This is a genomic window from Parasphingorhabdus sp. (assembly GCF_048269865.1).
In the GTDB taxonomy this organism is placed as follows: Bacteria; Pseudomonadota; Alphaproteobacteria; order Sphingomonadales; family Sphingomonadaceae; genus Parasphingorhabdus.
Map to the genome: position 1 here is coordinate 1 of NZ_JBLWUA010000001.1, position 53878 is coordinate 53878.

61 protein-coding genes, 1 tRNA gene and 1 pseudogene (1 of these 63 cut by a window edge) are annotated in these 53878 nt (G+C 56.7%); 28 read left to right on the top strand and 35 right to left on the bottom strand.

Annotated elements, in window-relative coordinates; all coding sequences use genetic code 11:
* The 3 genes from ACN0WW_RS00005 to ACN0WW_RS00015 all read right to left on the bottom strand — a co-directional run.
* The coding region (locus tag ACN0WW_RS00005) for a transcription termination/antitermination NusG family protein (protein ID WP_417608097.1) at nt 1–322 on the bottom strand (322 nt) is incomplete at its 3' end.
* Between the two features lie 31 nt (nt 323–353).
* Nucleotides 354–548: a preprotein translocase subunit SecE gene (gene secE / locus ACN0WW_RS00010; RefSeq protein WP_417608099.1), complete on the bottom strand. Its 195-nt coding sequence runs from the start codon at nt 546–548 to the stop codon at nt 354–356.
* Nucleotides 549–751: 203 nt separating this feature from the next.
* Nucleotides 752–1639, bottom strand: coding sequence for a phytanoyl-CoA dioxygenase family protein (locus ACN0WW_RS00015; protein WP_417608101.1), 888 nt, complete (start codon nt 1637–1639; stop codon nt 752–754).
* Between the two features lie 87 nt (nt 1640–1726).
* On the opposite strand from ACN0WW_RS00015, the gene ACN0WW_RS00020 reads away from it, so the two are divergent.
* Nucleotides 1727–2362 carry a TetR/AcrR family transcriptional regulator gene (locus ACN0WW_RS00020; RefSeq protein ID WP_417608103.1) on the top strand — a complete coding sequence of 212 codons (636 nt, stop codon included), beginning with the start codon at nt 1727–1729 and terminating at the stop codon, nt 2360–2362.
* A gap of 3 nt (nt 2363–2365) precedes the next feature.
* On the opposite strand, the gene ACN0WW_RS00025 is transcribed toward ACN0WW_RS00020, so the two are convergent.
* Nucleotides 2366–2755, bottom strand: a complete 390-nt coding sequence (locus ACN0WW_RS00025; protein WP_417608105.1) for a VOC family protein — start codon at nt 2753–2755, stop codon at nt 2366–2368.
* 27 nt (nt 2756–2782) lie between these two features.
* Nucleotides 2783–2858, bottom strand: a tRNA-Trp gene (locus ACN0WW_RS00030).
* Nucleotides 2859–3114: 256 nt separating this feature from the next.
* On the opposite strand from ACN0WW_RS00030, the gene ACN0WW_RS00035 reads away from it, so the two are divergent.
* Nucleotides 3115–3651 (top strand): cupin domain-containing protein, encoded by a 537-nt coding sequence (locus ACN0WW_RS00035; RefSeq protein WP_417608107.1) that lies wholly within the window; start codon nt 3115–3117, stop codon nt 3649–3651.
* Nucleotides 3652–3669: 18 nt separating this feature from the next.
* Here ACN0WW_RS00035 and ACN0WW_RS00040 read toward each other — a convergent pair whose 3' ends face one another.
* The 3 genes from ACN0WW_RS00040 to nhaA all read right to left on the bottom strand — a co-directional run bounded on the left by ACN0WW_RS00040 (nt 3670) and on the right by nhaA (nt 6608).
* Nucleotides 3670–4890, bottom strand: coding sequence for an aromatic ring-hydroxylating oxygenase subunit alpha (locus tag ACN0WW_RS00040; protein ID WP_417608109.1), 1221 nt, complete (start codon nt 4888–4890; stop codon nt 3670–3672).
* Between the two features lie 52 nt (nt 4891–4942).
* Nucleotides 4943–5338: a YbaN family protein gene (locus ACN0WW_RS00045; RefSeq protein WP_417608111.1), complete on the bottom strand. Its 396-nt coding sequence runs from the start codon at nt 5336–5338 to the stop codon at nt 4943–4945.
* Nucleotides 5339–5414: 76 nt separating this feature from the next.
* Nucleotides 5415–6608, bottom strand: a complete 1194-nt coding sequence (gene nhaA, locus ACN0WW_RS00050; RefSeq protein WP_417608113.1) for a Na+/H+ antiporter NhaA — start codon at nt 6606–6608, stop codon at nt 5415–5417.
* 393 nt (nt 6609–7001) lie between these two features.
* On the opposite strand from nhaA, the gene ACN0WW_RS00055 reads away from it, so the two are divergent.
* Both ACN0WW_RS00055 and aat read left to right on the top strand, forming a co-directional pair.
* On the top strand, nt 7002–7907 hold the full coding sequence (locus tag ACN0WW_RS00055; RefSeq protein WP_417608115.1) for a hydrogen peroxide-inducible genes activator: 906 nt from the start codon (nt 7002–7004) through the stop codon (nt 7905–7907).
* A gap of 63 nt (nt 7908–7970) precedes the next feature.
* Nucleotides 7971–8840: a leucyl/phenylalanyl-tRNA--protein transferase gene (gene aat, locus ACN0WW_RS00060; RefSeq protein WP_417608117.1), complete on the top strand. Its 870-nt coding sequence runs from the start codon at nt 7971–7973 to the stop codon at nt 8838–8840.
* A 35-nt stretch (nt 8841–8875) separates the two neighbouring features.
* Here the strand turns inward: aat and ACN0WW_RS00065 are convergent.
* The 5 genes and pseudogenes from ACN0WW_RS00065 to ACN0WW_RS00085 all read right to left on the bottom strand — a co-directional run.
* A pseudogene (locus tag ACN0WW_RS00065) lies at nt 8876–9316 on the bottom strand (DUF2155 domain-containing protein); the annotation flags it as partial.
* Entirely contained in the window at nt 9313–9720 is a 408-nt protein-coding gene (locus ACN0WW_RS00070) for an NADH:ubiquinone oxidoreductase subunit NDUFA12 (protein ID WP_417608119.1), read from the bottom strand. The gene ACN0WW_RS00070 and the pseudogene ACN0WW_RS00065, both read right to left, overlap by 4 nt.
* Before the next feature lie 78 nt (nt 9721–9798).
* Nucleotides 9799–10305, bottom strand: coding sequence for a DUF192 domain-containing protein (locus tag ACN0WW_RS00075; protein ID WP_417608121.1), 507 nt, complete (start codon nt 10303–10305; stop codon nt 9799–9801).
* Nucleotides 10306–10321: 16 nt separating this feature from the next.
* Complete coding sequence (locus ACN0WW_RS00080) at nt 10322–11023, bottom strand: cold shock domain-containing protein (protein ID WP_417608123.1); 702 nt, start codon at nt 11021–11023, stop codon at nt 10322–10324.
* An 86-nt stretch (nt 11024–11109) separates the two neighbouring features.
* A complete protein-coding gene (locus ACN0WW_RS00085) occupies nt 11110–11757 on the bottom strand; it encodes a regulatory protein RecX (RefSeq protein WP_417608125.1) in 648 nt (215 codons plus the stop codon).
* A gap of 58 nt (nt 11758–11815) precedes the next feature.
* On the opposite strand from ACN0WW_RS00085, the gene ACN0WW_RS00090 reads away from it, so the two are divergent.
* Both ACN0WW_RS00090 and ACN0WW_RS00095 read left to right on the top strand, forming a co-directional pair.
* Nucleotides 11816–13546 (top strand): fatty acyl-AMP ligase, encoded by a 1731-nt coding sequence (locus ACN0WW_RS00090; RefSeq protein WP_417608126.1) that lies wholly within the window; start codon nt 11816–11818, stop codon nt 13544–13546.
* A gap of 89 nt (nt 13547–13635) precedes the next feature.
* Entirely contained in the window at nt 13636–16005 is a 2370-nt protein-coding gene (locus tag ACN0WW_RS00095; protein WP_417608128.1) for a putative bifunctional diguanylate cyclase/phosphodiesterase, read from the top strand.
* Nucleotides 16006–16020: 15 nt separating this feature from the next.
* Here ACN0WW_RS00095 and ACN0WW_RS00100 read toward each other — a convergent pair whose 3' ends face one another.
* The 4 genes from ACN0WW_RS00100 to ACN0WW_RS00115 form a co-directional block, all read right to left on the bottom strand.
* Nucleotides 16021–16752, bottom strand: coding sequence for a ParA family protein (locus tag ACN0WW_RS00100; RefSeq protein ID WP_417608130.1), 732 nt, complete (start codon nt 16750–16752; stop codon nt 16021–16023).
* 48 nt (nt 16753–16800) lie between these two features.
* Nucleotides 16801–17151 (bottom strand): arsenate reductase (glutaredoxin), encoded by a 351-nt coding sequence (gene arsC, locus ACN0WW_RS00105; protein WP_417608133.1) that lies wholly within the window; start codon nt 17149–17151, stop codon nt 16801–16803.
* Between the two features lie 172 nt (nt 17152–17323).
* Entirely contained in the window at nt 17324–17863 is a 540-nt protein-coding gene (locus tag ACN0WW_RS00110) for a (2Fe-2S)-binding protein (protein WP_417608135.1), read from the bottom strand.
* A 97-nt stretch (nt 17864–17960) separates the two neighbouring features.
* Nucleotides 17961–18725, bottom strand: a complete 765-nt coding sequence (locus tag ACN0WW_RS00115; protein WP_417608137.1) for a class II aldolase/adducin family protein — start codon at nt 18723–18725, stop codon at nt 17961–17963.
* Between the two features lie 259 nt (nt 18726–18984).
* Here ACN0WW_RS00115 and rpsU point away from each other — a divergent pair, with 259 nt between their 5' ends.
* Nucleotides 18985–19191: a 30S ribosomal protein S21 gene (gene rpsU / locus ACN0WW_RS00120; protein ID WP_067197663.1), complete on the top strand. Its 207-nt coding sequence runs from the start codon at nt 18985–18987 to the stop codon at nt 19189–19191.
* Nucleotides 19192–19241: 50 nt separating this feature from the next.
* Nucleotides 19242–19817: an FKBP-type peptidyl-prolyl cis-trans isomerase gene (locus ACN0WW_RS00125; protein WP_417608139.1), complete on the top strand. Its 576-nt coding sequence runs from the start codon at nt 19242–19244 to the stop codon at nt 19815–19817.
* Nucleotides 19818–19836: 19 nt separating this feature from the next.
* Here the strand turns inward: ACN0WW_RS00125 and ACN0WW_RS00130 are convergent, their stop codons facing one another.
* Both ACN0WW_RS00130 and ACN0WW_RS00135 read right to left on the bottom strand, forming a co-directional pair.
* The gene (locus tag ACN0WW_RS00130) at nt 19837–21927 is read right to left on the bottom strand and encodes a RelA/SpoT family protein (protein ID WP_417608939.1); all 2091 of its coding nucleotides are present in this window, start codon (nt 21925–21927) and stop codon (nt 19837–19839) included.
* A gap of 172 nt (nt 21928–22099) precedes the next feature.
* On the bottom strand, nt 22100–22429 hold the full coding sequence (locus ACN0WW_RS00135; RefSeq protein ID WP_417608141.1) for a CC_3452 family protein: 330 nt from the start codon (nt 22427–22429) through the stop codon (nt 22100–22102).
* A 172-nt stretch (nt 22430–22601) separates the two neighbouring features.
* Here ACN0WW_RS00135 and ACN0WW_RS00140 point away from each other — a divergent pair, with 172 nt between their 5' ends.
* Entirely contained in the window at nt 22602–23141 is a 540-nt protein-coding gene (locus ACN0WW_RS00140; RefSeq protein ID WP_417608143.1) for a winged helix-turn-helix transcriptional regulator, read from the top strand.
* Nucleotides 23142–23160: 19 nt separating this feature from the next.
* Here ACN0WW_RS00140 and ACN0WW_RS00145 read toward each other — a convergent pair whose 3' ends face one another.
* Entirely contained in the window at nt 23161–23742 is a 582-nt protein-coding gene (locus tag ACN0WW_RS00145; RefSeq protein ID WP_417608145.1) for an HD domain-containing protein, read from the bottom strand.
* 160 nt (nt 23743–23902) lie between these two features.
* Here ACN0WW_RS00145 and ACN0WW_RS00150 point away from each other — a divergent pair, with 160 nt between their 5' ends.
* Together ACN0WW_RS00150 and ACN0WW_RS00155 are read left to right on the top strand one after the other, a co-directional pair.
* Complete coding sequence (locus ACN0WW_RS00150; RefSeq protein ID WP_417608147.1) at nt 23903–25135, top strand: sensor histidine kinase; 1233 nt, start codon at nt 23903–23905, stop codon at nt 25133–25135.
* Nucleotides 25132–25932 (top strand): LytR/AlgR family response regulator transcription factor, encoded by an 801-nt coding sequence (locus tag ACN0WW_RS00155; RefSeq protein WP_417608149.1) that lies wholly within the window; start codon nt 25132–25134, stop codon nt 25930–25932. Before ACN0WW_RS00150 ends, ACN0WW_RS00155 begins: the two co-directional genes overlap by 4 nt.
* Before the next feature lie 3 nt (nt 25933–25935).
* Here ACN0WW_RS00155 and tadA read toward each other — a convergent pair whose 3' ends face one another.
* Nucleotides 25936–26394, bottom strand: a complete 459-nt coding sequence (gene tadA, locus ACN0WW_RS00160; protein WP_417608151.1) for a tRNA adenosine(34) deaminase TadA — start codon at nt 26392–26394, stop codon at nt 25936–25938.
* 152 nt (nt 26395–26546) lie between these two features.
* Here tadA and rpmB point away from each other — a divergent pair, with 152 nt between their 5' ends.
* A complete protein-coding gene (rpmB, locus tag ACN0WW_RS00165) occupies nt 26547–26837 on the top strand; it encodes a 50S ribosomal protein L28 (protein WP_417608153.1) in 291 nt (96 codons plus the stop codon).
* Nucleotides 26838–26841: 4 nt separating this feature from the next.
* On the opposite strand, the gene ACN0WW_RS00170 is transcribed toward rpmB, so the two are convergent.
* Complete coding sequence (locus ACN0WW_RS00170) at nt 26842–27927, bottom strand: esterase-like activity of phytase family protein (protein ID WP_417608155.1); 1086 nt, start codon at nt 27925–27927, stop codon at nt 26842–26844.
* A 90-nt stretch (nt 27928–28017) separates the two neighbouring features.
* Between ACN0WW_RS00170 and ACN0WW_RS00175 the strand changes: the two genes are divergently transcribed.
* From ACN0WW_RS00175 to ACN0WW_RS00190, 4 genes are read left to right on the top strand one after another with little or no spacing between them, the layout of a single operon-like run.
* Nucleotides 28018–28725 (top strand): CoA transferase subunit A, encoded by a 708-nt coding sequence (locus tag ACN0WW_RS00175; protein WP_417608157.1) that lies wholly within the window; start codon nt 28018–28020, stop codon nt 28723–28725.
* Complete coding sequence (locus ACN0WW_RS00180) at nt 28725–29669, top strand: hypothetical protein (protein ID WP_417608159.1); 945 nt, start codon at nt 28725–28727, stop codon at nt 29667–29669. Before ACN0WW_RS00175 ends, ACN0WW_RS00180 begins: the two co-directional genes overlap by 1 nt.
* 2 nt (nt 29670–29671) lie before the next feature.
* A complete protein-coding gene (locus ACN0WW_RS00185) occupies nt 29672–30313 on the top strand; it encodes a CoA transferase subunit B (RefSeq protein WP_417608161.1) in 642 nt (213 codons plus the stop codon).
* Between the two features lie 10 nt (nt 30314–30323).
* Nucleotides 30324–31595: a serine hydrolase domain-containing protein gene (locus ACN0WW_RS00190; RefSeq protein ID WP_417608163.1), complete on the top strand. Its 1272-nt coding sequence runs from the start codon at nt 30324–30326 to the stop codon at nt 31593–31595.
* A gap of 17 nt (nt 31596–31612) precedes the next feature.
* On the opposite strand, the gene ACN0WW_RS00195 is transcribed toward ACN0WW_RS00190, so the two are convergent.
* Together ACN0WW_RS00195 and ACN0WW_RS00200 are read right to left on the bottom strand one after the other, a co-directional pair.
* Nucleotides 31613–32086 (bottom strand): nuclear transport factor 2 family protein, encoded by a 474-nt coding sequence (locus ACN0WW_RS00195; protein WP_417608165.1) that lies wholly within the window; start codon nt 32084–32086, stop codon nt 31613–31615.
* Complete coding sequence (locus ACN0WW_RS00200) at nt 32073–32894, bottom strand: sugar phosphate isomerase/epimerase family protein (RefSeq protein ID WP_417608167.1); 822 nt, start codon at nt 32892–32894, stop codon at nt 32073–32075. The genes ACN0WW_RS00195 and ACN0WW_RS00200 overlap by 14 nt, the downstream gene beginning before the upstream one ends.
* A gap of 146 nt (nt 32895–33040) precedes the next feature.
* Between ACN0WW_RS00200 and ACN0WW_RS00205 the strand changes: the two genes are divergently transcribed.
* On the top strand, nt 33041–34627 hold the full coding sequence (locus tag ACN0WW_RS00205; RefSeq protein WP_417608169.1) for a fatty acid--CoA ligase: 1587 nt from the start codon (nt 33041–33043) through the stop codon (nt 34625–34627).
* Between the two features lie 112 nt (nt 34628–34739).
* Entirely contained in the window at nt 34740–35483 is a 744-nt protein-coding gene (locus ACN0WW_RS00210) for an enoyl-CoA hydratase/isomerase family protein (protein ID WP_417608171.1), read from the top strand.
* A 92-nt stretch (nt 35484–35575) separates the two neighbouring features.
* On the opposite strand, the gene ACN0WW_RS00215 is transcribed toward ACN0WW_RS00210, so the two are convergent.
* The 6 genes from ACN0WW_RS00215 to ACN0WW_RS00240 form a co-directional block, all read right to left on the bottom strand.
* The gene (locus ACN0WW_RS00215) at nt 35576–36319 is read right to left on the bottom strand and encodes a carbon-nitrogen hydrolase family protein (RefSeq protein ID WP_417608173.1); all 744 of its coding nucleotides are present in this window, start codon (nt 36317–36319) and stop codon (nt 35576–35578) included.
* A gap of 47 nt (nt 36320–36366) precedes the next feature.
* The gene (locus ACN0WW_RS00220; protein WP_417608175.1) at nt 36367–37434 is read right to left on the bottom strand and encodes an NAD(P)-dependent alcohol dehydrogenase; all 1068 of its coding nucleotides are present in this window, start codon (nt 37432–37434) and stop codon (nt 36367–36369) included.
* A gap of 104 nt (nt 37435–37538) precedes the next feature.
* On the bottom strand, nt 37539–38297 hold the full coding sequence (locus ACN0WW_RS00225; protein WP_417608177.1) for an SDR family NAD(P)-dependent oxidoreductase: 759 nt from the start codon (nt 38295–38297) through the stop codon (nt 37539–37541).
* Between the two features lie 34 nt (nt 38298–38331).
* A complete protein-coding gene (locus ACN0WW_RS00230; RefSeq protein ID WP_417608179.1) occupies nt 38332–39117 on the bottom strand; it encodes a ThuA domain-containing protein in 786 nt (261 codons plus the stop codon).
* Nucleotides 39118–39666: a VOC family protein gene (locus ACN0WW_RS00235; protein WP_417608182.1), complete on the bottom strand. Its 549-nt coding sequence runs from the start codon at nt 39664–39666 to the stop codon at nt 39118–39120.
* Nucleotides 39663–40292, bottom strand: coding sequence for a glutathione S-transferase family protein (locus ACN0WW_RS00240; protein ID WP_417608184.1), 630 nt, complete (start codon nt 40290–40292; stop codon nt 39663–39665). Before ACN0WW_RS00240 ends, ACN0WW_RS00235 begins: the two co-directional genes overlap by 4 nt.
* 189 nt (nt 40293–40481) lie before the next feature.
* On the opposite strand from ACN0WW_RS00240, the gene ACN0WW_RS00245 reads away from it, so the two are divergent.
* Both ACN0WW_RS00245 and ACN0WW_RS00250 read left to right on the top strand, forming a co-directional pair.
* Nucleotides 40482–42059, top strand: a complete 1578-nt coding sequence (locus ACN0WW_RS00245; RefSeq protein WP_417608186.1) for an aromatic ring-hydroxylating oxygenase subunit alpha — start codon at nt 40482–40484, stop codon at nt 42057–42059.
* A 2-nt stretch (nt 42060–42061) separates the two neighbouring features.
* Nucleotides 42062–42484, top strand: coding sequence for a PaaI family thioesterase (locus ACN0WW_RS00250; protein ID WP_417608188.1), 423 nt, complete (start codon nt 42062–42064; stop codon nt 42482–42484).
* Nucleotides 42485–42508: 24 nt separating this feature from the next.
* Here ACN0WW_RS00250 and ACN0WW_RS00255 read toward each other — a convergent pair whose 3' ends face one another.
* From ACN0WW_RS00255 to ACN0WW_RS00270, 4 genes are all read right to left on the bottom strand, one after another.
* A complete protein-coding gene (locus tag ACN0WW_RS00255) occupies nt 42509–43321 on the bottom strand; it encodes a helix-turn-helix transcriptional regulator (protein WP_417608190.1) in 813 nt (270 codons plus the stop codon).
* Between the two features lie 119 nt (nt 43322–43440).
* Nucleotides 43441–43674, bottom strand: a complete 234-nt coding sequence (locus ACN0WW_RS00260) for a biotin/lipoyl-containing protein (protein WP_417608192.1) — start codon at nt 43672–43674, stop codon at nt 43441–43443.
* A gap of 11 nt (nt 43675–43685) precedes the next feature.
* Nucleotides 43686–44687, bottom strand: coding sequence for an alpha-ketoacid dehydrogenase subunit beta (locus ACN0WW_RS00265; RefSeq protein WP_417608194.1), 1002 nt, complete (start codon nt 44685–44687; stop codon nt 43686–43688).
* Nucleotides 44684–45667 (bottom strand): thiamine pyrophosphate-dependent dehydrogenase E1 component subunit alpha, encoded by a 984-nt coding sequence (locus ACN0WW_RS00270; protein WP_417608196.1) that lies wholly within the window; start codon nt 45665–45667, stop codon nt 44684–44686. Before ACN0WW_RS00270 ends, ACN0WW_RS00265 begins: the two co-directional genes overlap by 4 nt.
* Before the next feature lie 363 nt (nt 45668–46030).
* Here ACN0WW_RS00270 and ACN0WW_RS00275 point away from each other — a divergent pair, with 363 nt between their 5' ends.
* The 3 genes from ACN0WW_RS00275 to ACN0WW_RS00285 all read left to right on the top strand — a co-directional run bounded on the left by ACN0WW_RS00275 (nt 46031) and on the right by ACN0WW_RS00285 (nt 49481).
* Complete coding sequence (locus tag ACN0WW_RS00275; protein WP_417608198.1) at nt 46031–47032, top strand: NADP-dependent oxidoreductase; 1002 nt, start codon at nt 46031–46033, stop codon at nt 47030–47032.
* An 86-nt stretch (nt 47033–47118) separates the two neighbouring features.
* Entirely contained in the window at nt 47119–48330 is a 1212-nt protein-coding gene (locus ACN0WW_RS00280; RefSeq protein WP_417608200.1) for an acyl-CoA dehydrogenase family protein, read from the top strand.
* A gap of 11 nt (nt 48331–48341) precedes the next feature.
* A complete protein-coding gene (locus ACN0WW_RS00285; protein ID WP_417608202.1) occupies nt 48342–49481 on the top strand; it encodes an acyl-CoA dehydrogenase family protein in 1140 nt (379 codons plus the stop codon).
* A 16-nt stretch (nt 49482–49497) separates the two neighbouring features.
* Here ACN0WW_RS00285 and ACN0WW_RS00290 read toward each other — a convergent pair whose 3' ends face one another.
* The gene (locus ACN0WW_RS00290; protein WP_417608204.1) at nt 49498–49878 is read right to left on the bottom strand and encodes a nuclear transport factor 2 family protein; all 381 of its coding nucleotides are present in this window, start codon (nt 49876–49878) and stop codon (nt 49498–49500) included.
* An 83-nt stretch (nt 49879–49961) separates the two neighbouring features.
* On the opposite strand from ACN0WW_RS00290, the gene ACN0WW_RS00295 reads away from it, so the two are divergent.
* The 5 genes from ACN0WW_RS00295 to ACN0WW_RS00315 all read left to right on the top strand — a co-directional run.
* Entirely contained in the window at nt 49962–50732 is a 771-nt protein-coding gene (locus ACN0WW_RS00295; protein ID WP_417608206.1) for an SDR family NAD(P)-dependent oxidoreductase, read from the top strand.
* Between the two features lie 100 nt (nt 50733–50832).
* Complete coding sequence (locus tag ACN0WW_RS00300) at nt 50833–51246, top strand: Zn-ribbon domain-containing OB-fold protein (protein ID WP_417608208.1); 414 nt, start codon at nt 50833–50835, stop codon at nt 51244–51246.
* The gene (locus ACN0WW_RS00305; RefSeq protein WP_417608941.1) at nt 51246–52394 is read left to right on the top strand and encodes a thiolase family protein; all 1149 of its coding nucleotides are present in this window, start codon (nt 51246–51248) and stop codon (nt 52392–52394) included. The genes ACN0WW_RS00300 and ACN0WW_RS00305 overlap by 1 nt, the downstream gene beginning before the upstream one ends.
* Nucleotides 52395–52402: 8 nt before the next feature.
* Nucleotides 52403–53578 (top strand): acyl-CoA dehydrogenase family protein, encoded by a 1176-nt coding sequence (locus tag ACN0WW_RS00310; RefSeq protein ID WP_417608210.1) that lies wholly within the window; start codon nt 52403–52405, stop codon nt 53576–53578.
* A 3-nt stretch (nt 53579–53581) separates the two neighbouring features.
* Nucleotides 53582–53878: the start of an NADP-dependent oxidoreductase gene (locus ACN0WW_RS00315; RefSeq protein WP_417608212.1), read on the top strand. 726 nt of this gene lie beyond the right edge of the window; 297 of the gene's 1023 nt are visible here — the first part of the coding sequence; its start codon is at nt 53582–53584; its stop codon lies off the right edge, out of view.

The window sequence follows — 53878 nt, forward strand, 5'->3', positions numbered from 1 at the left end:
TGTTGAGGATGCGGGCGGCTTCGGATTCGCTGATCGCCTGCGGCTTGCCGCTGCTGCCGAGAAAGCCGGTGACCTTGGGCTGGTTCTTGACCAGATGGTAGACATCGTCGGTCATTTCCAGCTTGGCCAGCACATAGCCGGGGAAGAATTTCCGCTCCGACTGGATTTTCTTGCCGCGCTTGACTTCGGTGATCGTTTCGGTCGGAACTTCGATATCCTCGACCAGTTCGGTCAGACCAAGCCGCTTGGCGTCCGCCTCAATGGCTTCCTTGACCTTGTGTTCAAAGCCCGAATAAGCGTGAATGATGTACCAGCGTGCCATGCGAATAACCTAAAAAATCTGAGTGGGGCGTTTATGCAAGGCTGAGGAGCCAGGCTACAATCCCGTTAAAAATCGAATCAACGCCCAGAAAAAACAAGCCCAGGATGGTGGTCATGATCAGCACGAGGATCGCCGTACGGACGGTCTCGGGCCATGTTGGCCAGACGACCTTGTTCGTCTCGGCCTTGACCTGATTCATGAATTCGCCTGGATTGACTTTTGCCATGCTTGATTCCCTAAACTTTCTCGCCGGTTTTAACATAAACTCCGGGTGTCAGCCATTTGACTGTGTCCGGATATATGCATGGTTTCGGAAAGAACCAGCCCTTTAGACGCAGATTCCCGGATTCGCAAGAAAAAGAGTGTGAAGGATGCGCGCTGACCCTGCCTCCATATCGCGCGGAACCAATTGCGCAAAAATTCCGGAGGTCAGAGTTTGCCGGCCAATAATTGCCTGCTCGGGTGCATGCCATCGACATAGCCCATGAACGGCGGGTGGATATTATAGCCGAGCAGCTCTTGCACCCGCTTAGGATATTGCGCCACTTTTTCCCGCGAGACAGCCAGCAATTGCTGTTCCAGCGGCCGGCACCAGCCCTTGCAAAATTGCGGCGTGACGATCAGACGCGGGGCGTCGGACCGGTTGGCGCCGCCGCGGTGCCATAAGGTGCCTTTGGCGATCATCAGCGAGCCGGCTGGCATGACGGCCTTGATCATATCGGGATGGTCATCGTTGCTGCCGTCCTTTTTGTCCGTGACGCCGGTCTGGAAATCGGAGCCGCGATTGGCTCCCTCTGGTTGCTGGTCACCCCATTTGTGGCTGCCGGGGATGATCTCGGTGGCGCCATTGTCTTCGGTGGTGTCGCTGATCGACCAGAAGGTCGACAGACTTAAGGGGTCGCGCGGGCGCGCCAGACCGCAATGGCTGTCGTCGAAATGCCAGGGCTGGGCCGTTTCGCCAGGCAGCAGGTTGATCGCTAGGCAGGCGTAGAGCAGGCAGCTCTCGCCGAGTTCCCGTTCGGCAAAGGCGAGCTGTAGCGGGTGGGCGATCAGGTCGGCGAACACCGGATCCTTTTCGAGCATGCCATAGATGCGGTTGGACTGGGCACCTTCAAAATTGTTGCGTCCGCGCCGGTCGGCTTGGAGCCAGGGCCTGAGCGCGGCGCGCTGCTGTTCGAGCTGTCCGGCGGTCAGCACGTCCGGGAAAATCACATAGCCTTCGTCCTGATACTGGTCCCAGGCGTCGGCAAGGCTGCGGCCATGCAACCAGGGGCTGAGATCAGCCTGCGCCATCTCCATCCTGCTTTCCATATTCATGCATCTGCTCCCTGATTCGTTATGCACGGCATAGCTAGATAACATTTGAATTGAATTCAATTCAAATGTTATCTAGGGGGACGAACGATGGTGAATGATGAAGGGAAGCGGGCGATGGCCGTGCAGGACAGGACGAGCGAGCGCACCGACCGCAAACTGCTTCGCGCCGCGAAAATTCTGGCGGCTGCGGAGGCAATATTGCGCGAGGGGGATGGCGCGCTCGAAATGAGTCAGGTTGCCGGCAAAGCGGGTGTATCGGTCGGCCTGGCCTATCATTATTTCGGGTCCAAGGCGGGGATGCTTGGCGCCATTATCGATGCCTTTTATGACCGCTATAATCATGTGACGAACCAGTATATCGATCCCGATATTCCCTGGCGTATCCGCGAGCGGCAGCGGCTAATGGCTGCGGTCGAGTTTCTTTACAATGACCCGATGGCTCCCGTGATTCTGGGCAAGATGGCCCGCACCAGCCAGGTCGCAGCCGTCGAGTCCGCGCGTCACGAGGAAATGATCGAGATGGCGATTCGCAATATCGCCTCCGGGATCAGGCGCGGGGATATTGGTGATCATATCGACCCGGCGATTGCCGGTGCGGCCATAACCGGCGCCATCCGTGGCGGCATCATGCACGCCATGGCCATGCAGCCCCGGCCGGATCCGGCCAAGCTTACGCATCAGATTTGGGGGATGATCGCTGGTGCGCTCGATATCGAGCGATAGCCGTCAATAGCGTTCAATCAGATCCCATTTGGTGCCAAACGGATCGACCCATTTCACAACCATGCCATAGGTTTCTTCGCGCGGCTCTTCGAGAAACAGGATGCCGGCGCGCTGCATGATCGCGTAATCGGTTTCGAAATCATAGGTTTCGAGGAACAGCAACACCCGGTCACCGGCCTGCTCGCCGATCACTTCTTCCTGCGCCTCATTCGCCGCTTTCGCAAGAAGCAGGCGGGTTTCAGTGCTGCCGGGAGGAGCAACCAGCACCCAGCGCTTGTCGTCCGACAAGGGCGTGTCCTCAATCAGTTCAAAACCCATCAGGCCGACATAAAATTCTATCGCCGGATCATAATCGGGAACGATCAGCGTGATGGCGGAAATGAACTGGGGCATGATGATTTCGGTGCATGAAAAGGAAAATGGCAGGAGTGCACGGACTCGAACCGTGGGCCCTCGGTTTTGGAGACCGATGCTCTACCAACTGAGCTACACTCCTGCACAGGCCGTTTCACCCTCGCGGAACAGCCAGTTCGCGGGCATTAGCGTCCTGAGACGCATTCGGCAAGCGTGATTGTTCTCCGGATGGATGAATCGTACCGCGCCTCTATGCCTGCGATCGAGGGATGACCGGATAGCGGGAGACTGCGGCCCGGGCTTCGTTCAACGGCCATGCGGCTGCTATCCAATTATGGACTTTTCCGCGAAGGCCAGCCCCTGCTATGCTTCCGGCCGACAAGGAGAGGAGACCGATCATGACGGATGCAGCGAAACCCGTTCCGGAGAAGCCGGAACCGCTTAAAGTTTTGCGGATTTTCAGGGGAAAGGATGCGCCCAGCCTCGATGATGCGGGGCATATGGCTTATGTCGACGACGACCCGGTGATCCTGGCCGGGGCTGCAAAGCTGGGTGAAGCCGGTATCGGCGATGGCGCGGTATTAAAATGCCTGTTCAGCGGCTTCGGCTTTTCGCTTCACTATGTCTGGTTCAAGCCCGGCTATCCCTTGCCTTTGCACAGCCACGACAGCGATTGCCTCTATTATCTGATCAGCGGCGATATCAAAATGGGCACGGCAGAGATGGCCGCAGGCGACGGCTTTTTTCTGCCCGCCGGCACGCCCTATACCTACACGGTCGGGGACGACGGAGTCGAGCTGCTCGAATTCCGAACGCAGGAGGATTTCGACATCCGGTTCAAGGGCAAGACCGAAGCCTATTGGGAAAAAATGCTTGAAAAGCTGCGCGCAGAGCAACCGAAATGGAAGGAGGCGGTGCCGCCCGTGAGGGCTTAACGCACCGCCTGAATCCGGTTATTCCGCCGCTTGCAATTGCGGCGCAAAGATCTCTTGCAGCTCCGCGTCGTCGGCGTTGGTCAAACGTTCGACCCACTGGTGGAAGGCCTGACCACCCCCTTCGTTGCGGCCGAAATAGACTTTATCGATCAGACCGGATTGCAACGCTTCGTGCTGCCGTTTTCCGGTTTTATAGTCTTCCTCGGCGACGACGGTTTCCAAGAAATCAAACTGCTCGCGCGCGCCCTGGCGGACGGCGTCAGTGGTCGGTTCGTGTTCCATGACGTAGAATTGCGTCGTGTAGCTCTCGCCGACCGTCTCGCCGGGGAATAGCTGCGAAATCATCGCGCCACGTCCGCCGCCGCCGTAGAAGCTGGCGATCGAGATATGCGGGAAGATCGTCCATACGCCCTGCAACAGCGCATCGATCGGCCAGTCTTTCTCATCTATCTCGGTGAGATCAATCTTCTCGTCACTCCCCGTCTTCTGGACAAATTTCGAGGGCGAGGACAGCCGCTGGTGGGGGCCCCATGAGAAATAATTGGCGCGGTTGAAAAAGTCTGCGCCGAACGTGTTCTTGTGCAACACCGGCAGATGATAGAAATCGAGATAACCGTCATAGGCGGTCTTCCAGTTCGGTCCCGGAATCGTGCGCTGGTCAAACAGGTACCAGCTGTCGAAGCCGAAATGCTGGAGCACATTGTCATAGCCGCAAAGATAGGATTCGATGTCGAGCGTGCTGTTTGGATCCAGCGTCGCCCAGATCAGGCCGGCCCGTTCCAGCGTCGGGAATTTCGGCAGGCACAACGCCGCCTTGTCGACTGTGCCGTAATCTTTTGGCGAGGCGATGGCGAGCAGCTCGCCATCATTCTTGAAGGTCCAGCCGTGATAGCCGCAGGTGAAGCGCGTTGCCTTGCCGCTGCCTTCGGCCACCGGGTTCCCGCGATGGGTGCAGCTGTTGAGGAACGCCTGGGCGGTGCCGTCCTTCTGGCGGGTGATCAGCACCGGAATGCCGGCCATCTCCATCGCCTTGTAGCAGCCCGGTTCGGGCAGTTCGCAAGACGGGGCCATCATCAGCGGTAGCCGCTTGAAGATCAGGTTCTTTTCGCGTTCAAAGCGTTCTTCATCGGTATAGTCGGATGCGGGTATGGCCACCACGTCATCGACCAGTTCCATTGTTTCTGCCTTGCCATGCTCAACCAGTGAGCGGGTCATTTCCAACAATTCTTGCCGCGACATTTTTTTCTCCTAAAATTTGGCGGGAGAATATCATATCCGAGAGATGCAGAAACTATTCTTTCTGCGGAGGGCTGCGCACCGGCAAGATTTCGGGGTCGGGCTCGCTGCGGGTCCAAATCCAGGTGCCCGTGATCAGCGCTGCCGCAATCGGAATGAGATTCCACGGCAACGCAACGAAAGCAAGGGCAAGGCCGCAGCTGACAGCGAAGGCGATCGTTGATGCCCATTTGCCGCGCCGGGAGATCGCACGGCGTTCCCGCCAGTTCCGGATATGGCCGCCGAACACGCGATGCTCGACCAGCCACGACTCGAGTCGCGGCGAACTGTTGGCAAAGCAGAAGGCAGCGAGAATCATGAATGGCACGGTCGGCAGCAGCGGCAAGAGGACGCCGATACCGCCAAGCGCCAGCGACATCAGTCCGGCTGCGAGATAGAGTTGTCGTTTCATGGCTGCCCTGTAGCACGGATCGAAGCGAACGCCGATAGATTCAGCAACGCCTGGTCCGGCAACGAGCGTCGCGCTGTCAGGCCGGTTGGGTGGCTTTCGCTTCATCTGACGACGGGGAATATCGCAGCAAGCAGTAGCCCAGCACGCCTGAGATCAGGGATCCGCTGATAACCCCGAGCTTGACCGTTTCAATCTGGTCGGGGTCAACGAAGGCTAGGTTGCCGATGAACAGGCTCATGGTGAAGCCGATCCCGGTGAGGCAAGCAAGACCATAAAGCTGCAGCCAGCTGACCCCGGCCGGGCGTTTGACCAGGCCGATTTTGGTCGCCAAAAACATGAAGCCGAACACGCCCAATTGTTTGCCGATCACGAGGCCAGCGGCGATGCCGAGGGCCAGCGGCGCCAGCAAATCGGCAATCTGCAGCCCGTCCAGGGAGACACCGGCATTGGCGAAAGCGAATATCGGCAGCACCAGAAAGGCGGTCCAGGGGTGCAGGAAATGCTCCAGATGTTTGAGCGGAGAGCTGCCATCTTTTGCGTTCAGCGGGATCGCAAGCGCAGCAATGACGCCGGCGAGCGTGGCATGAACACCGGATTTCAGGACACAGATCCAGAGAAATATGCCGACCAGAATATAGGGCGCTGTGCGGACGACTCCCATTCGGTTCATCGCAAACAGCAGCACCGTTCCCGCGCCTGCCAGCAGCAGCGAGAAGCCGGATACTTCTGCGGTGTAAAACAGAGCAATGATGATGATCGCACCGATATCATCGATAATCGCGATCGCCAGCAGCAGAATCTTCAGGGAAACCGGTGCGTGCTTGCCGAGCAATGCCAATACCCCGAGTGCGAAGGCAATGTCGGTTGCTGCCGGAATCGCCCAGCCATTGATATTTTCGGCAGTATTCCAGTTGAAATAGACAAAGACGGCCGCTGGCAGAGCCATGCCGCCCACGGCGGCAATGGCTGGCAGCGAGGCTTGCTCGAGGCTGGAAAGCTGTCCTTCGAGCAGCTCGCGTTTCACTTCCAGTCCGACCAGAAAGAAGAAGATCGCCATCAGGCCATCGTTGATCCACAAGGACAGGGGTTTGGCGATCTCCAGACCGCCAAATTGCACCGCGACCGGGATATCCAGAAAGGCGAGATAATAAGGATTGAGGGCGCTGTTGACGGCGATCATTGCCGCCACTGCCGCGCAGAACAAGACGATCCCGGCGCTCGTTTCCTGGGCTATGAATTCTTGCAGGGCATTGCCCATCTTTTTTACCATTGGGGCTTGTCCAGATTAAAAAAATCGGGGCGGCTGGCGATTGAGGGTGTGCCGCCGCCCCAGGGTTTGGGGGATGGGTTAGCAGAATTATCCAGTTTTTCCAGACCGGCTATATTGTCCTCCGCGCTGGATTTTGCGGATCCGGTCGGCCAGGTTGCGCTGTAATTGCTTCAGTTCGCGCAGCTGTTCGCTATTTTCCTGACCATCTGTGATCCGCTTGGATGGTTTTTGATCCTCCCGGACTGAGCTGTTGGTATGTGGTTCCACGACGTTATTCTCTTTCTCTCATCCGTCAGCATCAATAGCGTTGATATGACTCACATCAGATGATAATTCCAATCGAATGAAATCGTTATAATCGATAGAATGTTTCTATAGTCTGGAACCACCGCCATGCCTACGTTACGCCAATTCGAATATCTGGTTGCCGTCGCCGATCACCGCCATTTCGGCAAGGCCGCGCAGGCCGCCGCCGCCTCGCAGCCGACGCTGAGCCATCAATTGCGGACGCTTGAACAAAGACTGGGTGTCACTCTGGTGGAGCGGCGGACGCATGGCGCGGAACTGACGCCCGTCGGCCGGGAGATTGCAGATCGGGCGCGGCACGTCCTGGTACAGGTCAAGGATATTCGCGATCTCGCCGAGCGGGCCAGTGACAGTCTGGCGGGCATTCTGCGCTTCGGTGTTTCGCCGACGCTGGGCCCCTATCTGATGCCGCCAGTGATCGGCGCGCTGCACCGCACCCGTCCGGACCTGCGGTTCTACATGCGGGAAGGGATACCCGATCTGCAGGCGATGGAATTGACCAAGGGCTCCATCGACATGTTGTTGGGGCCTTTGCCAATCGAGGGTGAAAATCTGCATATCGAGCCGCTGTTTCGGGAACCGCTGATCCTGGTGGCACCGCCCGATCATCCGCTGGCGGCCCGGGAGCATCTGACTCTGGATGATCTCGCCGGCTTGCCGGTGTTAAGCCTCGACCGGCGGCATCACCTGCATCGGGACGTTGTCCGTCAGTGCCAGCAGCATGACATGAACCTGTTGCGCGACTATGAGGGGACAAGCCTCGACAGCGTCAGGCAGATGGTGGCTTCCGGACTGGGGCTAGCGATTTTGCCGCAACTCTACGTCCGTTCCGAACTGGCCCGCGGCGGCGATGTCGCGCTGCTCAACGTCGAAGGTTGGGCAGTGACCCGCAGCATCGGCGCGGCCTGGCGCACCAATGCCGGCTTTGCGAGTGAATATCTGGCGATTGCAGAGAAAATTGCCGACGAAGCCCGCGTCTTGATGGCCGACTAGGGAGCGACAGTCTGTGTTGATTTCCGTTTGGGCGAACAGGGCCGATCGGGTTATCGCTGGGTCATGACCATCGATCTCGACTTGCTCATGAAAGCTTATGCATCGGGTATCTTCCCGATGGCTGATGCGCGCGATGACCCCGAGACCTTCTGGGTCGAACCCAAGGCCCGGGCGGTCATTCCTCTCGATAATTTCCGGCTGTCCCGGTCGCTTCGCAAAACAATCCGATCAGACCGCTTTCGCGTAACGGCTGACACAGCGTTCGCCGATGTCATCGCGATCTGTGCCACGAAGGCAAGCGATCGCCGCGAAACATGGATAAACGCCGATATTGAGGAGGCGTTTAACCAACTGCACAAGCGCGGCCATGCGCACAGCGTGGAATGCTGGTTATCGGACGAGGAGACCGGAAGGGACATTCTGGTTGGCGGGCTATACGGTCTGGCTATTGGCGGCGCCTTTTGCGGCGAGAGCATGTTCTCGCGCGTCAGCGATGCTTCGAAAGTCGCCTTGGCCTGGCTGGTGGCACGATTAAAAGTCGGTGGATTTGCGTTGCTCGATTGTCAGTTCATGACCGACCATCTGGCATCTTTGGGGGCGATAGAGATCAGCCAGGCGGCCTATCTTGCAGAGTTGCAAAAGGTAAAAGACTATGCGCCGTTGTCGGTGTCCGCGATCAGGTCGCCGATCAGATCCTCGGGCGCGTTGTCGGGGGCTGGTTTTGGCCTGGCTGCGGGTGCCGGTGGCGCAGGCGATGGTGGCGCAGGCGATGGTGCGGATTCGGGGGCCGGTTCCGTTTCATTTGGCGCACTTGATGCGCTGTTGGCGAGATTGGACGAAGATGTTCGCGGAGCAGTAGGGTCAGTGGAATCTTCGGGAGGATCTTCCTCTCCCGGAAAGCTCATCGCGCAGCTTTTGACCCAAACATCATAGATCGGATGTTCCACGACATTCAGCGACGGTGACTCGCGAAACAGCCAGCCGGAAAAAACGCGCTTCCACTGATCTTCGCCGGATCGCTCGGACGGGCGTTCGTTGACCAGTAGCTGGACGAAGGCGCCCTGTTCCGGGGTCAATTCCCAGGGGGCGGTTCTTTCGCAGGCGCGCAAGCGCACAAGGGCGCGTCCGATCCGGACAGACTGGCCCGGGCGCAGTTCAAGATCACGCGTCAGTCCGTTGCGTTTGTTTAGAAAACCGAGCGTGGCGACGCGTTCCGCCATCGGTGTTCCGATCTGCTCGGTTGCGGGGGTAACGAGGTCGTCGTCGGTCGCAGCAACTTTGCCCTTTTCGGCAGCCTGACCGGTTGCGTTCTCATCGATAGTATCGCTGCTGAACCAGCTACAGCCGGAGAGCAGAAGCATAGGCGCCAGAATTGAAGGTACAATGGCTTGGCGTTTCATGCCTGTCATTCCGCTTCGGCGGGGTTCCAGGCTTCATAGTCGCCAGTCGCTGCGGCGCGATGACCGCCTTGTTCCAAGGCTCCGGCCGGGCGATAGGCGCGCGCGGTGCCGGTCAGGTTGACGCTTGGTTCTTTTTCCCAAATTCGCGGCTGTGGCAGATAGCTTTCGGGGATATCATCATAGCTGTGATGCAGCCACCCATGCCATTCGGGTGGCACACGGCTGGCGTCATTAGCACCATTGTAAATTACCCAGCGTCGGCCGGCCGGATGACCGGTGCCGGCTTTCTTTGCCTCGAAATATAGATTGCCAAACACATCCTCGCCGACGCGCTTGCCGTTGCGGGCGCTAAACAGGGATGTCCCGATTGTCGCGCCGTTCCACCAAGTGAATATTTTTGCCAATATGCTCATCGCGTTCGCTTAGCCCCGCAGCCATGCGCTTCGCAATGAAAAAATGTCAAATCGCAGGGATGTTGGCGGTTGCAAAGTTCATTGCTGCCAAGTGACGGTATCGCCGGGCGCAATCGACAGCTCGGCCGCTCGGCCACCGGCAATTTCAAGCACCGTGGCAACCGGTTCGTTCGAGCTGACCGGAGCGAGCGAATAGGGTGTGGTATTTGCTGCAATCGATTCGATCGTTCCATCCCGGCGAATGAAGATGATATCGAGCGGAATGACGGTATTCTTCATCCAGAAACTTGCGACTCGATCCTCTCGAAACGGGAATATCATCCCCTTGTCGGGAGCCAGTTGCTTGCGGAACATCAGTCCTTGGGCTTGCTGGGCGCTGCTGGCGGCCACCTCGACAATGAAATCTCGCCGTCCGTCTTCGGTGCGAATACTAAGCGCAGCCTGGTCAAGGCCAGCTTCGGATGGAGGCAAATCGCGTTGAACAGACGCCGCCGCAGTGTCGCTCGACTGGACATGGCAGGCGGACAGTCCGGTTGCACACAGCAAGGTGAGGAAAAGCGTCACCGCTTTCGATATTTTCATCATCAGGTTCGTTTCTTGTTCAGGCTCGTCGGGGAAGATCGACTTGCACGGCCATATGGCCACGATTTCCGTCTCTTATGCGGGCCATCAAGGTTTGGCCTGGCACAATTTCATCGATGCAGGCATCGCGCAGCGTCTCCATATGCAGGAAAATATCGCCGTCGAAGTCGTCGCACACCAGAAATCCGTAGCCTTTTGCGCGATTAAACCATTTGACCTCAGCATGGATGAAAGTGGAATCGTCATCGACAATATGCATGGCCTGACGCGTGCCTGAAGTCGCGGAGGGGTTGCTTGCCGACGCGCATTCTGAAAGATCAATGTCGAGAATCTTTGTCGCCTGCAGACCTTTTGGTGCGGAAGCATATTCGCAGGTGACCAAAGCCATCTCAGGCAATTCGCGCCTGCCGTGTGGTTCCAGAAGGCTCCAGTGGACCAATATATCTGATTGTGGCAGCGAGCCATCATCGTCCCCGTCGCCATTTTCTGGAACAATATTTTCTGGCACAATGAAGCCGAAGCCGCGATGACTGTCGAACCATTTGACGCGGCCTGTGGCCTGGCGCAACTCATGCTGATGCGACGAATCAGGTTCTTCGCTGGCATGAGGCGCGTGACTATCCGCAGGGCCGGGTTCCGCAAATAAGCTAGCCACGATGTATCTCCGAACAAAACTAAGGCAAATCAAAAGTCTAACAGATTTCGAATCGCTTGGCGGCATATATCACAATATTATTAAACTGGCGATTCATGACGTCAAAAGATGCAAACTAGTGCAACATAGCAATCTACTTGTTGCGTCTAGAACTAGTCTTCGAAGGTTATTTGCTCACCAGGTTTTGCGAAGACAAAGCGCGAGGCCAAGTCAAAATCATGGCCGGCTCTAAGAAAGGCCTGTAACTGTTTGCGGCACTTGTCAGGGTCCTGCTCGCCCTCGGCATAAGGACCAATTTTGCGCTTGCGAGCGAATTTTTCGGCGGCCACCCATTTGTTTTCTTCGCTGATCTGAAACGCTCGGCGTCCGTCCGCCTCGCTGATACCGGCCTGATAAAGCGCATGCGACACGCGGCGCGTTCCATAGCCGCGGCGGACAAGTGCGGACGCCTTGTTCTGCGCGTATAAAGCGTCATCGATATAGCCCTGCGCGACGAAACGCTCGATCAGCTGTTCTACCGCCGGAGGATCTTCATCCTGCCATTGTCTTTCCCGGATTCTGCGGTGCAGATAATCAGCCAGTTTTTTCCGGCTCGTTGCATATCGCTCGACATAGCGTATAGCGAGCTGATGCAAGCTCTTCTGATCTAACGTTTTAACGCTGTTTTTCAACGGCTTGGCTTTCAAGTGTCGCGGTTGCCCTTTTTGTGCCACAGTCGGGTCGAAATTTAAACGCCAGAGGTTATCAAGGACCTTGTTAAATGCGGGTAATCGGAGTGTCGAAAAGACAATCTGCTCCATTTATCACGCGACAGAGATTGATTTTAGGAAGGCTGGACCTTCCGGAAATGGATATTGGATGACCGATTTGACACCAACCCCGACCTCGGATGAACTGCCGCGCCGTTTTTCCGACTTTGATACTCTGGGCGATGCACTGGACTATGCGGCCAGAGGGAAAAAGGGCTTTAATTTTCACGATGCCCGTGCATCGCTGGTACGCGTCTATCCCTTCAGCGAATTGCGGGAGGACGCTTTGGCGTCAGCCAAGCGACTGATCGCGGCTGGCATTAAGCCCGGTGATCGGGTGGCATTGATTGCCGATACCGAGCCGCAATTTTGCGCGCTGTTTTTTGGCGCCGTCTATGCCGGCGCGCTGCCGGTTCCGCTGCCGTTGCCGACCTCTTTCGGTGGCAAGGAGAGCTATATCGACCAGATCGGCGTGCAACTGGACAGCTGTGATCCGGCGATATTGCTGTTCCCGGACGAGATAGCGGATCTGGCAGGCGCTGCCGGTCAGTCTCGCTCCATTCCCGTTTTTGGATGGGATGCCTTCTCCCAGAAGGATGTCCCAGACGCTCAATTGCCGACGGCGAGCAGCAGCGATATTGCCTATCTGCAATATTCCAGTGGTTCGACGCGGTTCCCGCACGGCGTTGCCGTCTCGCACAAGGCCCTGTTGCACAACCTTGGCTCGCATGCCCACGGGATGCTGATTAGCGACAGTGATCGCTGTATTTCATGGCTGCCTTTCTATCATGATATGGGCCTGGTCGGCTGTTTCCTGTCGATGGTCGCCAACCAGGTCTCGACCGACTATCTCAAAACCGCAGATTTCGCGCGGAGACCATTATCCTGGCTCGACCTGATCACCCGCAATCCCGGTACGTCTTGCAGCTTTTCCCCGACCTTCGGATACGAGATTTGTGCGCGCCGCATCGGTAGCCAGTCCAACGTGCAGGAACGGTTCGACCTTTCCCGCTGGCGGCTGGCCGGCAACGGCGCGGACATGATCCGGCCGGATGTGATGCAGCGGTTCACCGATGCCTTTGCGCCGGCAGGATTTGACGCCAAGGCCTTTTTGCCAAGCTATGGTCTGGCAGAAGCAACGCTGGCCGTGACCTTGATGCCCTCAGGCGAAGGCATGGAAGTCGAGCTGGTCGAAGAAACCGAGCTTTCCGGAGAGAAAAAGAGCGACGGTAGTCGTCCGAAACGCTTCCGGGCTATTGTCAACTGCGGCAAGCCGGTGCGCGATACGCAGCTGGAAATCCGCGAAGAAAACGGCGCGGTGCTGGCCGAAAAATCGGTCGGCAAAGTTTGGATGAAGGGGCCGGCGGTGATGGAATGCTATTATCGCGATCAGGAGGCAACCGATGCCTGCCTCGTCGATGGCTGGCTGGATACCGGCGATATGGGGTATCTTTCGAACGGCTATCTCTACATTGTCGGTCGCGCCAAGGACATGATCATCATCAACGGCAAAAATCACTGGCCGCAGGATATCGAATGGGCAGTGGAACAATTGCCAGGATTTAAGGCTGGCGATATTGCGGCCTTCGCCATTACCACGCCGGGCGGCGAAGAGACGCCAGCCGTGCTTGTGCAATGCCGGACCTCCGATGAGACCGAGCGTTTGCGGCTATGGAACGAGATCAGGGAGAAGGTTAGGGCGATTACCGGAATGAACTGTGTGATCGAGTTGGTACCACCGCGCACCTTGCCGCGCACCAGTTCCGGGAAACTGAGCCGTGCCAAGGCCCGCAATCTATATCTTTCCGGTGATATTCAGCCCTATGCGGTGGCTGCCTGATCCGGGCTGACGCCGTTGTCCGGAGATTGCCAATAGATTTTGAGGCCGGTGCTTACCTTTCGCTAAGACTTTGAGCGTAAGGAAAGGCGGTGTTAAAAAATCTCGCCCAATCCGGTTTGCCGCGCATCATCCCGCTAAGCGTTCTGCTTGGCCTTTCCGATCCTGCCGGGATTGATTGGGGCAGAATTCGTGCGCTGCAGTTCAATGGCAACAGCCAGCACGGCCTGTTGAAGATCGTGGCGGCAATCGTTTGCGGTCTGCTGGTCCTTCAACTGGGCATCGGCAAAATCAATATTGCCTTTCTCGGCGCGTGGCTCGCGAGCTTGATCGCGATATACACATATTCTGAGATGACCTATCGCAAAATGGCGGCGTTGCGGCGAAAAACGATCGATCGCTCCGACATGACGGTGATCTATGCTATTTCTGCGATAGGCGGATCGCTGTGGGGCGCGGGATTTTTGCTGTTCGCTTTCAACACGACCGCCATCGAGATGATCCCGGTATGGGCGACGATCGTTTGCCTGATGGTGGGCTCCGCGATGCTTCTGTCGACCGTGCCGCTCAGCAGCATAATGTTCATCGCTTCGGCGAGTGTCGCTTGTATTTTTGGCTGGCTGTATGTCGGCAGCCCTCATCTGGCGCTGGCGTCGATCGCGATCGCCGTGCTGTTGATTTCCGGCTGCCTGATGACCGGGCGGTCCTTCATTGAAAGACGCGTTGCCGAAGCCAATCTGACCGAAAAAAGCGAAGTGGTCAGCCTATTGCTCAAGGAATTTGAGGACACCGGTGCCGACTGGCTTTGGCAGACCGATACGTCGCGTCGTGTTACGCATGTGTCGCCGCGCTTTGCCCATGCGGTCGGCAAGTCGGCGGAAGAGATCGAAGGCAAGCCGTTCCTGCAACTGGTTGCCGGCCAGTCCTGGGACACTGGCCAATTTTCACCGGCGTTGCACGAACTGGCTGAAAAGTTGAAACGACGGGACAGCTTCAGCAACATGCTGGTACCCGTCCAGATTAACGGTGAAAATCGCTGGTGGGAATTGTCGGCGTCTCCGAAACTGGATGACCATGGCGTGTTTCACGGCTTCCGCGGCGTCGGATCGGATATTACGGAGCAGCGCGAATCCGCCGACAAGATCTCGCATCTGGCACGGTTTGATACGCTGACGCGCCTGCCAAACCGGATGCAGCTGACAGATGCCGTACGGAAAGCCATGCAAACCGCCGAGCAATGGAACGGGCGTTGTGGCTTCATGATGATCGATCTGGACCGGTTCAAGGCGGTGAACGACACGCTGGGCCATCCTGTGGGAGATCGGTTGCTGGAGCGCGTAGCTGATCGTTTGCGATCTATCATGACCGACAACGAGCTCTGTGGTCGCCTTGGCGGTGATGAATTTGCTGTTGTGGTGAAAGAAACAAGCGATACCGAATATATGGAATCGCTGGCCCAAAAGATTATTGAAACCCTGTCCCGGCCTTATGCTGTCGACCAGCATACGCTATATATAGGTGCCAGCGTCGGCACCGCGATCGGGCCACGTGACGGGCGTACAGTCGAAATGCTGATGCGCAGTGCCGATTTGGCGCTTTATCGGTCGAAAGATCAGGGCGGCGGCGCGTTTACGCATTACCAACCCCAGCTTCATGTCCAGGCAGAAGAGCGGCGGGTGATGGAAATAGCCTTGCGCAAGGCGCTGGAAAAGGACGAGCTGTCGTTAAACTATCAGCCCGTAGTCAGCGCTGACACCGGCGGTGTCGTGGGTTTTGAAGCGTTGTTGCGCTGGACTAGCCCGCAATTTGGGACGGTTTCGCCCGCAAAATTCGTGCCGCTGGCGGAAGAGGCCCGCCTCATCGTGCCGATTGGCGAATGGGTCATGCGGACAGCGTGCAAGCAGGCAATGGAGTGGCCGGAGACAGTCAAACTCGCGGTTAATGTGTCTGCGGATCAGTTGACCGAAGTCAATTTCCTTGCGATGGTTGTCTCCGCTCTGGAAGAGAGCGGGCTTCCTCCCAGCCGCCTTGAGATCGAGGTTACCGAGAGCATTTTTCTGCGCGAAGGCACCGGTGCTGCGGAGGTCCTTAATCAGGTCATCGCGATGGGCGTCAATCTGTCGCTTGATGATTTCGGCACTGGCTATTCGTCGTTCGGCTATTTGCGCAAGACCCGTTTCTCGACCATCAAGGTTGACCGCAGCTTTGTGAAGGGAGCCGCTAAAAATGCCCCGGAAAGCCTTGCCATTATCCGTGCGGTGGTTGCGATGGCCGATTCTCTGGGCATGAGCACGACCGCTGAGGGTGCTGAGACCGAAGAAGAAGTGGAAATGATCCGCAAGCTGGGTTGCCGCAAAATTCAGGGTTATTATTTCGGTCGTCCGATGGCCGCCGAAGACGCCAGAAATTTGTTCGAGGTATTTGATAGCGAGCTGCTTGAATATAACAAAAGATCAGCATAGGCGCACGCGCGCGGTCTATTTTTTGGCGAGACGCTTTTCGATCCCGCGCCAGATCCGGGCATAGGCTTGCGCGGCCGGGCTGCGAGGCGCGAAGCTGCCGACCGGTTTTCGCAATTTGGTCATCTGTTCGATGGCGCTCGACATGGGAATGACCGGCCATTTTGGCCGTCGGGCCAGCCCCTGTTTGTGGATCGACCGGCGTTGGTCGACCATCGTATAGACCGGCAACAACGGTGCGTGCTTTTTGCCGCTGCTATCGAGAAAGGTCTGGACGTCGGTCAGCGCACGCTCCGAAAGTGGCGATGGGATGACCGGAAAAATTACAATATCCGCATTGCGCAGGATTTGTTCGCTGGTCTCCGTCAGGCCCGGCGGGCAATCCAGAATGATCCGGTCATAGTCCCGACCGATGTTCTTGAGCAATTTTCCAAGATACCGCTTCTTGCTGATCTGAAAGAATAGCCGGTCGAGCCCGCGCAGGGAGACGTCGGCTGCCAGAAGATCCAGATTTTCTATTTCACTACGCCGGATCAATTTTTCCGGCTTTACGGTGCCGGCGACCATCGCGCGCGCGCGATCCCGTTCCCGATGATTACCCCGGAGGATGAAAGACGCAGCGCCTTGCGGGTCGAGGTCCCAGAGCAGTGTCCGCCGGGAACTGCCGACCGCACTATTCCAGGCCAGATTTACGGCCGAGCAGCTTTTGCCAACGCCGCCCTTCATACTGTAAACCGCAATTACTGACATTATTTGTCCTCGTCCCTGGTGCTCGAAATCAGCCGAAAACGGGCTCAGTCAGAGAAGTTCGTGCACAAGCTCCTGCGGACGGCACAGTTTGACCCCCTTGTCGGTCTCAACCAAAGGCCGTTCGATCAGGATCGGTTCTCGCACCATCGCATCCAGAATCTCGTCGGCGGATGCATTTTCCTTTGTCAGGCCCAACTCTTCAGCCGGCGAACCGCGTACCCGTAGGCCTTCCTGTGGGGTCATTCCAGCATCGTCGAAAAGCTGTTCCAGCTTGGCACGGCTTGGGGGGTTTTTCAGATATTCAACTACGGTGAGGTCGACGTCTGGCGTTTCTTCCAGAATTGCCAGAGTCTTGCGGGATGTTCCGCATTTCGGATTGTGCCAGATGGTCGCTTTCATGATATTTTCCCGTTTCGTCCTAAAGGCTCCATAAACACCAGTTGGCGGCAGGGTTCAAAGAAAAATCCGGTGCAATTGACGTTAATATCGGCGAATTTGGCGGGTGGGCGCAGAAAAACGCCATGCCGGGGTCCGCTCGTAGCGAAAGGTCAGGCGCGCGCTCATTCCGCCGCTATTCTTTAGGCGTGAGTGCCGGTACCGCCTTGGCCGCATCTTCCGGATCGATACCGGGCGGCGGTGCTGCGCTGAGTACGGCTTCACCCCGAGCGACCCGTCCGGCGCGCTGGATCGCCTCGCGGATCCGCGGATAGGTGCCGCAGCGGCAGATATTGGTGATCGCTTCGTCAATTGCCGCTTTTGACGGATTGGAATTTTTCTTTAGCAAAACAGCCGCGGCCATGATCATGCCCGACTGACAGAAACCACATTGTGGCACATTTTCTGCCGCCCATGCTTGCTGCACGGGATGGCTGCGATCGCGCGACAGAGCCTCGATCGTGGTGACAAAACGCCCTTCCAGCTCACCGATGGTGACCAGGCAGGACCGGATCGCCTCGCCATCGACCTCGACCATGCAGGCGCCGCAGTCGCCGGTACCGCAGCCATATTTCGTGCCGGTCAGATTGGATGCATCGCGCAGCGCCCAGAGCAGCGGCGTGTCCGGGTCCATCCGGTACCAGACCGGGCGGTCATTGACGGTGAATTTGGTCATCTGATTTAACTCGTCATCCTGAACCTGTTTCAGGATCTTGAGAGCGGTTTATGCAATAAGGGGTGCTGAAACAAGTTCAGCATGACGAAGATAGCGACTATTCCCGCCAGCTTTTATCTTCGCGATCCACCAGCCGCACCATCGCTTCAAATTCAGGCACACCCTGCTGCATCGGATCGATGGAGGCTTGCGACAGATTCTCCAGATGTTTCTTGATCACTTGCTCGCCGATCATCACGGGCTTGCCCATCGACAGCGTCTGCATCTGGATTTCGCACGCGCGTTGCAAGACCCAGTGGTTGAGGAAGGCTTCTTCCAATGTTCGGCCCATCACGACCGGCCCATGGTTTTCGAGCATCATCATCCGTTTCTTGCCAAGGCTCGCCAGGAAGCGCGGGCCTTCGTCCTCGTGCACCGTGATGCCTTCAAACTTGTGATAGGCGAGGCGCGGGACGACCGCTGCGGCATAGAAATTGACCGGCTGGAGGCCGCCTTCAACGGAGGATACGGCCATCGTTGCCGTGGTATGGGTGTGGATGATCGCATGGACATCCGGCAGTTCGCGGTGGAACAGGCTATGCTGGGTGAAACCGGCCTTGTTGACCGGGTAGGTCGAGCCGTCGAGCGTATTGCCATCGATGTCAATCTTGACCAGCGTCGAGGCAGTCACTTCGCTGAAATGCAGGCCATAGGGATTGATCAGGAAGGCATCATCTTCGCCGGGTACTTTCAGCGTAATATGATTGAAAATCAGCTCGTCCCAGCCAAGATAGGCGAAAATGCGGTAGCAGGCGGCGAGCTTCTGGCGCGCCTTCCACTCTTCTTCGCTGCAGCTGGACTGGACATTGATCGCGGTGGCCATTTTTCTCTCCTCGAATCGGCATCTTTCGCCTTTGGTGGATATTCTATAGCAAAGCGTCAGAAACAGGAATGCAAAGCACCTGTCATTCGCGCAATAAATCGTGTAAAAGCTTGCCTAGGTGCCGAGAAATTGATAGGCGGCGCGAGATTGAAGCAGATTGATTCTGCTGCAAACCCTTTTTTATGGCTTTTACACCAATTCAGGCCAGAAGAAATTGCTTCTGGTCCGCTACGAAATTTGAACGGAGTTACTCAGTCTTATGCAAATCATGGTTCGCGATAATAATGTTGATCAGGCGCTGCGCGCGCTCAAGAAAAAATTGCAGCGTGAAGGCGTTTATCGCGAAATGAAGCTTCGCCGCCATTATGAAAAGCCATCTGAAAAGCGTGCTCGTGAAAAGGCTGCTGCCGTTCGCCGCGCCCGCAAGATGGACCGCAAGCGCATGGAACGCGACGGCCTTATCTAAAGAGCCCTGATTTTAACGCTTCGGCTCCACGAATATAAGGTAGCCTGACCATGTCAGTCACGACTGTTCCGATACATCCCATCAAAAAAGGTTCGCTGACCAAGCTCTGGCTCGGTCTTTTGCTGGTCGTTATTGCCGCGCTGCTTCTCGCTTATACGGGAACTCAGAATGCGGTTGTAAGCGGCGCCAGCAACGAACAGTTTCTCGCTGCGAATGCGGATGAGGATGGCGTGCAAACGACTGCGTCAGGGCTGCAATACAAGGTTCTCAAGCCAGGCGAGGGGCCTTCGCCCACCGCCACCGATACGGCTCTGGTCAAATATGAGGGCCGGCTGCGCGATGGCACGGTCTTTGATGCAAATGAGCAAACGCCGATGCCGGTTGGCGGCGTTGTTCCCGGTTTCTCCGAAGCGCTGCAATTGATGCAGAAGGGCGGCGAATATCGCATCTGGATCCCGTCCGATCTGGCCTATGGTGAGGCGTCTCCCGGTGATCAGATTCCGCCCAACAGCCTGCTGATCTTCGATGTGACTCTGATCGACTTTATTTCGCAGGCGCAGATGGAAGAATTGCGGATGCAGATGCAGGCCCAGGGCGTACCCGGCGGACCACCGCCCGCTCCCTGACTTTTCTACAAATCTGAAATCAGGCGCGCTCGGCTTGCGCGACCGCTTCCGATGCGCGCAGCGCGGACAATATCCGCATCAGATGATGGACATTGTGCACCTCCAGCGCCACGTCAAACGTGTGAAACGGCCCATCCCGGTGCGACAGGCGCAGGTTCAGAATATTGGCATTGTGAAAGCCGAATATCCCCGCCATCTCTGCCAGTGTGCCCGGCTTGTTGTGCAGCACGACGCATAGCCGCGCCGGTGCGCCATCGCTTTCATTGCCCCAGCTGAGGTCGACCCAGTCTGCATCCACGCCATCGGCGAGACTGGGACAGTCGATCGTATGAACTTCAACATTCTCGCCGCTGCGCCGTAATCCGACAATGCGGTCGCCGGGCACCGGATGGCAGCATTCGGCAAGATTGAACGCGACGCCGGGGGTCAGGCCCTTGATCGAAATCGCCCGATCCTGTTCTGGCCATTGCCGTTCGTCTTCATTGTCGTTGACGCTGCCGGGCATGAGCGCTTCCATCACCTCGCGGTCGCTGAGCTCGCGCGTACCAATCGCCATCATCAGATCGTCGGGCTCCGCCATGCCTAGCCGTTTCAGCCCTGCCTTGATCGCCCGCTTGCCGATCTTGCCGGGCAACCGTTCGATGATTTCTTCATAGAGTTCTGTGCCTATCGCGATCATCTCGTCGCGTTCCTTGAACCGGACGTTCCGGCGGATTGCCGCGCGCGCCTTGCCGGTAATGACAAAGGACAACCAGCCGGGCTGCGGTTCCTGACCCTTGGATTTGAGGATTTCGACGACATCGCCATTTTGCAGCTGGGTGCGCAGCGGTACATGACGGCCATTGACCTTGGCACCGACGGCTTGATTGCCGAGATCTGTGTGAACGGCATAAGCGAAGTCGACGGTGGTCGAGCCCCGCGGCATCTGCAGCAACGTTCCTTTGGGCGTGAAGGCAAAAATCCGGTCCTGGTACATCGCGAGCTTGGTATGCTCGAGCAATTCCTCGGCATCTTCCGCCTGGTCGAGAATCTCGATCAGATCGCGAATCCAGCCAGCCTGGCCGTCGGGACGGTTGCCCTGCTTGTAAGCCCAGTGCGCCGCCAGGCCGAACTCGTTATCCTCGTGCATGCGCTGCGAGCGGATCTGAATTTCCACCCGCATATTGGTGCCGTGCATGATCGTAGTGTGGATCGAGCTATAGCCGTTGCGCTTGGGCGTCGAGATATAATCCTTGAACCGGCCTGGAACCATTTTCCATTTCTTGTGCAGGATTCCCAGTGCCCGGTAGCATTCCGAGCTGTTGTCGGTGACGACCCGGAACGCCATAATGTCGGTCAGCTGCTCAAAGCTGACATGCCGCTCCTGCATCTTGCGCCAGATCGAATAGGGGTGTTTCTCCCTGCCGCTGACCTCTGCCGCAAGCCCGCCGCTCTGGAGTGCTTTTTTGATCGACAGCGAAATCTTGTCTACCTGCCCCTCGTCGCCTTCCTTGATCGCCTGCAGTCTTTTGGTGATCGTATCATAGGCTTCCGGTTCCAAATGCTGGAAAGCCAGCAATTGCATCTCGCGCATATATTCATACATGCCGATTCGTTCGGCAAGCGGCGCATAGATATCCATCGTTTCACGCGCGATCCGCTGCCGCTTCTCCTCGCTCTTGATGAAATGAAGCGTGCGCATGTTGTGCAGGCGGTCAGCGAGCTTGACCAGAAGCACACGGATGTCATCCGACATCGCCAGCAGGAATTTCCGCAGGTTTTCCGCTGCTCGCTCATTGTCGGTCTGCGCTTCGATTTTGGAAAGCTTGGTCACGCCGTCGACCAGGCGCGCGATTTCCTGACCAAATAATCTGCCGATTTCTTCGGTTGTGGTCAGTGTATCCTCGACCGTGTCGTGAAGCAGCGCCGTGACGATCGTCTGCTGATCCAGTTTGAGGTCGGTCATCAGGCCGGCGACCTCAATCGGGTGGCTGAAATAGGGATCGCCGCTGGCCCGCATCTGGCTGCCATGGCGCTGTACCGAAAAGACGTAGGCGCGGTTGATCAGATCTTCATCTGCATCGGGTTCATAGGATCGGACCCGTTCTACCAGTTCATATTGCCTGAGCATGAAATGAAGATGGTGCGCTTTCCGGGCCGGGGCAACAAAAAAGAGCGCCGAAGCGGTCACTAATGTCCGGGGGTCGGACCAAGAGCATCGCTTCGGCGCTATAGCTGACCGGCCGCAGTCATTGTCTGGCTGCTTTAGGGAGAGGAAAGCCGGTCAGGCGGGGATCTTCAAATCAGCTGTTGCATTTGGCGAGCGCCTCGGTGTCGAACGCTTCGCCCTTATAGGTAAAACTGGCGACGGGTCCGAACTCATCGACGATCTTGGCGCAAATCGTCCTTGCCGCAGAGCTGCTCTGGCCACCGATACATTCGGTACCAGCACAGTGGATAACGGTATCCTTGATGATTTCCTGCGTGGCTTCGACCGGGGCTTGCAATTCTGCGGTATAGACCACGGCTTTGGTGCGCGCCTCAACCGTGGTTGCCGTGAACAGGGTGAGCGAGGTCATCGCTGCGACACAGAAGATCATCGACGCGCGAAGCGGGCTTTGGGAGAGAAGCATGATATGTCCTTTCTTCAATCTGATCCCGGGTCGCTTCATGCGGCCCAGCGGGGAGAAATTTCCGGTTGCAATTTAGGTTGCGAATCGATACTTATAGAGAAAGGTTTTAAGTTGCAACTAAAAACTTATATTTTTTTCGCACTTGCCCGAAAACTGGTTTAGGAATGTTTGCATGGATAAAATCAGAGAAGATCTATCAAGTCTGGCAAGCGGTGAGTGCAGCCTGCCCGTATCACTGGAAGTTATCGGTGAACGCTGGTGTTTCATGATATTGCGAGCCGCGCTCAACGGCGTCGGTCATTTTGAGGATTTTCTCTCCGAGATAGGGATCGCCCGGAACATACTTGCCAACCGGCTCACGCGGATGGTGGAAGCCGGGATCATGACCCGGCGGCCATGCGATCATGACAAACGTAAGGTCGAATATCGGCTGACGGACAAGGGGCAAGCTTTGCTGCCCACCATGATTGCCTTGCGGCAGTGGGGAGAACGATGGGAGACCGGAGTGCCCTCGAATCCCATTCTATGTGACTCGCGTGATCGCAAGCCCATCCGACCGATCAGCATGCGAGCGCATGACGACCGGGTGCTTGAAATGGACGATCTGTGCTGGATTGATGAAGCGGAACTAAAATCCGAAGCCGCTGGCGCCAATCGCGATGATATGGTCGTGCGCCATCTCCGGGAAATAGGCGAATCGTCGGTGGCCTGATGCCGTTTGCGAACGGACGCTAAACGGTCGCGTAAATACTGTTTATCGGCCGTGCCATGACCCGGCGCACCATCGGCTCGAAAAATTCCAGCGGCGCCGTATCATAGGCTGCGTCAAATGCGGTTTGATCATATTTGGCGCAGAATTCGGCGCAATCTTCGAAATGTTCATGTCCCCGGAATTGCTCGCGCATCTCGCGATCTTGCCCGAGATAGTGGAAAAAATAATAGCCCTGAAAGATGCCGTGCTTTTCGGTGATCCAGTGATTTTTTTCACTGACGAAAGGTTTCAGGATCGCCGCTGCAATATCGGGATGGTTATAGGTGCCAAGCGTATCGCCAATGTCGTGCAGCAGCGCCATCACCACATATTCCTCATCGCGGCCATCACGATGCGCGCGAGTCGCGGTCTGGAGGCTATGTTGCATGCGGTCGATGGGAAAACCGCCAAAATCGCCGTCGAGCAGTTTTAGATGATCGAGCACTCGGTCGGCCACCTTGCTGGCAAAAGGACCGAAGTGGCCGCCGATAATCTGCCAGTCTTCCTGTGTGCCCTCTTCCATGGAAGGAAATTTAGCGCGTAGTTCGTTGGGACCGCCCATGATCTTCTCCTGTGTCTATTGTCGATCTTCAGCCACGTTCTTGTCGCCGAAACTGCCAATTATTTTGCATTTCGGTCGAAAAAGCGGCGTTCGTCGTCTTATTTACCCAATTGATAGGCGATTCTTCCCCAACCGGCAATGGCCCGCTATAGATAACGCGATGGCCGTTCTCGATATTCGTCCCCAGCCGTTTTTTGGCAACAAGAACCGGGCGTTCTGGAACCTGCAATCTGCGGGCTGGGCCGGTGCGTTGATCTTGCGCGCGATCGGCGGGATTTCAAACGGCCTGCCGCTGAGTTTCCTGGTGCCCGTGATCATTTCAACGATTACCGGCTATTCCATTTCGCTGCTGTTGTCCGTGGTCTACAAGAATCTGATCCACCGGCGACCGATCGTGACCTGGAGCAGCACGGCGGTGATCCTGACGATTGCCGCCTCGCTATATGCCTTCATCGATGCCTGGGTTTTTCTCATCCAGAATCCGGCCACGGAAACCGCCTTCGGCACTCTGTTTCTCGGCTCGCTGTTCCTCGGCATCATGATGCTCGGGGCGTGGTCGGCGCTTTATTATGCGATCAATTTCTTCCTGCGCGTCGAGGAGCAGAATGACCAGCTGCTGCAGCTGGAAGCACAGGCGACACGCGCGCAGCTGGCGATGCTGCGCTATCAGCTCAATCCTCATTTTCTGTTCAATACGCTGAACAGCATTTCGACGCTGGTGCTGCTCCGCCAGACGGAACCGGCCAATGCGATGCTGTCACGGCTCTCCTCCTTTTTGCGCCATACGCTGGTCAATGAGGTCCACAGCCGGGTGACGCTGGCGCAGGAAGTCGAAACCCTGCATCTGTATCTGGATATCGAGAAGATGCGCTTCGAGGAAAGACTGCGGTCGCATTTCGATATCGATCCGGCCGTTCGCGATGCCTTGTTGCCATCCCTGCTGCTGCAGCCGCTGGTCGAGAATGCCATAAAATATGCGGTGACGCCGCAGGAAGAAGGGGCCGATATTTCGGTGTCCGCTCAACTCGATGGCGAAAAGTTGCGGATAACGGTATCGGATACCGGTCCCGGCAATGTCGGCACAGCGTCCAGTAAATCCAGTTCGACGGGCGTGGGTCTGGGTAATATTCAGGAGCGATTAAACCAAGCCTATGGAGAAGGCGCGACGTTTGAAACGCGTTCGTCTCCCGGCGAAGGCTTTTCGGTGGTGATCGCCTTGCCGTTCGAAACGAGAGAACAGATTGAACGGGAAGCGGCAAAGCACGCGACAACGGAAGAACAAGTGAGAAACGAAACAATTTTTGGCGAGCATGCATCGAGCGATGGCCATCAGCGAGACCCGGTAAATGTGACCGCGATGGCGTCCTTTCAGCACAAGGATTTAAAAACATGACGATCAGAACGATATTAGTCGATGACGAAAAGCTGGCGATCCAGGGCTTGCAGATCCGGCTCGAAAAATTTGAGGATATTGAGGTGGTCGACACCTGCTGCAACGGCCGGGAAGCGATTCGCAAGATCAAGACGCTGAAGCCCGATCTGGTGTTCCTCGATATCCAGATGCCGGGATTCGACGGCTTTTCGGTGGTTCAGGGAATCATGGAGATAGAACCCCCGTTGTTCATTTTTGTGACCGCTTACTCCGAACATGCGGTCCGTGCCTTCGAAGCGGAAGCGATCGATTATCTGGTCAAGCCGGTCGAGGAAGACCGGCTCGCTGACGCGATTGACCGGGTGCGCAAGCGGCTGCTGGAAAAACGCGGTGGTGCCGAACTCGAAAAGCTCAAGAATGTTTTGAGCGAAGTCGCGCCTGACGCGATGGCCAACATCGATGACTCCGATGAACCGGCATCAGCGAATCGCTATGAGAAGCTGATCAATGTGAAGGACCGGGGACAGATTTTCCGCGTCGATGTGGATACGATTGAACGGATTGATGCGGCCGGCGATTATATGTGCATCTATACCGCCGACAACAGCCTGATCCTGCGCGAAACCATGAAAGATCTGGAAAAGCGTCTCGATCCCCGCAATTTTCAGCGTGTGCATCGCTCGACGATCGTCAACCTCAGCCAGGTCAGGGAAGTGAAGCCGCATACCAATGGCGAATGTTTTCTTGTGCTTGGGTCAGGTGCGCAGGTTAAGGTCAGCCGCAGCTACCGCGACGTGGTCGCGCGCTTCGTGCATTAGGCGCTAGTCCCGACGGTGCCGGAAAAATTCCAATAGCAATTGCGCGGAGCCTTCTCCCTCAATTCCGGAATAGACTTCGGGTTTGTGATGGCAGGTGGGCGCCTCGAAAAAACGGACTCCATTGTCAACCGCGCCGCCCTTGGGATCTTCTGCGCCATAATATAGCCTGCGGATGCGGGCATGAGCGATGGCACCAGCACACATTGTGCAAGGCTCAAGCGTAACCCACAGGTCGCAGTCGTCGAGCCGGTCATCGCCGAGAAAACGGGTCGCTTCGCGAATCGCGATGATTTCGGCATGGGCGGTCGGATCATGGTCGATCCGCGTCCGGTTATGTCCCCGGCCAATAATTTTGCCATCCTTGGTGATAACGGCCCCTACCGGCACTTCATCGACAGCGATGGCGGCGTTGGCCAATGCCAGCGCATCGCCCATAAAAGAAGTATATTTCGCTGCCGCCATGCTATTCGATTAGCGCGGAACCGAAAGGAACGCTATAGGCGAACCGTATCGTGCAAAAGGCCCCGAGATGCTTGACGCATCGGACGATTGTGGTTAGAGGACCGCTCTTTCCCGCTGGGAATCACTCAATAACAAGAAATTGGACTTTTACGATGTCGCGGATTTGCGAACTGACAGGTAAGACTCGGCTGGTAGGCAATAATGTGTCGCACGCCAAAAACCGGACCAAGAAGACATTTTTGCCCAACCTGCAAAATGTGACTCTTTTGTCTGATGCACTCGGCAAGGGCGTGAAGCTGCGCGTTTCGACGCACGGCCTGCGTTCGGTGGAACATGTTGGCGGTCTCGACAACTGGCTGATGAAAACTTCTGATGACAAATTGAGCCTGCGTGTCAAACGCCTCAAGAAGGAAATCGCGAAGAAGCAGGCTTCTGCCGCATAAGCGATCAATCTGATTCTAACGTTGAAAAGCCGGGGCTCGCTCCGGCTTTTTCGTTTTGGATTGGGGCTTTGGGGCCTGTCTGAGCGGGCGTGTCATCCAGCAGGCGGAATTTCAGTAGCAGCGATTCCTGCAGTGTGCTGAAATTGTCATCCGACGCGATCCAGACAATCGGACCATCCCGGTCTCTGGTGATTGCCAAGGCTTCCATATTATCCACCTTCAGCGGCGGCTTCAAAGTCGCAATCGGCATTGACTGCGCCACTTGTCCAGACTGGAAGTCCTTTAATCGCGCGACCGACAGGATCGCGGAAACACCATCGAATGGCGTGAAGCGGCGGTGTAGCATCAACGCAGAATGGTCGTTGAGCAATGCTGCATCGGTCAGCTTGTAGCCCTTGGGAGGCTGATAGCCAAAAATTCTGGCGTTGCTGGTTGGTTCAGATGCGTCGCCGTCGAAGATAAGCGCCTGATAACCCCCTTTGGAATATTCTGCCGATTCCGAAAATACAAGAAAGCGGCCATCGGGCAGACGGAGCATGGCCTCGGCACCGCCATTTTCGGGCCATTTCTGCATCGCCGCAGGGAAAGCCGCAGCTTCTTTGCGGGACAAAGACGAACCATAGCGCCAGATGCTGTGTTGATGCTCGTAGCCCACCCAGAATTGATCCGTCTCTGGATCGTGCATGAAGGACTCGGCGTCCCAGTTTTGCTTGGGATATTTGGTGGTGGTCGCTGGACCATCGGGCAGCGGCGCAATGAAAGGACGAACGGCCCGATGCGCCCGTTCGTCCAACGTAAATCCCATGAGCGAACCGTTGTCGCTGAGCATCAGGAACCGTTTGTCCGGCAAGACCACCATCGACGATATGCCGCCAAAATCATCATTCCTGCTGCTGATGATCCAGCCGCCCAAAAAAGCGAGCTGGCCAACCCGGCGACGGGCGGGATCGCTCGCATCGAGCGCAATTGGCTCAAGCACGATATACTGGCTGTTATTTCTTGGCGGGGCCGGGCCGCGCACATAGGTGACCGGCACGAGAAAGAACAGGAGTGACAAACAGGCGAGCAAGCGGCGCATGCGGCCGCGCATAACCGATTCCTGGCCCCAAATATAATCTATTCTGGACGATCACGCGACACCTGCGCTAGACGCTGGGCAACCAGTCAGGAAAACGCGCACATGAAGAAAATCTATCCGGATGCGGCAGCCGCACTCAACGGCCTTTTATTTGATGACATGCATCTCTGCGTCGGCGGTTTTGGCCTCTGCGGGATCCCGGAACGGCTGATCGATGCAATCCAGAAGGATGGGGTCAAAGGCCTCACCATCGCTTCCAATAATGCCGGCATCGACAATGAAGGTCTCGGCAAGCTGCTCCGCTCACGACAGGTGAAGAAAATGATCTCTTCCTACGTCGGCGAGAACAAGGAATTCGAGCGGCAGTTTCTTTCCGGTGAACTGGAAGTGGAGTTCTGCCCGCAAGGTACGCTGGCCGAGCGCTGTCGATCCGGAGGAGCCGGCATTCCCGGTTTCTATACCAAGACCGGCGTCGGCACGCAGGTCGCCGAGGGCAAGGAGCACAAGGATTTCGATGGCGAAACCTATATTCTCGAGCGCGGCATTTTTGCTGATCTCTGCCTGATCAAGGGCTGGAAGGCGGACAAGGCGGGCAATCTCATGTTTCGCAAGACTGCGCGAAATTTCAATGCGCCAATGGCTACCGCCGGCAAAATCTGTGTCGCCGAGGTGGAGGAAATTGTCGAAGTCGGAGAGCTGGACCCGGACTGTATTCATGTGCCGGGTATCTACGTCAAACGCCTGATCAACGGCGCGCCCTATGACAAGAAAATAGAATTTTGCATGACGCGGGAGCGCCAAGACGCCTAATGGATCGGATCCGTTCATCCCTGATCGTTCTGGCTGCCCTTCCGTTTTTTTCCAGTTGTGTTGCGGCATTGCTGCCACTCGCAGCGCTCGGAACTATCGGCAAAGGGCAGATTGATCGCGAGCAGGCGAAGCGGGATATGGTCGCCGCCGGTGCGCTTGATCTGGCGATGCCGACTGGGAAAGTGACCGTCGGCTCTGGCGACGGTGAGCGGGATGCCTTGCCTCGTACGGCAAAGAAATTTTCCGGACAAGGAGGTGCCTCTGAAATTGTGGAAGTCGCTATTGACGGTAACGCCGCCGACTATCTTGCGAAATTTTTTCAGCCGGTCGGTCAAGATTCATCGCCCTATGCCAATTTCGCGACTTACGCCTTGAAGCAAGCCGCGAAATTGGCTGAAGGCCAAGGGATCAGCTCCGTCGTTCTGGTTCCGCGGGTCGATATCTATAAACCGGAAACGATCGCATGCGAAGGCAAGCCGTTGGCGGTGGTTATCGATCTGGATGACACGACCGGGGGCGGCTGGATCAAGGCGGAAACACTCTACCGGCAAAATGGACTGGTCGAAGTGCTTCACAGCTTGCGAGCATCTGACATCAGCGTGATCTGGGTGTCCGAGCAATCCATTGGGGCATCCCAAACAATCTCCGCTATTTTGAACGAGGCAGGCTTCTCGCAATCCGACGCGGAGGACTTTCTTTTCCTCGATCGCGGCGGAGATGATCGCAAACAGGTTCGTCGCTGGGATGCAGCGCGCAATTACTGCATTGTCGCCATGGCGGGTGATGATCGGACAGATTTTGATGAGCTTTATGCTTATCTGCGCGACCCCGACGGCGCAATCACCCTGGAATCGATGTTCAACAACGGCTGGTTTCTAGTCCCACCGCCGCTTGTGGAAGCAAACCAAATCACGCCCAACAAGCCAGATGACAAAGAAGGATAAATATGCCCTGGACTCGCGATGAAATGGCCGCTCGAGCGGCGAAAGAACTTCAGGACGGCTATTATGTCAATCTCGGCATTGGCATTCCTACGCTGGTCGCCAATCATATTCCGGAAGGGGTCGAAGTGACTTTGCAGAGCGAAAACGGGATGCTCGGCATTGGACCGTTTCCCTATGAAGACGAGATTGATGCAGATCTGATCAATGCCGGAAAGCAAACGATCAGCGAACTGCCTTCGTCCAGCTATTTCGGTTCCGCCGACAGCTTTGCGATGATCCGCGGCGGACATATCGATCTTACGGTGCTGGGCGCGATGGAAGTTGCAGAAAATGGCGATATCGCCAACTGGATGATCCCGGGCAAGATGATCAAGGGCATGGGCGGTGCGATGGATCTGGTGGCCGGGGTGAAGAAGATCATCGTCGTGATGGATCATTGCGCGAAGGATGGCAGCCCCAAGTTCATCCCGGCCTGCACCCTGCCGCTGACCGGCACCAATGTCGTCGACATGATCATTACCGACCTGTGCGTTTTCCAGCGTCTTGATCATGATAGCCCGTTCCGGCTGATCGAACTTGCGCCGGGGATCAGCGCCGAGGATGTTGCCGCGAAGACCGCAGCAAAATATGAAGTAGCATTGTAAGATACCGAATGTGAAAAAATCTCTGGCGCTGTTTTTCGGACTGGCTGCTCTGTTGCTGGTCGGCTGGTACGGCTATCGGGCTCTGTCTGAACAGAAAAGCGGTTTTCCGCTGGCGACCCTTGTCGAGCCAAAAGCAGCAAAGCGTTTGCCAACCCGGCCTGACGACTGGCACGGCAAAATCGACTATCGCCGTCTTGACCAGGATTTTGCCGCTCTTGCTGCGCGTCCGGAAATGGCCGGACTGGCAGTGGCCATAGTGGAAGACGGCGACCTGCGTTTTGTTTCGACTTACGGCGTCGCTGACAAGGACAGCGGCGAGCCGGTGACGCCGCAAACCGTGTTCCGCTGGGCCTCGGTATCAAAGGGCGTAGCGGGATCGCTGGCCGCAAAGCTGTCGGAAGAGGGCAAGCTCAATCTCGACGCGCCCTTGAGCATCTGGCACTCGTCCCTCCGGCTCCCGGGCGACGCTCAGTCGCAGATATCGGTGGCGCAACTATTGTCCCATCGAACAGGTCTCACCAAAAATGCCTATGATACGAAGCTGGAGGATGGTGAAGATCCCGGTCTGCTTCGCAGCCAGCTTGGCGCCGCGCCTCTGCAATGTCTTCCCGGTACTTGCCACAGCTATCAGAATATCGCCTTTGATGCGTCGAGCGAGATTTTGGGCCAGGCTGCGGGGACCTTATACTCGGATGCCGTGCAGAAGCGCTTGTTCAAGCCGCTGGGCATGACAAGCGCGCAATTTGGCATGGCCGGTCTTGTCGGCGCAAAGAGCTGGGCGCGGCCCCACCGTGGCGATCAGGTGCGAACCTTGTCAGAGTCCTACTGGCGGGTTCCGGCAGCGGCTGGCGTGAGCAGCAATATTATCGACCTGGCACGCTGGATGCGCGCGCAGATGGGCGAGAATGAAGATGTTCTGTCGAGCCAGGCTCTGGCCGTGGCCCATGCGCCGTTGGTCAGCACCAGACGCGTATATAGCGGTGACCTGGCGCGCGCACTTGGTAACCCCTATTATGGCCTCGGCTGGCGGACGTTCAACTATGAAGGCCGGCAATTGGTGGGTCATAGCGGAGCGGTCGACGGCTTCCGTTCAACGATGATATTCGATCCTGCCCGCCGAACCGGTGTTGTGGCTATGTGGAATGATGGCTGGGGCAGACCGTTTCGGTTGCCCTTTGCGGTGCTCGACAGCTATTATGGCGAGAGCGGACATGATTGGCTTGATTTGTCAGATTTGCCAGCGATCAAAGTGCCGCTAGCAGAGCCGGTCATGCCCAACTGATCTTTGGCCGGCGTGGCTCAGGTTGCCGAGTTCGCTCTCACAGCCGCCAGCTCAAACAGAGCGCGGTCACCCATTTCCCAGGTGACGTTCAACTGCGTGTGATGGATCAACCAGCCGTCACCGTTCCGACGCAGCTGATGAACATAATATCCGCCGATACTGTGCATCTCCCGCAGTTCCCCGGTCACCAGGTGGTGATGAGCGGCCATGTAGCAGGTGCATCTGGCTTCCGAGCCATCGATATCGATTATGAAGTTGGTCAGGACATGTTGAGTGGCATCAAACGGCTCCAGCGTGGCCCGGACCCCGGCGACCCAGTCGTCGGCGCTCATGGTGGCGGCAGGTTCACCGGACCAGCTCGAGAAATCGACGGTCAGCTGGTCGGTGAATATCGAGCGATAGAGTTCCCAATCGTGGCGGTCGATGCCCGTGGCATAGCCGAGCACGTGGTCGTTAATTCTGGCTCGGTCTAGAAGATCATCGTGGGTCATTTGACTGTCTTTCCATCAAAAGTTCGCGGCTGGCGGAAATGGCATATTGTGCCCAGCTTGCTGCTTCACTTGCCGTCTGCCGTGCGGAATGGGGCACCTCGATATCGATATCCACATGCGGACCGAGCAGGTCGACCAGGTCTCGGAGCGGGAATACGCCCTCTCCGGGTATCATTCGGCTCATGGCTTCCGGAATATAGTCATCAGACCGATGGAAATCGGGCCCGTCGCAGAGCTGGGCGTATCCGATAATGGCCGGGTCCAGCGCCTGTATCTGTTCAAGCGTGCCACCTGTGCGAAAGAGATGCAGGGCATCAATTGCGACCGTCAAATTGGGCTGCCGGACATGACCATGCCATTCCACTGCGCGTGTCAGGCTGTTGCAGCCAGCGGCGAAACCGGTGAATTCCAGGCCGACTTCCAGTTCGTTGTCGCGTGCCAACTGACACAGGCTGGACAACTGATCTTCTGCCCGGTGCCGGTCGCTTTCGTGGATGTGGGTGACGATGCGTTTCGCACCCAATTCGGCTGCCAAGGCAAGGGCGGGCAGATAGTCCGTGACATCTCGCTCAGCCATAACCGGAAAATATTCGGCGTTGATTATGCGCACATCATGGTCGCGGAGCAGGCGTTTGAATGCCGATGCCGCGCTCGGTTCGACCACCGGGAACATGTTTCCGCCATCAGCATTGATCGGCGTAGCGGTGAACAGGCAGACTCCCTCGAGACCGGCATTGGCGGCGAAGCGCACGAGACCTTCCGGTCCGCCCTCCATCATCGTTATCTGATGCAATGCCAGCTTACGCATGAGACAATTCTAGAACAATTGCTGGCCGATGCCACCGGATTAGGGCTTGTTGGGCTAGTCAATCTGCTAGGCTGTTTCATATCGCAGCCTCTCTATGTATCTTGTGGAAAAAGCCGATCGCGGAATCGCGCACAGAGGATATTTGCATGACCGAAGAAGAAATTATTTCCATTGGCGACGTGGTGCGTTTTCAGGCGCAGGAACAGCCGGATGCGGTGGTCTTCACCTTTGAAGATGACGAGATGACCTATGCTGCCCTGGACACCGGCAGCAACCGGGCGGCCCAAGCACTGGCTTCCAAGGGTGTCAGCAAGGGTGACCGCATCGCCTATATGGGCAAGAACAGTCATCTATATTTTGAAATCATGGTCGGTGCGGCCAAGCTGGGCGCGGTCATGGTCCCGGTCAACTGGCGGCTCGCCCCGCCCGAGGTTACCTATGTCCTGAACGACTGCCAGGCGAAAATACTCTTTGTCGGGCCCGGTTTTGAAGAACTGGCGGGCAAGATCCAGAATGATCTGGAGCATGTCGAAATGATTCTGGGCAGCGAGAAGGCGGAAGGGGACTTCCCCGGCTATCCCGCCTGGCGCGATGGTTTTGAGCCGGTCGATCCGATGGTACCTTGCGCCGAGGATGATGATGCGTTGCAGCTGTACACCTCCGGAACGACCGGTCACCCCAAGGGTGCGATCATGACCAATGGCTCGATCTTTTCATCGCGCAGCGCCGGAATCACGGAAGAAGATCTGATGGATTGGCAGAAGCCGATCCCCGGCGAGATAACTCTGCTCGCGATGCCCTGCTTCCATATCAGCGGCACTGGCACCGGACTGGGCGTGATGTTTAGCGGCGGCAGCGCGATTGTCCTGCCGGAATATGATCCGACCCAGGCGCTGGACCTGATCGCGCAATATAATATCTCGAAAATCTTCATGGTGCCGGCGGCGATCCAGATCCTGCTCAACCATCCGCGCGCCAAGGATGTCGATTTCTCCAATCTCAAATATATCACCTATGGCGCGTCGCCGATCCCGCTGGATCTGATGAAGCAGGCGATGGATGTGCTCGGCTGCGGCTTTGTCCAGATGTACGGCATGACCGAGACGTCGGGCACGATCACGACGCTCAATCCCGAAGATCATGACGTCAACGGCAACGAAAAGATGCGCTCGGTCGGCACGGCTTTGCCGGGCGTTGAGCTCAAGATCATTGATCCGGAGACGGGCGAGACCTTGCCGCCCTACACCATCGGCGAGATCGCGACCCGTTCGGCGAAAAATATGAAAGGCTATTGGAATAGGCCCGAGGCCACGGCCGAAACGATCGATGCCGATGGCTGGCTGAGGACCGGCGATGCTGGCTCGCTCGACGAGGACGGCTATCTCTATATCCAAGACCGGCTCAAGGACATGATCATTTCCGGCGGCGAAAATGTCTATCCGGCGGAAGTCGAGAACGCGCTTTATGCCAATCCCAAGGTGGCCGATGTCGCGGTGATCGGCGTGCCCGACCAGAAATGGGGCGAGGCGGTCAAGGCCTGCGTGGTGGTCAAGGCCGGACAGGAACTGAGCGAAGCCGAGCTGATCGCCGATGCCCGGACCCGGATCGCTGGCTATAAATGTCCCAAGTCGATCGACTTCATCGATGCCCTGCCGCGCAATCCTTCGGGCAAGATCCTGCGCAAGGACCTGCGCGCGCCTTATTGGGCAGGCAAGGACCGGGCGGTCAATTGATTGATCGCTCTTGACCGTAATATTGCTCCGCTCGTGATGAGATTGTCCACGCACGGGGCTAGTCGCCCTTCGGCCGGCCCAGGGCGAACGGCAGGTTAAAAGGATAGGAAGCATGACGGACTTGGTATTGCGCGAAGACCGGGACGGCTGGGCGCTGCTGACGCTAAACCGGCCGGACAAGCTGAACGCGCTGACCGTGGCGATGTTCCGGGAATTGCGCGATCATGTTGCCGACTTGCGCAAGGACGACAGTATCGGGTGCGTCGTGCTGCGCGGGGCGGGCAAATGTTTTTCCGCCGGTCATGATCTCGGTGATATTGCTGAAGGCGAGACGGTGCCGTCGAGCGGATGGCATTCGGAAACTTTGCGGATGCTGGAAAAACTGCCCAAGCCGGTAATCGCAGCCGTGCACGGCCATTGCTATACCGGTGCGCTGGAAGTGGCGCTGGCGGCGGACTTCATATTGGCAGCGGACAGCGCGAAGTTCGGCGATACCCACGCCAAATGGGCGCTGACCCCGGTCTGGGGCATGAGCCAGCGCCTGCCGCGCCGGGTCGGTATCGCGACTGCCAAGCGATTGATGTTTACCGCCGATATGATCAACGCCGACGAAGCGGTGCGAATTGGTCTGGCCGAATATATCGTACCTCTCGAGCAGTTCGATGCCGAGATTGAGACGCTGGCCAGCAAGATTATCGCCAATTCCGGTTTCTCTCATGCAGCGAACAAACGGCTGCTGGAAGCGACTGATGGCGGTCCGCTTGACGCTGGGCTGCAATGGGAGGTGATGGAGACCGAAGGCCATGGTCCGGATATGGAAGAGCGGATCGGGGCTTTTATGGGGAAGGGCAAGTGAACCGACGCGTTTTACGTTTATAGAAGCCATAATGCGGAGTCCAAATTTTGCGGTGTTGGGCAACGACGTCCGGCAGAGAGGGACGACAGGTATTAGGCAGCCTCTGAGCCAGGCTTCCGGTCCGGGATTTCGTAGACCGCAACACCTTCCTCGTGTTCTGGCACCCGCGCCACGACTTGGCCGTCTGGAGCGATGATCGCCGTACATCCATAGCTCAGCAGATCACCGGACTCGCCGGTTACGTCGGATGACGCGATCCAGCAGCCGGTCTGACGAGCGCGATTGATAAGGTTCAGTATGCTCTTTTCCCGCCAACGTTCAGCCGTCGCCGACGGCAGCATATTGTTGAGCGGGAAAAGAATGAGATCGGCCTGTTGGCTGGCAATCTGCTCGGCAGCGTCGGCATGGTTTGCATCATTACAGATATTGATGCCGTAACGAATCCCCGATCTGACAAAGATGGGAAAGTTACTGCCCGCAGCCACTCCCGGTTCGTTGGGGTAGGCCTTTGCATAGCGTCCGGAGATATGTCCCCGCTCGATGACGAACGCGCTATTGAATATGTCCGGAGCTGCCCATTCGAAAGTGCCGACCACCAGTGTCGCGGGAAATGTACTGATTTGTCGGCATAGCTGCCCTAGAACAGCACCGGAGGCCTCTTGCGCTCGTGCGCTAATCGTCTCGGGATCATAGGAATGCCCCAGAAGGAAAGCCTCGGGTAGCAGAACGAGGTCGATTGCCTCTTGCTCCGCCCAGCGCAAATATTGGATGATTGCCTTGCAAGCGCCTGCCGCGTCGTCAGCAATTTCCGGGCATTGGAAGGCGGCGATCCTCATCGGAATTTGTCTACTTCATCTTGCGGCCATGGCAAGCCCGCTCCGGCTCAGACAAGCGTCTCCATATCGATGACAAACCGATAGCGCACATCGGATTTTTCCATCCGGTCATAGGCCTCGTTGACATCCTGCATCGCGATCATCTCGATCTCCGGAAGGATGTTTTTCTCGGCACAGAAATCCAGCATTTCCTGGGTCTCGGCGATGCCGCCGATGCCTGAGCCGGTGAGGATCCGGCGGCCCAGGAAATGGCCGCTGTGCATTTCGGGCAGCGTGTCGATCACACCAACCAGTACCTGTGCGCAATCCACTTTCAGCAAAGGCATATAATGCGCCACCGGGTGGGGCACCGGAATGGTGTTGAGGATCATGTCGAAACTGTTCGCAGCGGCCTTCATCGCCTCCCGGTCGGTGGACAGCAGGATATCCTTGGCCCCCAAGGCCTGTGCATCAGCCATCTTGTCTGCGGTCCGGGTGAGGACAGTGACTTCGGCACCCATCGCGGCGGCCAGCTTCACCCCCATATGGCCGAGTCCGCCGAGGCCGACGACCGCGACCTTGCTGCCCGGGCCGACCTTCCACTGCTTGAGGGGCGAGTAGGTGGTGATACCGGCGCAGAGCAGTGGTGCCGCTGCGCCCATGTCCATGCCGTCTGGAATGCGCAGGACAAATTCCTTGCGCACGACGATCTTGTCGGAATAGCCGCCTCGCGTGGTGGTGCCATCGCGGCGATCCTTGCTGTTATAGGTGCCGGTCATCCCGCCGTTCAGGCAATATTGCTCCAGACCCTGCTTGCAGTGGTCGCATTCCATGCAGGCATCAACCATGCAGCCGACCGCGACCCGGTCTCCCTCAGCGAAGCCGCTGACATCTTCGCCAACAGCCCGCACATGGCCGACGATTTCATGGCCCGGGACAACCGGATATTGGCTGCCGCCCCAGTCATTGCGCGCAGTGTGCAAGTCCGAATGGCAAATCCCGCAATGCGATATCTCAATGAGCACATCGTCATGCCGCAGCCCCCGCCGGTTAAACGAGCAAGGCTCCAGCGGCTTGTCCGGCGCGTGGGCGGCATATCCCTTGGCGGGATATTCATTGGTCTGTTGCTCGGTCATGGTCGTCCCTTTCAATAAAAAGGGCCCCGGCCAAAAACCGGAGCCCTGATTCTAGCGCAAGTGCAGCGCGTCTGCTCGCCCAAAAAGGGGAGAGCGGTTTGCAATCAGAATTGGACGCGCTTCGTAAAGCCGCCGTCGATCACGAGATGGGCGCCGGTGGTGTAGCTGGACGCCGGGCTGGCGAGGAAGACAACGCCGCGCGCGACATCGTCAGCGGTGCCGAAATCGCCGAGTGCGAAGCCAGCTTTTGTGGCTTCATAAAATTCCGGCATGCCCTTTTCGATCTGCGACCAGTTGCCGCCGGGGAACTTGATCGGTCCAGGCGAAACCATATTCACGCGGATACCTTTTTCACCAAGCGACTGGCTCAGCTGGCTGCCATAGGTGATCAGCGCCGCTTTCATCGCGTTGAATGCCTGTGGTGCGACGAAGGTTTCGAACGCGGCGGTGGAAGACATGAAGATCACGCTGCCGTCATCGGATTTTTCCAGATGCGGTTCCAGCACTTCCATCGCCTTGACGGCACCAATGATGTCGGTCTGGAACGTGACGTCCCAGTCACCGGTCGCGCCGGCACCGGACGAGCTGACATTGTGGATGAAAATATCGCAGCCGCCGAGATCGCCAGCCGCCTTTTCGAGCCATTTTGCATAGCCGTCATGATCGGTCATATCGAGTGCATCGCCAATCACCTTGCCGCCATGCGCTTCCAGTTCTTTTTTCGCGGTCTCGACCTGCTCCGCATTACGCGAGAAAAAGGCAACGTCTGCGCCTTCGCTAGCGAAATGTTCCAGCGCAGCGCGGCCGAGGCCGCGGCTACCGCCGGTGAGAATGACTTTCTTGCCCTTAAGTCCCAAATCCATTTTCTTCTCCTTTGTGTTTCTATAAAAATCGGGGTTAGAATTTTGCTATGGCGGGTTCGCAGCTCCAGCCGATGCCGCGCCGCAGCAGGTCGTAGATGATCGGCTGCTGCCAACCGGACCGGTCAACTTCGGGCCACCAGTCGAGCACTGGCTCCATATCATAATGGCCCCGGCAATGGCCCATCGTCAGATAGAGCACCGCGCCTTCGCCCATCCGGCGGATATAGAAGACCGGATGACGGCTCTTTTTGATGTCGCTGTGAACAAAGCCGCTGATATCATCCGTGCCATTATATTCAGTGTCGAGCAGAACGTCGAGTTCGGCGCGGGTCTCGACCAGATATTGCTCGTCGGTGGTTTCGAAACTGGGAATGCCCTTGACCAGCGGGTGATCCGGCTGGACGTTGTCGACGGTGAACGGAATGATCGGCGGATGGGACAGGAAACGGGTACCGAGCGTGTCGACGAAGACCGGCATTTCATCCGGTGCATCGACAAGCCCGTTTTCCAGGAATTTCAGGACCGAGTTGGTGCCATGCAAGGCAAAATAGCGGCCGCCACCCGTGACAAAGTCCTGAATGTTCTTTTGGGCTTCCGGGCTCGGCTTCAGGTCGCATGTATAGCTGACGAGAAAATCGGCATTTTTGATCGCCTCTAGATTCTCATAATCCTCGAATACCCGGACGCGGATGCGATCATCCTCGGCGAGCAATTTCATCACCTCGAGCCGGGCATAATCGATATCATGATATTTGCCGGCAGCGACCAGCACGCATTTGATCGGTTTCTGGTCGGGGCGGCGTTCGGGCGCTTCGCTCATCTATTCTTTTCCTATCACGGGGTTTGTTTTGCCATCCCAGTCGAGATGCATTTGGCGCATGGCCGCGAAGCCGTCGATACCGGCCTGCGGGATTTGCAGATATTCAATGATCGTCCCCGGACCGCCGCCGTAATCGGCATAAAAGGCACCGCCGACACCGCCGGGGAGGCTGACTTCCTGAATGACCTCGCCGCCCGCTTCCTCGGTCAGCGCCCGGGCATGATCCAGATCATCGACGATCAGGCACAGATGCTGCACGCCCTGCAGCCCCTTTTCGCGCCAGTCCTTGAACATCGATGGTGCGTCATTGTTGGGCCGGATCAGCTCAACCTGAATATCCCCCCAATAGCCGATCGCCATCGAGAACTGGATGTCCGATGGCTCGCCGCGATATTTGACATTCTCGACTTCGACTTTCTCGGTGTGGAAAAACGGGCCGGCTCCCATTTTCTGCGTCCAATAGTCGAGAGCCGCGTCATAATCTTCCGGCACATAGCTGATCTGCATGATCGATCCGAGCTTGGCGAGGGTGGCTGGGCTACCGGTCATTCTTCACCGCGCCAGATTTCGGCCGAGGGGCGTTCTTCCATCATCGCTGCAAAACGGGCGAGATTGTCCGTGCCATCCGGCAGGCTCCATCCGACGGTGCCGCCGAATTTAATGAAGCAAAAGGCCACCAGATCGGCGAGGCTGAGCCTGTCGTGACAGAAATAGTCCTTGTCTCCCAGCTGGCCGTCCAGCCAGATCCAATGCTTGTCCGACATGGCCGATAATTCCGCCGCCGCCTCGGGGCTGACGACATTCATCCGTGGTTCGAACATCGGGCGTCCTGCTCCGCCGCGAAAACCCATGGTCATGGGAATGGCAATCTCCTGGTCAATCCGCCGCGCCCAGCGCCGGGTTTCAGCGCGTTCCAGCGGCGTCGAACCGATCAGCACCGGTTCGGGCTGTACTTCTTCCAGATATTCGCAAATCACGGTCGACTCGGTCAGTAGACTGCCATCGTCCAGCTCGAGCGTAGGTGTGGTCTGCATCACGTTTTTCCGCGCATATTCTTCCGACCGGTTTTCGCCCGTAATGATGTCGAGATGGATCCGCTCCACCTCGATGTTTTTTTCCATCAGGAACATGCGCACCAGGCGAGGGTTTGGTCCCAGACTCGAATAGAGTTTCACGAAAATGCTCTCCTTTGGACATGTCAGATCAGGGCAGACTCCTATCTGCTTCTTCGCGGTGAAGATACACAGGTAAACGCCCCGGGCTATCCTCAAAAACAACAGGTAGGCTGCCATAATCACTAGTGGCAACGAGTGGCCCATGCGCTAACTTGTCTCCCAAAGAATATCTGTTTTCAGGAGAAGATAATGGTCGAGACGTTAACCGGACATAATCGGTCCAACGGCATTTCCTACACCGAACTGCTGGAAGGCGACAAAGTCGCGCCGCCTGCAGTCTATATGGAAGAATCTCCCATGGAGCCGGGAGTGACCACCGTCGAGGTCAGTCGCTACTGGAGCAAGGAAGAGCACGACCGAGAGGTCGAGCGGCTCTGGAAGCGGGTCTGGCAAATGGCTTGCCACAAGGATGACATCAAGAATGTCGGCGATACGTTCGTCTATGATATTGCCGAGCTTTCGTTTCTGGTCGTCCGGGTCTCGGAAGACGAAATCAAGGCTTTCCCGAACAGCTGTATGCACCGCGGCCGGGCGATTTGTGATAGCCATAAAAAAGGCCAGAAGGCTTTGCGCTGCCCTTTCCATGGCTGGTCCTGGGAGCTGGACGGAAAGCTGAAGGAAGTGCCCTGTCAGTGGGACTTTCCTTCCGTGAGTGAAGAAACCCACAGCCTGAAGGAAGTCAAGGTTGGCGAATGGGGCGGATTTGTCTTCATCAATCCGGACCCCGATTGCGAACCGCTGGAAGATTTCTTGGGCGATATTGACCGCCATTTCCAGATTCCGTTCGAGCGGCGTTTCAAAGCGGCGCATATGATCAAACGGCTGCCCTGCAATTGGAAAATTGCCCAGGAAGCGTTTATGGAATCCTACCATGTGGTAGGTACCCATCCTGAATTGATGCCTGCCTTTGCTGACGCGAACAGTAAATATGATGTCTGGCATAATTTCTCCCGGGCGATGTCCGCTCACGGCGCACCCAGTCCGCACACCGATCTGGTCAATCCAGACCCGACCGCTTTCCCGGACGCGAAGGCGTTCAAAAGCTTCATCCATCCGATCAGCAAACACAAGTTTGAGCGGCTGGAAGAAAACCGGGTGAAGGTATCGCTGCCGAACGGCACAAGCGGCATTTTCGATATGAATGCCAATTACATCGAAGGCGAATTGAAGTCGGCTGATCCGCACATGTGCAACTGGATCGGCGGCAAGATTGCCGAGGCTGATGAAGATATGCCGATGGTCTATACCGATGTTTCGGCCCATGCCATGCGGAACGAAGCCGCTCAGGCGCGGCGCGAAGAAATGCGTCCCGTTTGGGGGGATATGGTTGACGAAATCAGTGATGCCGATCTGGTCGATGCCATATTCTACAGTGTGTTCCCGAACATCAGCCCCTGGGCCGATTTTAACCCGATCTTTTACCGCTTCCGCCCCGATGGCGACAATCCGGAGCAGTCGCTTCACGAAGTGATGTTCATGGTCGCGCTGCCGGAAGGTGCCGAACGACCGGAGCCCGCCAAGTGCACCTTCCTCGATCTGGATGATGACTATACCCAGGCTACCGAGTTCGGCAGCTATCTGAACAAGATTTTCAACCAGGATTATCTCAATCACAAGGGTATGCAAAAAGGGGTGAAGAACCAGCCAGACGGCGTGTCTTTATTTGCCCAATATCAGGAATCGAAGCTGCGGCATTTCCATGAGACACTGAATCTGTGGCTGGACTCCGAAGAGGCACCGAAAAGCCCGAAGAGAAAGGCTGCCTGAGATTGGATATAGTCGCGGCAGACGAGATCCCTGACGGCTTTGAGCGGGCAAGATTTTCCAGTCCGTTTCTCGATATGGCTGGTCCATATTATGAGCGCCAAGGTGAGGGATCCATCATTGTCGCGACCCGCATCAACAAGGGGCATATCAACCATATAAAGGTTGCGCATGGCGGCGTGCTGGGCACTTTGGCCGACGTCGCGCTCAGCTATCAGGTGCACCGTGCGGAGACGCCTGCGCTGCCGGTCGCGACGATGAACCTCAACACCAATTATCTGGCTGGCGCAAAGCTGGGTGACTGGGTTGAGGCGCATGCGGTGATCGACCGGATCAGCAAGCGGACCGCTTATTGCAGCGGAAAAATAGTCTGCGGTGATACGGTGCTGATGACGATGAGCGCAGTATTCGCGATATTGCGAAAATAGCGGCTCTATGATGCGGCGTTGGGGCTAGTCCGTCGCGCCCAGATATCCTAACTGACCGGCCTTGAAGATGGTCTGTCCGCGATTGACGCTGTTCAACTTCTGCCCGGCACGATTGACATGATAACGGATTGTCGCGTGGCTGAGCGACAGGATCATGCTGATTTCCTTGTCCGTCTTGCCGATTGCAGCCCAGTGCAGGCATTCAGCTTCGCGCTTGGACAGGATGCAATTGGCCGGCATCCGGTGCTTCTCGCGCATGGCTAGAACGTATCCGGTTACGAAACGGCTGGTGACGATTCCGAAAAAGTCGGAGTAGAGGCGATAGGCCTCGGTCAAATCTGTGATGCCATGTTCAAGCGTCGAGAAACTGACAGCTGCGATCTGGCCAAATGGCAGGTGTACGGGGATCAGAATGTGGGACTTCGATGTCTGCGATTGGGCGTAAAAATCCTGCAGATCGATCTTGTCGAGATATTCGTTCGGCCAATGTCCGTGAAATCCATCAGCGTTGCACCAGACCGGCTCGCTTTCATAGCGACAGGCCCTAGGCAGCGGTGAGCTGAGCGCCAGCCGGGTATCTTCCCACCAGCGCTCGCCTTCGGCCACCCAGCCAAAGACGTCCTTGTTGATCAGAATGCCGTCCGCATCGACCAGATGCGCCTTGGATGAGATATCGGCGGATACCGCGATACGGAACCCATAGGACTGGGCAATTTCATTCATCGCTTCGGCCGCAGGCCGAATTTCCGCAGGATTGGTGATCGTGACGCTATCTACATTTTCCCGAAATCGTTGCCGACCGATCTCGGGAATCTCGGCGATAAAATTCTCGGCCATTCCGCTCCACTCCTTACGACGTTATTATTATTGTTCGCCGTGTGTCGCGGTGTTTGGTTTTGTAGTCAACCCAACATTCCTATCAATAGTGATAGGTAACATCGATGGTTATTCTCTGCCTACTCGATTGTGCCGATCAATTCCCCGACCGGATATTCTTCTCCGTCGGCCTGGACGATGATTTTCAGTTTTCCGCTGGCCGGTGATTCGACTTCCTGCGTCGATTTTTCATTCTCCAGGGCGTAAATTTCCTGACCGGCGGTTACTTCTGCGCCATCTTCGACCAGCCATTCGGCGAGAATGCCGGATTCCATGCTGAAGCCCAATTTCGGTATGCGTATGTCTGTTGCCATGGTTGTTTCTACTATCCCAATATCTTGTGTACTTCGCGTTCAATATCGTCCTGGCTGAACAGCCAAGCTTTCTCGATTGCGGGTGAAAATGGAACCGGTGCATAGCCGGAACCGACGCGCCCTACCGGAGCGCGGAGCTCTGAAAACAGTTCTTCATGAATGCGCGATGAAATTTCCGCACCGACTCCGAAATTCCGGACTGCTTCGTGGACGACAACCGCGGCCTTGGTCTTGGCGACGCTTTTCAGCACGGTTTCCTCATCAAATGGCGCGATGGTCCGCAGGTCAACGATTTCGCATGAGATACCGTCTTCCGCCAGTTTTTCAGCGGCGGCATGGCATCGGCTGATGCTGCTGCCATATCCGATAAGCGTGATATCGGTGCCTTCGCGGGGGACAGATGCCTTGCCCAATGGAACCGTATGATCGGCTGCCGGTGCAGGACCCTTTATGAAATAGCCCGGCGTGTTTTCGATGAAGATCACCGGATTGGGATCCATGATCGAAGAATACAGCAGGCCATAGGCATCCGCAGGATTGGAAGCGGCGACAACCTTGAGTCCCGGAACGTGGGCCAGCCATGCTTCGAGCATGTCACTATGCTGTCCGCCGAGACCGGTGCCAGCACCAGTGGTCGTGCGGATGGTCAGGGGAACGGTGGTCTGGCCGCCTGACATGAAGCGCAGCTTGGCTGCGTGATTGACAATCTGGTCCATCGCAACGGTGATGAAATTCATCAGCATGATTTCGGCAACGGGCTTGTAGCCAACCATCGCGGAGCCAACCGCAGCGCCGACAATCGCTTGCTCCGAGATCGGTGTCGAACGGACCCGGTCCGTGCCGAATTTTTCGGACAGGCCAAGGGTTACCTTGAACACACCGCCGCCTTGTTCGTCGGCGATATCTTCTCCCATCAGGATCACTTTGGGGTCGTCCGCCATTGCTTTGGCCATGGCCATGTTACAGGCTTGGGCGAACATGATTTCTTTTGGTTTTTCGGCTTTATCGCTCATGCTGCAATCTCCACGTCGAGGACATCGATGCGATATTCATCGCCCGGAGGATAGGGGGTTTCCAGCGCGAATTGTGACGCTTCTTCAATGATCGCGGCATTTTTGGCCTCGATCGCGGCAATATCGGCCTCGCTGATCTGAAGGTCGAGCAGTTGCTGCCGCAAGATCGGCATCGGATCGTCCTTTTTGGCCTGCTCCATTTCTTCTTTCGGAATATAATGGCTGGTGTCGCCGAGCAAATGACCGTGAAAACGGAAGGTCATCGCCTCAATCAGGGTCGGGCCATGACCGGCACGCGCATATTCAACGGCTTCTTTTGCCGCATTATACATGGCGCTGGCATCATTGCCGTTGACCTTTACCGACCGCATACCCAAGCCTTCGCCGCGCTGCTTTATCGAATCCGAACTCGTGGCGAAAGCCATCGGCGTGTGTTCGGAATAGAGATTATTCTGGCAGAGGAAAATGACCGGCAGTTTCCAGATCTGAGCCATGTTCAGCCCTTCGTGGAAAGCGCCAATATTCGTGGCGCCGTCACCGAAGCAGCAAACCGTGACTTTTCCATCCTTGTCCAGCTGGCTGGCGAGACCTAGGCCATTGGCGATAGGAATTCCCGAGCCAACAATACCGGTGGTGACCATGACGCCGGTTTCGGGATGCGTGATGTGCATCGGCCCGCCTTTGCCCTTGCATGTTCCGGCCATCTTGCCGGCAAATTCTGCCCAGAGGTCTTTGGAGGGAATACCCTTTGCGAGCTGATCATGCAGGCCGCGATAGATCGTGACCAGATAATCCTCTTTGTTCACTGCTGCCATCATCGCGGACGACACGACTTCCTGGCCGCGTACGGGATAATAAACGATTTGCAGTTGACCGGAACCAATCATCTGACGGAACTTGATGTCCGATTGCATGATCAGGTCGGCGCGAGTAAAAATATCGATGAGGACGTCTTTGTCCGCCATGTCTGTAGAGGCCAAGGCTTTGCTCCTTCATATTGCGACCGTCTGGGGGGTCGCTTTTGCTGAAAACTTCATAGCGCGAGCAGGCTGTCCCGCCACTATTGTTATAGGGAGTAAATCGAGAATGTCAGGTGGCGAGATCGAGCGCCCCCGGCGCTGCTGCAAGGACGAAGCAGGCTGGGGCAATCGGATCGACGGTCTGCCCGCCTCATGGGAGTGCCGCTTTCGTCCGGCTTTGCGGTCCGAATTCTAGTCCGCAACGCTGTACGAAGAGGCGAGTGCAAAAGATGCTTCTATCCGCTAGCTATCAAAGCTGGCAGTTCGGTTGATCGAAAGAATCCGTCTAACAGGTTTTCAAGTCTTCCAACGGAGAGAAATTATATGACCGACAACAGGCAATGGCTGATCAACGGACGGCCAAAAGGACGCGGACTGGTGGACGACGATTTCAAGAAAGTCGTCACTCCCGTTCCGGAATGTGCGGAAGGCCATGTGCTTGTCAAAAACGAGATTTTGGGTTTCGATCCGGCGCAAAAAGGCTGGATGGAGAATATCGGCGGCTATGTTGCGCCAACCGAAATTGGCGAAGTCATGCGCGGCTCCGGCATCGGTACCGTCATTGAATCGCGCCATCCGGATTTTTCGGCCGGCGACAAGGTGATGGGCATGCTGCGCTGGCAGGATTATGCGCATGTGCCGGGACGCGACCTGAGCAAGGTTCCGGATGATGATCTCCTCGCAGCCAATCTGGGGGCATTGGGCACCACAGGTATGACGGCTTATTTCGGCCTTTTGAAACATGGCCGACCGCAGCCGGGTGATACGGTCGTGGTTTCCGGTGCGGCTGGTGCCACGGGTTCCATGGTTGGGCAGATCGCCAAGATCGCAGGGTGCCGCATTATCGGCATCGCGGGTGGCGAGGAAAAATGCAAATGGCTGACCGACGATGTCGGTTATGATGTTGCCATCGACTATAAGAATGACGATGTCCGGGCGAAGCTCAAGGAGCATTGTGCCCAGTCGATCAATGTCTTCTATGATAATGTCGGCGGCAGGATATTGAACGATGCCTTGGCTCACCTTGCCATGCATGCCCGCGTTACGATCTGCGGCGGTATCTCGCGCTATGAACAAGGCGATATGCCGGCTGGTCCCGAAAATTACTTCAACCTGATTTTCAAACGCGCCAGCATGTCCGGCTTTATTGTATCCGATTATGCCAGCGAGTTTCCGGAAGCGCAGAAGCGCATGCGGAAATGGATCAAGGAAGGCAAAATCACCTTCAAGGAAGATATCCAGGAGGGGTTTGACAATATTCCAGACACTTTGAAGCGCTTGTTTGCCGGCCAGAATTTCGGAAAACAAATGCTCCGTCTGGATTAATCCGGATGGTGATATCGCTAACTAAATACGCAGTGCCCGCGACGTGAAGGCTGACATATGACAGGGTTATTACGAGGGGTGAGGTCATGAGCGATCTAGAAGAATTCCGCGCAGAAGCGCGGGCATGGCTCGAAGAAAATTGTCCGCCGGAAATGCGCGATGGAGATATTACCGCTGAAGCCCAATGCTGGGGCGGTCGCCAATGGGAGTTTCAGTCGGAGGCGCAGAAAGTCTGGTTCGAGCGGGCCTTGGCCAAGGGCTATACAGTGCCAAGCTGGCCGAAAGAATATGGCGGCGCAGGGCTTTCCACAGAAGAAGCGAAAATCTTGGATGATGAGCGGCAGGCGATCAACGCACGCAAGCCGCTGAGTAATTTCGGCATCTCGATGCTCGGCCCTGCATTACTGGCCTACGGAACGCATGAGCAAAAGGCTCAGCATCTGACAGCGATTGCCCGCGGAGAAATTCGCTGGTGTCAGGGATATTCCGAGCCTGGGGCCGGATCGGATCTCGCCTCTCTCAAAACCAAATGCGAGGACAAGGGCGATCACTGGCTGATCAATGGTCAGAAAATCTGGACATCCAATGCGGATGTCTCTGACTGGATTTTCTGTCTGGTGCGCACCGATTTCGACGCGCCCAAGCATCAGGGCATCACTTTCATTCTGATCGATATGGCAAGCGAGGGCATCAGCGTGAAGCCGATTGTGCTGATCTCCGGCCACTCTCCTTTCTGCGAAACGTTCTTTGACGATGTTAAAGTGCCGAAAAGCTATGGCGAAGGCAATCCATCGGTCGTCGGAGAGGTTAATCGCGGTTGGGATGTCGCGAAAAATCTGCTGGTCCATGAACGCGGCATGCTGGGTACGATGTCACCGCTTCGAGGAACCTCGGGACCGGAAAATCTCGGCAAATTTGCTGCTGAAAAGATCGGACTGGATGCGGAGGGTCGCGTTGCTGACTCGGCGCTCCGGCAACGCATTGCGCAAGCCGAGCTCGACAATTGGGCGTACAATCTGACGGTCGAACGGATGACCGATGAAGCCAATGCCGGCAACGGCCTTGGAGCCAAATCATCGATGCTGAAATATGTCGCGTCGGAGCTTACCAAACGTGGTACCGAGCTGCGGATGGATATCGAGGGTACGGCAGCGGCCACCATCGGTGCCGACGGCATTGAATATGGCAGTCTCGCCAATAACTGGCTTTACAACAGAGCCTATTCGATCCTCGGCGGGACCACAGAGGTCCAGTTGAACATCATTTCCAAGCGCGTCTTAGGATTGCCGAGCCAATAGGGCGAATGAACATGCCGCTTATACTTAACGAAGAACAGGAAATGCTGCAGGATGCAGCGCAAGGTTTCCTAGCAGAAAAAGCTCCAGTCGCTGCCTTTCGCATGGTTCGCGACAACAAACCGGCCGACGGTTTTTGCCGCAAGCTATGGGCCGAGATGGCCGAAATGGGCTGGGCCGGGATCATCGTCGACGAAGATCACGGCGGCAGCGGATTTGGCTATGTCGGTGCAGGCGTGCTGGCGGAGCAGATGGGCCGGAACCTGACGGCTTCGCCCTTCTTCTCGACGTCTGTTCTCGGCGCTACGGCGATCCAGCAATATGGGACCAAAAAACAGCAGGAAGAGAATCTGGCCGCGATCAGTGGCGGCGACCGTTTGTTTGCTCTGGCTGTGGATGAAGGTCCGCGGCATAATCCTAGCCGCATCGCATTCTCTGCCAAGGCGGCCGGTAACGGTTTTGTCCTTTCCGGTACAAAGACGTTTGTCGCCGATGGCCATGTGGCAGATAAACTGATTATCGCCGCGCGAACATCGGGCGAAGAAGATGATATTCACGGCATCACCTTGTTTCTGGTTGATGCAGATGCGCCGGAAATCGAGCGTGAGCAGACGCCGATGGTCGACAGCCGCAACGCCGCCAATATCTCGGTCGATGGGCTTGAGGTAACCGGGGATGATATCTTGGGCGAACTGGACGAGGGATTTGCTGCGCTGGAAGGCATATTGTCGGCCGGTCGCGCTGTTCTTGGTGCCGAAATGTCCGGTTGTGCGCAGCAGGTTTTTGACGTGACGACGGACTATCTGAAGGAACGGGAGCAATTCGGCCAGAAAATTGGTTCTTTTCAGGGCTTGCAGCATCGGGCCGCGCATTTGGCGACGGAAATCGAGATGATGAAATCTGCGGTACTGAAGTCGCTCAAGGACCTGGATGAAGATTTCGAAAATGCGAGCATGACCTGTTCGCTGGCCAAGGCCAAGACGGGCCAGGTCGCACAGCTTGCGACCAAGGAAGCGATCCAGATGCATGGCGGCATTGGGGTCACCGATGAATATGATGTGGGCCTGTATTTCAAGCGCGTCCATGTCGCGCAGCAGATGTTTGGCGATGCCGGCTTCCACAGCGATCGCTGGGCAAAAAATTCCGGTTTTTGATAAGCTGCGAGGCGGCCTAGCCGTCCTTGACGGTTATATTGGTCGGGCCAAGATGGGCAGTCATCTTGACCACCTTGCCCGCTTCATCAAACTCGAAAATGTCGATGACTTCGACGATTATGGTCGGGCCGTCGACCCTGGTGATTTCGCCCCGGAAGGGGAAGGCGGCGGCCTTGGCCGAAATCCGGACAGGTCCGGTCAGTTCGACTTTTGCGCCACCGGCAAAGGCCTTGGTGTAGAATTTCAGAATCTCGTCACCGCTCTTGGGTTCGGTGCCAACCGGATCCTCGACCAAAGCATCATTGGCAAAGAGCGAGACAACCGCCTCCATGTCGCCGTCGTTGATTCCGGTGAGATAGCGTTCGACGGTTTGTTGCATATGTTCCGGTGTGAGCATGGCATATCCTTTAGGTGCGAAATAGGGCGAAACTAGATTGCCAGGACAGCAGTGACTTCTGCTGAATTAGATAGGAGATGAAGATGGCGGGTCAATTGGAAGGGAAAGTGGCAATCGTCACGGGTGGTGCCTCCGGCATCGGCGCGGCGACCGTCAAGCGCTTCGTCGAGGAGGGGGCCAGGGTGCTGTCCACCGATGTGCAGGAATCGCTGGGCCAGTCCGTGGCGGACGAGGCGGAGGCTTTATTCATGGTTCAAGATGTTTCGGATGCCGAAGCCTGGGATCGGGTGATGGCCAAAGTCAAAGCCGAATTCGGGCGTCTGGATATATTGGTCAACAACGCCGGGATCGTGATCGGCAGAAATATCGAGGATGTTGATCTGGAAAGCTGGCACCATCTGCTTGGGATCAACCTGACCGGCGTCATGCTGGGCTGCCAGAAGGCGATCGCCCTGATGAAGGACAATCCGGGCGGATCGTCCGGTTCGATCATCAATATCGCTTCGACCAGTGCTTTTGCGGCGCTTCCCAGCGATGTGACCTACACCGCCTCGAAAAGTGCCGTGCGCATGTTGTCGAAGTCGGTCGCCGTCCATTGCGCGCAGAACGAGCTCAATATCCGCTGTAACAATCTGGTTCCGGGTGCCACCCATACCGGGATTATCGACACCGCTGCCAAAACCGTTCCCGGCATGGTCGAAATGGCCGCAGCGATGTCGCCGCTGAAGCGCATCGGGCAGGGCAGTGACCTTGCAGCTGCCGCCGTGTTCCTCGGCAGCGATGACAGCAGTTTTGTGACCGGTAGCGATCTGCTGGTCGATGGCGGCATGCTGGCGGTCCATCCAGGCTATTGAAGCGCCCCGGCGGGTAAAGGCCAATGATCCTAGCCGTTTTGGCAGTTAGTGGCGGGCGGTTTTCCCTCTTATAGAAACTGCAGAAAAGGGAGAGATCTTTGTGAGCGCACAGCCGATTGCCGACAATCTGTTTACTGAAGATATGAGCGCACTGGTCGGTGCGCGGAACCGGGAAACCGGGCATATCTTCTTTCCACTGCCGCTGACGCCGGATGACAATATCGAGCCAATCCGGCTGGCGTCTCGCGGTACCGTCTGGACATATACGGTCCAGCGTTTTCCGCCGAAAGAACCTTATGCCGGTCCGACCGACCCCGAAAAATTCAAGCCCTATGCGGTAGCCTATGTCAGTTTGCCGGAGCAGACGATGGTCGAGGCACGGCTGACCGGTGTGGACGTGGACGATATCAAGATCGGCATGGAAGTCGAGCTGACGGCGATCCCGCTTAATCCGGATGCACCGGCAGACGAGCAACAACTCATTCACGCCTTCAAGCCTGTTCAGGGAGAATAATCATGTCAGATGTTTGTATCGTAGGAGCCGGTATTCACCCGTTCGGCCGCACCGAAGGGCGCGACGGCATGGACCAGGGCATTTTTGCCGTAAAGCAGGCGCTTGCCGATAGCGGTATCGAGTGGAAGGATGTCGAGTTTGCCTTCGGTGGCTCGGCCGCTTCCGGCAATGCCGACAATATGGTTTCGCAACTGGGCCTCACCGGCATCCAGTTCATCAATGTGTCGAACGGTTGCGCCACCGGCGGTTCAGCGCTCAATGCCGCCGTCAGTGCGATCAAGTCCGGCGAATATGAAATGGGCATGGCGGTCGGCTTCGACAAGCATCCGCGCGGTGCCTTCAACGCGGACCCATCCGCTTACGGGCTGCCAAACTGGTATGGCGAAGCCGGCTATATGCTGACCGTGCAATTTTTCGGCGCGAAGATCATGCGCTATCTGCACGAACATAATATCAGCCGGGAAACGCTCGGCCGGGTCGCTGAAAAGGCGTTCCGCAACGGCGTCAAAACCGATCACGCCTGGCGGCGTAGCGAAGTAGATCTGGAAACGATCATGAACGCACCAATGATCTGTGATCCGCTGACCAAATATATGTTCTGCTCGCCGGCGGAAGGCGCCGTTGCGCTGATTCTGGCCAGCGAGAAAAAAGCGCGGGAACTGGGTGTGCCGATCATCCGGCTGAAATCTTCGGTGATGCGCACGCGGCCACCTGGTTCGTTTGAGGTATTTGCGGCATCCATCGACAATGACCGTGGCGGCACGGCCACCGAAATCGCGTCCAAAGCGGCTTTTGAGCAAGCGGGTATGGGGCCGGAAGACATCGATATTGCGCAGTTGCAGGACACGGAATCGGGTGCTGAAATCATGCATATGGCGGAAAACGGTTTCTGCAAGCCCGGCGAGCAGGAGCAATGGCTGCTGGAAGGGCGCAGCGACATCACCGGGGAGTTGCCGATCAATACCGATGGCGGATGTCTTGCTTGCGGTGAGCCGATCGGGGCATCCGGTCTGCGACAGGTCTATGAAAATGTCGTGCAATTGCGCGGCACTGCCGGCGCACGGCAAGTGCCTGGCGATCCCAAAACAGCCTATACACAAGTCTATGGCGCGCCGGGCGTATCTGCCGTAACGATTCTCCAAAGATAGGAGATTCGATGAACAAGGAAATCAGCGCCGAGGCGCATGACATGGCCGAGCGGGTGGAGCAATTCGTCCGCGACAAAATTTTTGCTTATGAAAAAGACGAGCGTTGCGAGGACCATGGTCCGACCGATGAGCTGGTCCAGGAAATGCGTGCGCTTGCCAAGGAAGCGGGTGTCCTGACACCGCATATCCGTGAGGACGGAAGCCATTTTACCCATCTCGAGACGGCACTGATGCTGCGCAAATCCGGCCTCTCGCCCCTCGGGCCGCTGGCGGTGAATACGTTCGCGCCGGACGAGGGCAATATGTATCTGCTCGGCAAATGCGCGTCGCCGGAGCAAAAAGAGAGGTTCCTCGAACCCTTGGTGTCTGGCGTAGCGCGTTCGGCGTTTTTCATGACCGAGCCAGCCAGTGAAAATGGTGCGGGCTCCGACCCGATGATGATGCTGACGACCGCAAAGCCGGATGGCAATCACTGGGTGATCAATGGTCGCAAGACCTTCATCACCGGTGCCAAAGGGGCGAAGGTCGGTATCATCATGGCCAAGTCGGACGAGGGTGCGACGATGTTTCTGGTGGACCTGCCCGATCCTGCGATCAAGATCGAACGGGTGCTGGACACGATCGACAGCTCGATGCCGGGAAGCCATTCGGTGGTCCATATCGATAACCTTCGCGTTCCGGCAGACCAGATGCTGGGTGAAAGCGGCGAAGGCTTCAAATATGCGCAGGTGCGCCTGTCGCCAGCGCGGCTGACCCATTGCATGCGCTGGCTCGGCTGCTGTGACCGCGCCCAGGAAATCGCTATCGACTATGCCTGCAAACGCCAGGCCTTTGGCAAACCGCTGATCGACCACGAAGGCGTCGGCTTCATGCTGGCGCAGAACCAGATCGATCTCAAGCAGGCTGAGCTGATGATCGACTGGTGTGCATCGGTGCTCGACACCGGCGCTCTCGGAACGACCGAAAGCTCGATGGCCAAGGTCGCCGTGTCCGAGGCCCTGTTCCGGATTGCCGACAATTGCGTTCAGGTGATGGGCGGCACCGGACTCAGCCGTGACACTGTGGTCGAGCAAGTGTTTCGTGAAGTGCGCGCGTTCCGGGTCTATGATGGTCCGACCGAAGTGCATAAATGGTCGCTGGCCAAGAAGATCAAGAAATCCCACAAAATCGCGAACGAAGGATAATCCATGACCACGAATCGCAAATTCACGCTCGTCAGTCGCCCGGTAGGCGAACCAAAAGAAAGCGATTTTGCGCTGGTCGAGGAGGAAGTGCCGGAACTCGCTGACGGCGCATTTCTGGTCCGCAATCACTATATCTCGCTGGACCCGGCGCAGCGTGGCTGGATGAGCGATGCGGAAAGCTATATGCCGCCGATCGCAATTGGTGCTGCGGTTACCGCCAGCACGGTCGGCAGAGTTGCCGAATCAAAGAACCCCGATTTTCCGGTCGGACAATGGGTCGTGGGTCTTGGGGCGATGGAG

What these genes read in the sequence shown, in the direction of transcription:
- tadA (WP_417608151.1), bottom strand. Translation starts at nt 26,394, where the DNA reads ATGGCGGCAGCGAAATATACTTCTTTTATGGGCGATGCGCTGGCATTG.
- ACN0WW_RS00285 (WP_417608202.1), top strand. Translation starts at nt 48,342, where the DNA reads ATGCCGCTTATACTTAACGAAGAACAGGAAATGCTGCAGGATGCAGCG.
- ACN0WW_RS00040 (WP_417608109.1), bottom strand. Translation starts at nt 4,890, where the DNA reads ATGTCGCGGCAAGAATTGTTGGAAATGACCCGCTCACTGGTTGAGCAT.
- arsC (WP_417608133.1), bottom strand. Translation starts at nt 17,151, where the DNA reads ATGAAAGCGACCATCTGGCACAATCCGAAATGCGGAACATCCCGCAAG.
- ACN0WW_RS00045 (WP_417608111.1), bottom strand. Translation starts at nt 5,338, where the DNA reads ATGAAACGACAACTCTATCTCGCAGCCGGACTGATGTCGCTGGCGCTT.
- ACN0WW_RS00255 (WP_417608190.1), bottom strand. Translation starts at nt 43,321, where the DNA reads ATGGCCGAGAATTTTATCGCCGAGATTCCCGAGATCGGTCGGCAACGA.
- ACN0WW_RS00180 (WP_417608159.1), top strand. Translation starts at nt 28,725, where the DNA reads ATGGATCGGATCCGTTCATCCCTGATCGTTCTGGCTGCCCTTCCGTTT.
- ACN0WW_RS00125 (WP_417608139.1), top strand. Translation starts at nt 19,242, where the DNA reads ATGTCAGTCACGACTGTTCCGATACATCCCATCAAAAAAGGTTCGCTG.
- ACN0WW_RS00175 (WP_417608157.1), top strand. Translation starts at nt 28,018, where the DNA reads ATGAAGAAAATCTATCCGGATGCGGCAGCCGCACTCAACGGCCTTTTA.
- ACN0WW_RS00015 (WP_417608101.1), bottom strand. Translation starts at nt 1,639, where the DNA reads ATGAATATGGAAAGCAGGATGGAGATGGCGCAGGCTGATCTCAGCCCC.
- nhaA (WP_417608113.1), bottom strand. Translation starts at nt 6,608, where the DNA reads ATGGTAAAAAAGATGGGCAATGCCCTGCAAGAATTCATAGCCCAGGAA.
- rpsU (WP_067197663.1), top strand. Translation starts at nt 18,985, where the DNA reads ATGCAAATCATGGTTCGCGATAATAATGTTGATCAGGCGCTGCGCGCG.
- ACN0WW_RS00295 (WP_417608206.1), top strand. Translation starts at nt 49,962, where the DNA reads ATGGCGGGTCAATTGGAAGGGAAAGTGGCAATCGTCACGGGTGGTGCC.
- ACN0WW_RS00110 (WP_417608135.1), bottom strand. Translation starts at nt 17,863, where the DNA reads ATGACCAAATTCACCGTCAATGACCGCCCGGTCTGGTACCGGATGGAC.
- ACN0WW_RS00150 (WP_417608147.1), top strand. Translation starts at nt 23,903, where the DNA reads ATGGCCGTTCTCGATATTCGTCCCCAGCCGTTTTTTGGCAACAAGAAC.
- ACN0WW_RS00140 (WP_417608143.1), top strand. Translation starts at nt 22,602, where the DNA reads ATGGATAAAATCAGAGAAGATCTATCAAGTCTGGCAAGCGGTGAGTGC.
- ACN0WW_RS00145 (WP_417608145.1), bottom strand. Translation starts at nt 23,742, where the DNA reads ATGGGCGGTCCCAACGAACTACGCGCTAAATTTCCTTCCATGGAAGAG.
- ACN0WW_RS00020 (WP_417608103.1), top strand. Translation starts at nt 1,727, where the DNA reads ATGGTGAATGATGAAGGGAAGCGGGCGATGGCCGTGCAGGACAGGACG.
- ACN0WW_RS00260 (WP_417608192.1), bottom strand. Translation starts at nt 43,674, where the DNA reads ATGGCAACAGACATACGCATACCGAAATTGGGCTTCAGCATGGAATCC.
- ACN0WW_RS00115 (WP_417608137.1), bottom strand. Translation starts at nt 18,725, where the DNA reads ATGGCCACCGCGATCAATGTCCAGTCCAGCTGCAGCGAAGAAGAGTGG.
- secE (WP_417608099.1), bottom strand. Translation starts at nt 548, where the DNA reads ATGGCAAAAGTCAATCCAGGCGAATTCATGAATCAGGTCAAGGCCGAG.
- ACN0WW_RS00055 (WP_417608115.1), top strand. Translation starts at nt 7,002, where the DNA reads ATGCCTACGTTACGCCAATTCGAATATCTGGTTGCCGTCGCCGATCAC.
- ACN0WW_RS00085 (WP_417608125.1), bottom strand. Translation starts at nt 11,757, where the DNA reads ATGGAGCAGATTGTCTTTTCGACACTCCGATTACCCGCATTTAACAAG.
- ACN0WW_RS00100 (WP_417608130.1), bottom strand. Translation starts at nt 16,752, where the DNA reads ATGTCAGTAATTGCGGTTTACAGTATGAAGGGCGGCGTTGGCAAAAGC.
- ACN0WW_RS00235 (WP_417608182.1), bottom strand. Translation starts at nt 39,666, where the DNA reads ATGACCGGTAGCCCAGCCACCCTCGCCAAGCTCGGATCGATCATGCAG.
- ACN0WW_RS00195 (WP_417608165.1), bottom strand. Translation starts at nt 32,086, where the DNA reads ATGACCCACGATGATCTTCTAGACCGAGCCAGAATTAACGACCACGTG.
- rpmB (WP_417608153.1), top strand. Translation starts at nt 26,547, where the DNA reads ATGTCGCGGATTTGCGAACTGACAGGTAAGACTCGGCTGGTAGGCAAT.
- ACN0WW_RS00025 (WP_417608105.1), bottom strand. Translation starts at nt 2,755, where the DNA reads ATGCCCCAGTTCATTTCCGCCATCACGCTGATCGTTCCCGATTATGAT.
- ACN0WW_RS00070 (WP_417608119.1), bottom strand. Translation starts at nt 9,720, where the DNA reads ATGAGCATATTGGCAAAAATATTCACTTGGTGGAACGGCGCGACAATC.
- ACN0WW_RS00245 (WP_417608186.1), top strand. Translation starts at nt 40,482, where the DNA reads ATGGTCGAGACGTTAACCGGACATAATCGGTCCAACGGCATTTCCTAC.
- aat (WP_417608117.1), top strand. Translation starts at nt 7,971, where the DNA reads ATGACCATCGATCTCGACTTGCTCATGAAAGCTTATGCATCGGGTATC.
- ACN0WW_RS00090 (WP_417608126.1), top strand. Translation starts at nt 11,816, where the DNA reads ATGACCGATTTGACACCAACCCCGACCTCGGATGAACTGCCGCGCCGT.
- ACN0WW_RS00210 (WP_417608171.1), top strand. Translation starts at nt 34,740, where the DNA reads ATGACGGACTTGGTATTGCGCGAAGACCGGGACGGCTGGGCGCTGCTG.
- ACN0WW_RS00220 (WP_417608175.1), bottom strand. Translation starts at nt 37,434, where the DNA reads ATGACCGAGCAACAGACCAATGAATATCCCGCCAAGGGATATGCCGCC.
- ACN0WW_RS00205 (WP_417608169.1), top strand. Translation starts at nt 33,041, where the DNA reads ATGACCGAAGAAGAAATTATTTCCATTGGCGACGTGGTGCGTTTTCAG.
- ACN0WW_RS00215 (WP_417608173.1), bottom strand. Translation starts at nt 36,319, where the DNA reads ATGAGGATCGCCGCCTTCCAATGCCCGGAAATTGCTGACGACGCGGCA.
- ACN0WW_RS00225 (WP_417608177.1), bottom strand. Translation starts at nt 38,297, where the DNA reads ATGGATTTGGGACTTAAGGGCAAGAAAGTCATTCTCACCGGCGGTAGC.
- ACN0WW_RS00230 (WP_417608179.1), bottom strand. Translation starts at nt 39,117, where the DNA reads ATGAGCGAAGCGCCCGAACGCCGCCCCGACCAGAAACCGATCAAATGC.
- ACN0WW_RS00130 (WP_417608939.1), bottom strand. Translation starts at nt 21,927, where the DNA reads ATGCTCAGGCAATATGAACTGGTAGAACGGGTCCGATCCTATGAACCC.
- ACN0WW_RS00170 (WP_417608155.1), bottom strand. Translation starts at nt 27,927, where the DNA reads ATGCGCGGCCGCATGCGCCGCTTGCTCGCCTGTTTGTCACTCCTGTTC.
- ACN0WW_RS00200 (WP_417608167.1), bottom strand. Translation starts at nt 32,894, where the DNA reads ATGCGTAAGCTGGCATTGCATCAGATAACGATGATGGAGGGCGGACCG.
- ACN0WW_RS00080 (WP_417608123.1), bottom strand. Translation starts at nt 11,023, where the DNA reads ATGCCGCCAAGCGATTCGAAATCTGTTAGACTTTTGATTTGCCTTAGT.
- ACN0WW_RS00035 (WP_417608107.1), top strand. Translation starts at nt 3,115, where the DNA reads ATGACGGATGCAGCGAAACCCGTTCCGGAGAAGCCGGAACCGCTTAAA.
- ACN0WW_RS00280 (WP_417608200.1), top strand. Translation starts at nt 47,119, where the DNA reads ATGAGCGATCTAGAAGAATTCCGCGCAGAAGCGCGGGCATGGCTCGAA.
- ACN0WW_RS00310 (WP_417608210.1), top strand. Translation starts at nt 52,403, where the DNA reads ATGAACAAGGAAATCAGCGCCGAGGCGCATGACATGGCCGAGCGGGTG.
- ACN0WW_RS00265 (WP_417608194.1), bottom strand. Translation starts at nt 44,687, where the DNA reads ATGAGCGATAAAGCCGAAAAACCAAAAGAAATCATGTTCGCCCAAGCC.
- ACN0WW_RS00155 (WP_417608149.1), top strand. Translation starts at nt 25,132, where the DNA reads ATGACGATCAGAACGATATTAGTCGATGACGAAAAGCTGGCGATCCAG.
- ACN0WW_RS00135 (WP_417608141.1), bottom strand. Translation starts at nt 22,429, where the DNA reads ATGCTTCTCTCCCAAAGCCCGCTTCGCGCGTCGATGATCTTCTGTGTC.
- ACN0WW_RS00075 (WP_417608121.1), bottom strand. Translation starts at nt 10,305, where the DNA reads ATGATGAAAATATCGAAAGCGGTGACGCTTTTCCTCACCTTGCTGTGT.
- ACN0WW_RS00185 (WP_417608161.1), top strand. Translation starts at nt 29,672, where the DNA reads ATGCCCTGGACTCGCGATGAAATGGCCGCTCGAGCGGCGAAAGAACTT.
- ACN0WW_RS00275 (WP_417608198.1), top strand. Translation starts at nt 46,031, where the DNA reads ATGACCGACAACAGGCAATGGCTGATCAACGGACGGCCAAAAGGACGC.
- ACN0WW_RS00290 (WP_417608204.1), bottom strand. Translation starts at nt 49,878, where the DNA reads ATGCTCACACCGGAACATATGCAACAAACCGTCGAACGCTATCTCACC.